General features: G+C 70.4%; 53 protein-coding genes, 1 tRNA gene and 2 pseudogenes (1 of these 56 cut by a window edge). 37 read left to right on the forward strand and 19 right to left on the reverse strand.

Annotated elements, in window-relative coordinates; genetic code table 11:
* Positions 1-1339, reverse strand: a pseudogene (locus ACFHVL_RS05515) (alpha-glucuronidase); the annotation flags it as partial.
* Between the two features lie 109 nt (positions 1340-1448).
* On the opposite strand from ACFHVL_RS05515, the gene ACFHVL_RS05520 reads away from it, so the two are divergent.
* The gene (locus ACFHVL_RS05520; protein WP_416625980.1) at positions 1449-1949 is read left to right on the forward strand and encodes a DUF456 domain-containing protein; all 501 of its coding nucleotides are present in this window, start codon (positions 1449-1451) and stop codon (positions 1947-1949) included.
* 25 nt (positions 1950-1974) lie between these two features.
* On the opposite strand, the gene ACFHVL_RS05525 is transcribed toward ACFHVL_RS05520, so the two are convergent.
* The 3 genes from ACFHVL_RS05525 to ACFHVL_RS05535 form a co-directional block, all read right to left on the reverse strand.
* On the reverse strand, positions 1975-2331 hold the full coding sequence (locus ACFHVL_RS05525) for a hypothetical protein (RefSeq protein WP_416625981.1): 357 nt from the start codon (positions 2329-2331) through the stop codon (positions 1975-1977).
* A complete protein-coding gene (locus ACFHVL_RS05530; RefSeq protein ID WP_416625982.1) occupies positions 2250-3866 on the reverse strand; it encodes a hypothetical protein in 1617 nt (538 codons plus the stop codon). The genes ACFHVL_RS05525 and ACFHVL_RS05530 overlap by 82 nt, the downstream gene beginning before the upstream one ends.
* An 80-nt stretch (positions 3867-3946) precedes the next feature.
* Positions 3947-5932 carry a heavy metal translocating P-type ATPase gene (locus ACFHVL_RS05535; protein WP_416625983.1) on the reverse strand — a complete coding sequence of 662 codons (1986 nt, stop codon included), beginning with the start codon at positions 5930-5932 and terminating at the stop codon, positions 3947-3949.
* 65 nt (positions 5933-5997) lie between these two features.
* Here ACFHVL_RS05535 and ACFHVL_RS05540 point away from each other — a divergent pair, with 65 nt between their 5' ends.
* The 11 genes from ACFHVL_RS05540 to ACFHVL_RS05590 all read left to right on the forward strand — a co-directional run bounded on the left by ACFHVL_RS05540 (position 5998) and on the right by ACFHVL_RS05590 (position 18033).
* A complete protein-coding gene (locus tag ACFHVL_RS05540) occupies positions 5998-6366 on the forward strand; it encodes an ArsR/SmtB family transcription factor (protein WP_416625984.1) in 369 nt (122 codons plus the stop codon).
* A gap of 94 nt (positions 6367-6460) precedes the next feature.
* Positions 6461-7780 carry a GTP-binding protein gene (locus tag ACFHVL_RS05545; protein WP_416625985.1) on the forward strand — a complete coding sequence of 440 codons (1320 nt, stop codon included), beginning with the start codon at positions 6461-6463 and terminating at the stop codon, positions 7778-7780.
* A gap of 113 nt (positions 7781-7893) precedes the next feature.
* On the forward strand, positions 7894-8526 hold the full coding sequence (locus tag ACFHVL_RS05550) for a choice-of-anchor M domain-containing protein (RefSeq protein WP_416626099.1): 633 nt from the start codon (positions 7894-7896) through the stop codon (positions 8524-8526).
* Positions 8527-8555: 29 nt separating this feature from the next.
* Positions 8556-9212, forward strand: a complete 657-nt coding sequence (locus tag ACFHVL_RS05555; RefSeq protein WP_416625986.1) for a choice-of-anchor M domain-containing protein — start codon at positions 8556-8558, stop codon at positions 9210-9212.
* 171 nt (positions 9213-9383) lie between these two features.
* The gene (locus tag ACFHVL_RS05560; protein ID WP_416626100.1) at positions 9384-10928 is read left to right on the forward strand and encodes an anchored repeat ABC transporter, substrate-binding protein; all 1545 of its coding nucleotides are present in this window, start codon (positions 9384-9386) and stop codon (positions 10926-10928) included.
* A gap of 55 nt (positions 10929-10983) precedes the next feature.
* On the forward strand, positions 10984-11871 hold the full coding sequence (locus ACFHVL_RS05565; protein ID WP_416626101.1) for a choice-of-anchor M domain-containing protein: 888 nt from the start codon (positions 10984-10986) through the stop codon (positions 11869-11871).
* Positions 11868-12611 (forward strand): anchored repeat-type ABC transporter ATP-binding subunit, encoded by a 744-nt coding sequence (locus ACFHVL_RS05570; protein ID WP_416625987.1) that lies wholly within the window; start codon positions 11868-11870, stop codon positions 12609-12611. The genes ACFHVL_RS05565 and ACFHVL_RS05570 overlap by 4 nt, the downstream gene beginning before the upstream one ends.
* Positions 12611-13561, forward strand: a complete 951-nt coding sequence (locus ACFHVL_RS05575; protein ID WP_416625988.1) for an anchored repeat-type ABC transporter permease subunit — start codon at positions 12611-12613, stop codon at positions 13559-13561. The genes ACFHVL_RS05570 and ACFHVL_RS05575 overlap by 1 nt, the downstream gene beginning before the upstream one ends.
* Positions 13562-13652: 91 nt before the next feature.
* Entirely contained in the window at positions 13653-15122 is a 1470-nt protein-coding gene (locus ACFHVL_RS05580) for a choice-of-anchor M domain-containing protein (RefSeq protein WP_416625989.1), read from the forward strand.
* A 90-nt stretch (positions 15123-15212) separates the two neighbouring features.
* Complete coding sequence (locus tag ACFHVL_RS05585; RefSeq protein ID WP_416625990.1) at positions 15213-16364, forward strand: WxL protein peptidoglycan domain-containing protein; 1152 nt, start codon at positions 15213-15215, stop codon at positions 16362-16364.
* A gap of 25 nt (positions 16365-16389) precedes the next feature.
* Entirely contained in the window at positions 16390-18033 is a 1644-nt protein-coding gene (locus ACFHVL_RS05590; protein ID WP_416625991.1) for a TIGR03773 family transporter-associated surface protein, read from the forward strand.
* Here ACFHVL_RS05590 and ACFHVL_RS05595 read toward each other — a convergent pair.
* Positions 18018-18311 (reverse strand): hypothetical protein, encoded by a 294-nt coding sequence (locus ACFHVL_RS05595; RefSeq protein ID WP_416625992.1) that lies wholly within the window; start codon positions 18309-18311, stop codon positions 18018-18020. The two genes, ACFHVL_RS05590 and ACFHVL_RS05595, sit on opposite strands and share 16 nt — an antisense overlap.
* A gap of 151 nt (positions 18312-18462) precedes the next feature.
* Between ACFHVL_RS05595 and ACFHVL_RS05600 the strand changes: the two genes are divergently transcribed.
* Positions 18463-18741, forward strand: a complete 279-nt coding sequence (locus ACFHVL_RS05600; protein ID WP_416625993.1) for a type B 50S ribosomal protein L31 — start codon at positions 18463-18465, stop codon at positions 18739-18741.
* A gap of 66 nt (positions 18742-18807) precedes the next feature.
* The gene (locus ACFHVL_RS05605) at positions 18808-19185 is read left to right on the forward strand and encodes a sensory rhodopsin transducer (RefSeq protein WP_416625994.1); all 378 of its coding nucleotides are present in this window, start codon (positions 18808-18810) and stop codon (positions 19183-19185) included.
* Here ACFHVL_RS05605 and ACFHVL_RS05610 read toward each other — a convergent pair.
* The 8 genes and pseudogenes from ACFHVL_RS05610 to map form a co-directional block, all read right to left on the reverse strand.
* Positions 19182-19337 (reverse strand): annotated as a pseudogene (locus tag ACFHVL_RS05610) (alpha/beta fold hydrolase); the annotation flags it as partial. The gene ACFHVL_RS05605 and the pseudogene ACFHVL_RS05610 sit on opposite strands and share 4 nt — an antisense overlap.
* 45 nt (positions 19338-19382) lie before the next feature.
* On the reverse strand, positions 19383-19721 hold the full coding sequence (locus ACFHVL_RS05615; protein WP_416625995.1) for a hypothetical protein: 339 nt from the start codon (positions 19719-19721) through the stop codon (positions 19383-19385).
* A gap of 38 nt (positions 19722-19759) precedes the next feature.
* Complete coding sequence (locus ACFHVL_RS05620) at positions 19760-21319, reverse strand: NCS1 family nucleobase:cation symporter-1 (protein WP_416625996.1); 1560 nt, start codon at positions 21317-21319, stop codon at positions 19760-19762.
* A gap of 181 nt (positions 21320-21500) precedes the next feature.
* Positions 21501-22052: a Uma2 family endonuclease gene (locus ACFHVL_RS05625; RefSeq protein ID WP_416625997.1), complete on the reverse strand. Its 552-nt coding sequence runs from the start codon at positions 22050-22052 to the stop codon at positions 21501-21503.
* A 143-nt stretch (positions 22053-22195) separates the two neighbouring features.
* Positions 22196-23722 carry a catalase gene (locus tag ACFHVL_RS05630; protein WP_416625998.1) on the reverse strand — a complete coding sequence of 509 codons (1527 nt, stop codon included), beginning with the start codon at positions 23720-23722 and terminating at the stop codon, positions 22196-22198.
* 141 nt (positions 23723-23863) lie between these two features.
* Positions 23864-24457: a hypothetical protein gene (locus ACFHVL_RS05635; RefSeq protein ID WP_416625999.1), complete on the reverse strand. Its 594-nt coding sequence runs from the start codon at positions 24455-24457 to the stop codon at positions 23864-23866.
* 135 nt (positions 24458-24592) lie between these two features.
* Entirely contained in the window at positions 24593-27184 is a 2592-nt protein-coding gene (locus ACFHVL_RS05640; RefSeq protein ID WP_416626000.1) for an ATP-binding protein, read from the reverse strand.
* A 438-nt stretch (positions 27185-27622) separates the two neighbouring features.
* Complete coding sequence (map, locus tag ACFHVL_RS05645) at positions 27623-28390, reverse strand: type I methionyl aminopeptidase (RefSeq protein WP_416626001.1); 768 nt, start codon at positions 28388-28390, stop codon at positions 27623-27625.
* Between the two features lie 85 nt (positions 28391-28475).
* Between map and ACFHVL_RS05650 the strand changes: the two genes are divergently transcribed.
* Entirely contained in the window at positions 28476-28742 is a 267-nt protein-coding gene (locus ACFHVL_RS05650; RefSeq protein WP_416626002.1) for a helix-turn-helix transcriptional regulator, read from the forward strand.
* A 298-nt stretch (positions 28743-29040) separates the two neighbouring features.
* Here ACFHVL_RS05650 and ACFHVL_RS05655 read toward each other — a convergent pair.
* From ACFHVL_RS05655 to ACFHVL_RS05670, 4 genes are all read right to left on the reverse strand, one after another.
* Positions 29041-29112: transfer RNA gene (locus ACFHVL_RS05655), tRNA-Arg, on the reverse strand.
* 130 nt (positions 29113-29242) lie between these two features.
* The gene (locus ACFHVL_RS05660) at positions 29243-29938 is read right to left on the reverse strand and encodes a winged helix-turn-helix domain-containing protein (RefSeq protein ID WP_416626003.1); all 696 of its coding nucleotides are present in this window, start codon (positions 29936-29938) and stop codon (positions 29243-29245) included.
* 198 nt (positions 29939-30136) lie between these two features.
* Positions 30137-30841 carry a DUF305 domain-containing protein gene (locus ACFHVL_RS05665; RefSeq protein ID WP_416626004.1) on the reverse strand — a complete coding sequence of 235 codons (705 nt, stop codon included), beginning with the start codon at positions 30839-30841 and terminating at the stop codon, positions 30137-30139.
* A gap of 17 nt (positions 30842-30858) precedes the next feature.
* On the reverse strand, positions 30859-31764 hold the full coding sequence (locus tag ACFHVL_RS05670; protein WP_416626005.1) for a DUF3105 domain-containing protein: 906 nt from the start codon (positions 31762-31764) through the stop codon (positions 30859-30861).
* Positions 31765-31869: 105 nt separating this feature from the next.
* On the opposite strand from ACFHVL_RS05670, the gene argS reads away from it, so the two are divergent.
* From argS to thrC, 4 genes are all read left to right on the forward strand, one after another.
* Complete coding sequence (gene argS / locus ACFHVL_RS05675) at positions 31870-33534, forward strand: arginine--tRNA ligase (protein WP_416626006.1); 1665 nt, start codon at positions 31870-31872, stop codon at positions 33532-33534.
* A 38-nt stretch (positions 33535-33572) separates the two neighbouring features.
* Positions 33573-34958, forward strand: a complete 1386-nt coding sequence (gene lysA, locus ACFHVL_RS05680; protein WP_416626007.1) for a diaminopimelate decarboxylase — start codon at positions 33573-33575, stop codon at positions 34956-34958.
* A gap of 92 nt (positions 34959-35050) precedes the next feature.
* Positions 35051-36355, forward strand: coding sequence for a homoserine dehydrogenase (locus tag ACFHVL_RS05685; protein ID WP_416626008.1), 1305 nt, complete (start codon positions 35051-35053; stop codon positions 36353-36355).
* Between the two features lie 42 nt (positions 36356-36397).
* Positions 36398-37447 (forward strand): threonine synthase, encoded by a 1050-nt coding sequence (gene thrC / locus ACFHVL_RS05690; protein WP_416626009.1) that lies wholly within the window; start codon positions 36398-36400, stop codon positions 37445-37447.
* Here thrC and ACFHVL_RS05695 read toward each other — a convergent pair.
* Complete coding sequence (locus tag ACFHVL_RS05695; RefSeq protein ID WP_416626010.1) at positions 37415-37918, reverse strand: MarR family winged helix-turn-helix transcriptional regulator; 504 nt, start codon at positions 37916-37918, stop codon at positions 37415-37417. The genes thrC and ACFHVL_RS05695 overlap by 33 nt on opposite strands.
* A 150-nt stretch (positions 37919-38068) precedes the next feature.
* Here ACFHVL_RS05695 and ACFHVL_RS05700 point away from each other — a divergent pair, with 150 nt between their 5' ends.
* From ACFHVL_RS05700 to prfA, 8 genes are all read left to right on the forward strand, one after another.
* Complete coding sequence (locus tag ACFHVL_RS05700; protein WP_416626102.1) at positions 38069-41434, forward strand: efflux RND transporter permease subunit; 3366 nt, start codon at positions 38069-38071, stop codon at positions 41432-41434.
* Positions 41435-41545: 111 nt separating this feature from the next.
* Positions 41546-42787 carry an MFS transporter gene (locus tag ACFHVL_RS05705; protein WP_416626011.1) on the forward strand — a complete coding sequence of 414 codons (1242 nt, stop codon included), beginning with the start codon at positions 41546-41548 and terminating at the stop codon, positions 42785-42787.
* A gap of 82 nt (positions 42788-42869) precedes the next feature.
* On the forward strand, positions 42870-43757 hold the full coding sequence (locus tag ACFHVL_RS05710) for an SPFH domain-containing protein (RefSeq protein WP_416626012.1): 888 nt from the start codon (positions 42870-42872) through the stop codon (positions 43755-43757).
* A gap of 15 nt (positions 43758-43772) precedes the next feature.
* Positions 43773-43988 (forward strand): hypothetical protein, encoded by a 216-nt coding sequence (locus ACFHVL_RS05715; RefSeq protein ID WP_416626013.1) that lies wholly within the window; start codon positions 43773-43775, stop codon positions 43986-43988.
* A gap of 149 nt (positions 43989-44137) precedes the next feature.
* Positions 44138-45082, forward strand: a complete 945-nt coding sequence (gene thrB / locus ACFHVL_RS05720) for a homoserine kinase (protein WP_416626014.1) — start codon at positions 44138-44140, stop codon at positions 45080-45082.
* A 289-nt stretch (positions 45083-45371) separates the two neighbouring features.
* Positions 45372-47354 carry a transcription termination factor Rho gene (rho, locus tag ACFHVL_RS05725; protein WP_416626015.1) on the forward strand — a complete coding sequence of 661 codons (1983 nt, stop codon included), beginning with the start codon at positions 45372-45374 and terminating at the stop codon, positions 47352-47354.
* Positions 47355-47590: 236 nt separating this feature from the next.
* Positions 47591-47815 carry a 50S ribosomal protein L31 gene (gene rpmE / locus ACFHVL_RS05730; protein WP_326551945.1) on the forward strand — a complete coding sequence of 75 codons (225 nt, stop codon included), beginning with the start codon at positions 47591-47593 and terminating at the stop codon, positions 47813-47815.
* A 100-nt stretch (positions 47816-47915) separates the two neighbouring features.
* Entirely contained in the window at positions 47916-49004 is a 1089-nt protein-coding gene (gene prfA, locus ACFHVL_RS05735) for a peptide chain release factor 1 (protein WP_416626016.1), read from the forward strand.
* A 10-nt stretch (positions 49005-49014) separates the two neighbouring features.
* On the opposite strand, the gene ACFHVL_RS05740 is transcribed toward prfA, so the two are convergent.
* Complete coding sequence (locus ACFHVL_RS05740; protein WP_416626017.1) at positions 49015-50571, reverse strand: GGDEF domain-containing protein; 1557 nt, start codon at positions 50569-50571, stop codon at positions 49015-49017.
* 106 nt (positions 50572-50677) lie between these two features.
* Between ACFHVL_RS05740 and prmC the strand changes: the two genes are divergently transcribed.
* The 10 genes from prmC to ACFHVL_RS05790 form a co-directional block, all read left to right on the forward strand.
* A complete protein-coding gene (prmC, locus tag ACFHVL_RS05745) occupies positions 50678-51601 on the forward strand; it encodes a peptide chain release factor N(5)-glutamine methyltransferase (protein ID WP_416626018.1) in 924 nt (307 codons plus the stop codon).
* A gap of 63 nt (positions 51602-51664) precedes the next feature.
* Positions 51665-52309 (forward strand): L-threonylcarbamoyladenylate synthase, encoded by a 645-nt coding sequence (locus tag ACFHVL_RS05750; protein ID WP_416626103.1) that lies wholly within the window; start codon positions 51665-51667, stop codon positions 52307-52309.
* Positions 52310-52927 carry a phosphotyrosine protein phosphatase gene (locus tag ACFHVL_RS05755; RefSeq protein ID WP_416626019.1) on the forward strand — a complete coding sequence of 206 codons (618 nt, stop codon included), beginning with the start codon at positions 52310-52312 and terminating at the stop codon, positions 52925-52927.
* 40 nt (positions 52928-52967) lie between these two features.
* Positions 52968-54272, forward strand: coding sequence for a serine hydroxymethyltransferase (gene glyA / locus ACFHVL_RS05760; RefSeq protein ID WP_416626020.1), 1305 nt, complete (start codon positions 52968-52970; stop codon positions 54270-54272).
* Positions 54269-54670, forward strand: a complete 402-nt coding sequence (locus ACFHVL_RS05765; RefSeq protein WP_416626021.1) for a hypothetical protein — start codon at positions 54269-54271, stop codon at positions 54668-54670. The genes glyA and ACFHVL_RS05765 overlap by 4 nt, the downstream gene beginning before the upstream one ends.
* A 191-nt stretch (positions 54671-54861) precedes the next feature.
* Complete coding sequence (locus tag ACFHVL_RS05770; RefSeq protein WP_416626022.1) at positions 54862-55077, forward strand: hypothetical protein; 216 nt, start codon at positions 54862-54864, stop codon at positions 55075-55077.
* 25 nt (positions 55078-55102) lie between these two features.
* Positions 55103-55903, forward strand: coding sequence for a F0F1 ATP synthase subunit A (atpB, locus tag ACFHVL_RS05775; RefSeq protein ID WP_416626023.1), 801 nt, complete (start codon positions 55103-55105; stop codon positions 55901-55903).
* Positions 55904-56015: 112 nt separating this feature from the next.
* Positions 56016-56228 (forward strand): ATP synthase F0 subunit C, encoded by a 213-nt coding sequence (atpE, locus tag ACFHVL_RS05780; RefSeq protein WP_416626024.1) that lies wholly within the window; start codon positions 56016-56018, stop codon positions 56226-56228.
* A gap of 91 nt (positions 56229-56319) precedes the next feature.
* On the forward strand, positions 56320-56847 hold the full coding sequence (locus tag ACFHVL_RS05785; protein ID WP_326551954.1) for a F0F1 ATP synthase subunit B: 528 nt from the start codon (positions 56320-56322) through the stop codon (positions 56845-56847).
* On the forward strand, positions 56847-57277 hold the 5' portion of the coding sequence (locus ACFHVL_RS05790; protein ID WP_416626025.1) for a F0F1 ATP synthase subunit delta. 394 nt of this gene lie beyond the right edge of the window; only the first 431 of its 825 coding nucleotides appear in the window; its start codon is at positions 56847-56849; the stop codon falls past the right edge of the window. The genes ACFHVL_RS05785 and ACFHVL_RS05790 overlap by 1 nt, the downstream gene beginning before the upstream one ends.

The raw sequence follows: 57277 nt of genomic DNA on the forward strand, positions 1-57277 counted from the left end.
CGTTCGACACCGCGGCCAGGGTGCCGCCGCGGGCGGCGACCGCGGCGACCGACGAACCCAGGTCACCGTCGCCGTCCAGGCTGTCGCCGTCGAACCGGAAGCCGAGCACCTCGCTCCACAGCGGAGCCAGGTAGCAGACGTGCCGCTGATGACCGGTGTACTCCTGGGTCACCTGCAACTCGACGGCGAGTCGGGTGGTCGGCATGGCGCCGATCACCGGCGACACTGGCTCTCGGGTCTGGAAGTCGATCGGACCGTACTTGACCTGCACGATCGCGTTGTCGCGGAACTGTCCGTCGAGCGGGGCGAAATGGTCGTACGCCGCCCGTGCCCGGTCGGTGGTGCGGTCCCGCCAGTCCTGCCGGTGGTTGTAGACGAACGCCCGCCAGTGCACCACCCCGCCGTGCGGGGCGAGGGCGTCGGCAAGCAGGTTGGCGCCGTCGGCGTGGCTGCGCCCGTACGCGAACGGGCCGGGCTGACCCTCCGAGTCGGCTTTCACCACGTAGCCGCCGAAGTCCGGCACCGCCCGGTAGACCTGCGCGGTGGTGGCCGCCCACCAGTCGCGTACCGCCGGGTCGTGCGGGTCGGCGGTGGGCAGACCGCCGAGCACCATCGGCGCGGCGAACGTCACCGACAGGTGCAACCGGATGCCGTACGGGCGGAAGATGTCGGCGAACGTGGCGACGTCGTCGAGCCGGTCGGTGAGCAGCCGGGCCTCGGTGCGTCCGACGTTGACGTTGTTGATGGTGATCGCGTTGACACCGCTGGCGGCGAGCAGCCGGGCGTACGCCCGAACCCGGGCCAGGTCGGTGGTGATCGCGCCGGCGCGCCAGAAGATCGACCCACCCGAGTAGCCCCGCTCGACCTGCCCCATCACCGGGTGCACGTCGATGTTGTCCCAGTGGTCGAGCATCCGGCGCCGGATGACCGGCCGGTGCGGCTGGGTGGTGAGGTCGCCGCCGAATGCCGATTCGCCGAGCCGGATCAGATGGAACAGTCCGTACAGCAGCCCGGGTGGCGCGTCGGCGGTCACGGTGGTGAGGCCACCGGCGCGGCCGATGGTGTAGCCCTCGTCGCCGAGGTCGCCAGCGGCATCGGCGGCGTCGACGACCCTGCCGGGCGCGGCGCCGGTCAGTGCCAGCAGCAGATCCGCGTCGCCGTCGACCGACAGGCGGGTCACCGAGCCACCGAAGCTGGCGCAGGCGGCCCGCACCTCGGCATGGACGGTGTCGACAAGCAGTCCGTCACCGGAGATCAGGGTGCGCCGGGATCCGATCGCGCGCAGCGCTCCGGCCGGCAGCCAGGCTGGATGAACTGTGGTCCGCAGTGCATCGCTCACGCGATCTCCTCCCCAGGCTGAGAGACATTCTTCCTGATCCGTCGATCCAGTGCAGCCTTCGGCGGCGCCCGGATTGGCCGTACTGGCACCCGTCGGTCACCCTGTCAGGGTGGATCTCAACGACACGCAGTCCCTGGTCACCCTGCTCAGCGGCCTGGCCATCCTGATCGGGCTGATTGGCGTGGTCGTGCCGATTCTGCCCGGGTTGCTGCTCTGTTGGGCCGGGGTGCTCGGCTGGGCGATCTTCAGTGACGCGGGCGGCGGCAAGTGGCTGATCGTTCTGGCCGCCACCGTGGTCACCGTCGGCGGCACGGTGATCAAGTACCTGTGGCCGGGTCGGGACCTCAAACGGGCTGGCGTACCCAACCAGTCGTTGCTGATCGGTGGTGCGCTGGGGCTCGTCGGCTTCTTCGTCGTCCCGGTGCTCGGTCTGGTCATCGGCTTCGTGCTCGGGGTGTGGCTCGCCGAGCGACAGCGGCTCGGCGACTTCGCCGCCGCCTGGCCGGCGACGAAGCGGGCGGTGCTGGCGGTCGGCTTGGCCATGCTGATCGAGTTCACCGCCGGACTGACCCTGGCCGGGCTGTGGCTGCTCGGCCTGTTGGTGGCGTGACCGGGCGTGCGCCGGGCCACGCGGGTCAGAAGTAGTCGGTGACGCTGACGGAATCGTAGGCGTCGTAGGTGTCCATCGGCGCGCTCCACGCGTCCGCCCATCCCTCGTCGCTGTCCCAGGTCGAGGCGTCCCAGGATGAGGCGTCGAAGAACCTTGTCAGTGGCTCGTCGATGGCGAAACTGTCCCACGCGGTGATGTCCCAGTCCGGCTCGGTGCCGAAATCGGACCAGCCGGCGGTGTCGAAGTAGTCGGTCTGTGCGGAGAGGGTGTCCGCCGCCGACTGGAACACCTGCGGGTGGCTCAGGGTGAGATCCGCCAGCGACGGGGAGTACCACGGGCCGTCCGACAGCCCGAAGCCCGCGTCGAGCGGGATGTCGGACATGCTGATGCCGGGCATGTGGGTTCGCCGGATCCGATGGGGCTCACCGCCGACCAGTCCACCTGCCCGGGGTCGTAGGCGGCAGCCTGGAGCTGGCCGGCGGCTGATCCGAACGAGTCGAACGGCGACAGCAGTTCGGTCTGACCCTGGCCCAGCACTCGCGCGGCCGAATCCACCAGCGGCGGGTGGAGCAGATCCCGGTAGAGCGGCTGGCCCAACTCGTTCGGGTGGAAGGACCGGACGTCCTCGTCGCCGACGAGCCCATTCACCGCAGGGTTGGAGCTGACCAGGGTGTTGTCGTTCCAGTTCGGAAGCAGGAACTGCAGGTCCTGCCCCGGCTGCAACGGGACCCGGCCGGCGTAGTGCTCCTGCCACATCGTCATCGTCGTCCAGTAGCGGGCGGACGCCTGGCTCTCCAGGATGTCGATCAGGTTGAGCGGAATGCCCATGGACTCCGGGTCGAATTGGTTCATCGGCCATTGCCTGCCATCGCCCGGCAGCGCCAGCGGGATGTTGCGGTCGTCGAGCGGGCTCAGCGCGTACGGGTACCCGGCGTACAGGATGTTCATCGTGTCCCCGCCCTTGGCTGAGATCGCGGTGATCACCTCCTCGACCCCGCGAAGGTCGGTCGACAGTCGACCGACCAACTCGTTGATCTGTGCTGTGCCCGTTGCCAGGGCTCCGTCACGCAGGCCGGGAAGGTCGAGCAACAGATACGGCGATTGGCCCGGTTGCAATGCCGACCGGAGCACCAGTTCGAAGCCGCCGTACTTGTCGTTGCCTCCGTTGTTGCCGCCGATGCTGAGTAGCACCGTGTCGGTCTTGTAGGTGACCGCATTGATCTGGCTGTTGTGCGGGCCGTACGCCCAGTTGAGGTAGTCGTGGCCGAGTAACTCGTCGGTGTCCGCGCCGGCCTCGGCCGCGAAGGTGACGTTGATGACCGGGCCACCGTTGAGGGTGGGCAGCACCGGCGGAACGATCTCCGGATTGAGCCGGTCCGCCGTGTAGGTGATCCGGATCTCCGCGTCCGGGTACTGCAACTGAAGTTGGCGTACGGCCTGCAGCGCCCCGGCGTCGCGGGACTGGTAGGCGGGATTGGGCTGGACGATATCGTCCACGGTGGGGCCGGTGCCGACGTAGGAGTCGTTGCCGAGCAGCCCCAGCCCGGAGATGAACGAGTCGCCCAGGACGGCGATGTGATACTCCTTGCCGGCGTGCGGCGAGAACGGCAGCCCAAGCCCGCTGGGCCGCTCGCTCAGTGACGCGCCGGGCACCGCGTCGATCAGCGTGAATTCGAGCGGGGTGACCGGGGGTTCGATGGGACGCTCGGCCACGTCGGCCTTGTCGAGGACCTGCGTGGTGAGCGTGGTCAGGTTCTGCTGTGCGGTTGCCAGCAGCGCCGGCGCAGCACTGTCCAGGTCGGCCATGGTCAACGCGTTGAGGAGACTCTGCCGGGTTTGTTCGACGGCGTCTGCTGCTGCGCGTACCCGTGAGCCGAGGTCGTGCGTGCCACCGATGTCCATTCCGACGAACGCCATCTCCACCGCCGCCTCTGTGCGTAGCCGTTCCGTGTCCAGGGTTCGCCGCGAAGACCCGCCCCGGTTCCCTGGCTGGAGCACTATCTGACGGAGGAAGGTGGTGCGGGCCAGGCGGACCGGCGGAGCAGTCGGATGCCGTTGAGCGCGACCAGCACTGTGGAGCCCTCGTGCCCGGCCACACCGAGCGGCAACGGCAGGTGACCCACGATGTCCCAGGTAGCCAGGACGACGATCACGGTGCCGGCGATGACCAGATTGGCGATCACGTAACGCCGCGCCCGGCGGGCGAGCGCGACGACCGCCGGGATCGTGGCCAGGTCGTCGCGGACGATCACCGTGTCCGCCGCAGCCAGGGCCAGGTCTGCCCCGACGCCGCCCATCGCGATGCTGGTGTGCGCGGTGGCCAGCGCGGGCGCGTCGTTGACGCCGTCGCCGACCACCAGCACCTGCCGTCCGGCGGCCTGCAGTTCCCGGACGGCGGCGACCTTGTCCTGCGGTAGCAGGCCAGCCCGTACCTGATCGATGCCGACGTCGCCGGCGAGCCGGGCGGCGGCCCGCGGGTTGTCGCCGGTGAGCAGCACCGGCGACCGGCCGGTCAGCTCACTGAGCGCGGCGGTGACCGCTGCCGCGTCGGGTCGTAGTCGGTCGGTCAGCGCCAGTACGCCGGCGGGTACGCCGTCGACGGCGACGACCACGGCGGTCTGCCCGGCGGACTCCACGTCGGCGACCAGCCGGCGGGCCTCGTCGTCGGTGGCGCTCAGCAGCTGGGCCGGGCTGGCGACGGCCACCTGAACGGCCCCCTGCGGGCCGCCGACCCGTGCGGTTACACCCCGTCCAGGCAGGGAGGTGAACTCGTCGGCGGCGGCGAGCAGGAGCCTTCGGTCGCGGGCGGCGGCGACCACGGCGACGCCGATCGGGTGTTCGCTGGACAGTTCGGCGGCGGCGGCCAGGGCGAGCAGCCGGTCGCCGTCGACCGGCGACGGATCTGCCGGTACGGGGTGGACGGCGGCGATCCGGGGGCGACCTTCGGTCAGGGTGCCGGTCTTGTCGAACGCCACCAGGTCGGCCCGGCCGAGTCGCTCGATCACGCCGGCCGATTTGACCAGGACACCGTGCCGGCCGGCGGTGGCGATCGCGGCCAGCAGCGGTGGCATCGTCGCCAGCACCACGGCACACGGCGACGCGACGATCATGAAGGTCATCGCCCGGAGCAGGGCGCTGGTGAGGTCCTCGCCGAAGGCGAGCGGTATGCCGAACAGGGCCAGCGTCGCGACCACGACGCCGACCGAGTAGCGCTGCTCGATCCGTTCGATGAACAGCTGGGTGGGGGCCTTGGTGGCGGCGGCTTCCTCGACCATGGTCGCGATCCGGGCGACGACCGTCTCCGCTGCCGGGGTGGTGACCCGTACCCGGAGCATTCCGGTGCCGTTGAGGGTGCCGGCGTACACGCCGTCGCCGGGGCGGCGGTCGACCGGCAGTGGCTCGCCGGTGATGGTGGCCTGGTCGACCTCGCTGGCTCCGGCGACGACCTGTCCGTCGGCGCCGATGCGCTCGCCGGGCCGGATCAGGATGACGTCGCCGATCCGCAGCGAGGCGGTGTCGACCCGTTGTTCGACATCGTCGACGATCCGGGTCGCCTGGGGCGGGGCGAGGTCGAGCAGGCTGTGCACCGCGTCGGCGGTACGCCGGGTGGCGAGCGCCTCCAACGCTCCGGAGGTGGCGAAGATGACGATCAGCAGGGCGCCGTCGAAGATCTGGCCGACGGCGGCGGCGCCGATCGCGGCGACCACCATCAGCAGGTCGACGTCGAGGGTGCGCTCGCGCAGCGCACGCAGTCCGGACCAGCCCGGCTCCCAGCCGCCGGCGGCGTAGCAGATCAGGTAGGCGGCCCACCAACTCCAGGCCGGGGCACCGGCCAGCTGGAGCACCCCGCCGACGGCGAACAGTCCGGTGGCGGCAGCGGCCCAGGGGACCTCGGGCAGCGACCAGATCGGCGTACGGCGGGCCGCGTCGGCCAGCCGTTGGGCGCGGGTCGGGGCCGGGGGAGCAGGGGCTTCGGTGAGCACGGCGACCACAATAGCTGCGCAGCTATGCAGGTATGCAAGTAGGCAGCCTGAGATATTCTCGCTGGATGCATACCTCGATTCCGGATTTCCGGATGCCGGTCGAGGAGCAGGTGCACCTGGCCGCCGAGACGTTTCGCCTGCTCGCCGATCCCACCCGGATCAAGATCCTCTGGGCGCTGTTGCAGGGCGAGTCGTCGGTCGCCTGTCTCGCCGAGCTGGTCGGGGCGGCGCCGACGGCGGTCAGCCAGCATCTCGCGAAGCTGCGGTTGGCCGGGCTGGTGCGTGGTCGCCGCGAAGGCACCTTCGTCTACTACTCGGCGGCCGACGTGCACGTCCGGCAGTTGCTGGCCGAGGCGCTGTTCCACGCCGATCACGCTGACCGTGACCTGCCCGACCATGCGGCGGGGGATCGGGTGACCCACCACCACGAGTGACCGACGCCGACCCGGGTCGGGGCGTCGACCACCGGGCCATCGTCTAAATGAAAACGGCTTCCGTTATCTTCTGGGCAGGAGAGAGGAGGCCGCCATGGCCGTACCAAAGGATCCTGCCTCGCCGGCGACGGCGAGTGTTCCCGACGATGGCCGGCTGCCGGTGACGGTGCTCTCCGGTTTCCTCGGCGCAGGCAAGACCACCCTGCTCAACCACATCCTGGCCAACCGGGAAGGGCTACGGGTAGCGGTCATCGTCAACGACATGAGCGAGATCAACATCGACGCCGCGTTGGTCCGCGACGGCGGCAGCCTCTCGCGTACCGAGGAGCGCCTGGTCGAGATGACCAACGGCTGCATCTGCTGCACCCTGCGCGACGATCTGCTGGTGGAGATCGCCCGGTTGGCCCGCGCCGGCCGGTTCGACTATTTGGTGATCGAGTCCAGTGGCATCTCCGAGCCGCTGCCGGTCGCGGCGACCTTCGCCTTCGGCACCGACGACGGCGGGGTGCTGGCCGACGTCGCCCGGCTGGACACCATGGTCACCGTCGTCGACGCGCCGCACCTGATCGCCCAGCTGCGGGCGGGGGAGTCGCTGGAGCAGCGTGGGCTGGCCGCGTACGACGATGACGACCGCACCATCGCCGACCTGCTGGTCGACCAGATCGAGTTCGCCGACCTGATCCTGGTCAACAAGACCGATCTGGTCGCGTCGGACGAGCTGGCGGTGATCGAGGCGCTGGTCACCCGGCTGAACCCGAAGGCGCGTCAGCTGCGGACCGTACGGGCTCAGGTGCCGCTGACCGAGGTGCTCGACACCGGACGGTTCGACCTGGACGAGGCGGAGACCGCGCCGGGCTGGGTCGCCGAGCTCAACGGCGAGCACGTCCCGGAAACCATCGAGTACGGCATCAGCAGCATCGTCTACCGGACGGTCGCGCCGTTCCATCCGCAACGGCTCTGGGATCTGCTCGCCGAGCTGGACACATTCGGCGTCGTACGGTCGAAGGGCTTTCTCTGGCTGGCGACTCGTCCGGACGTGCAGGCGCTCTGGTCGCAGGCCGGGCCGTCGGCCCGGTGCGACCCGGCCGGGGTGCCGGTGGCCGTGTCCGGCGAGTGGCCGGACGACCCCGACGAGCGGGCCGACCTGGAGTCCAGGTGGGATCCGGTGTTCGGCGACCGCCACCAGGAGCTGGTGTTCATCGGCGTCGGACTGGACGGCGACGGGCTGCGGGCGGCGCTGGATGCCAGCCTGCTCACCGACGCGGAGCTGGCGGTGGCCGGTGCGGGCCTGGCTGCCGGGTTGGCTGCCTGGAGCGCTCTGCCGGACCCGTTCCCCGAGTGGGATCTCGGCGAGCTGGACGAACATGGACATGTGTCGAGCCAGACAGGACTCGCCCCTATCGCGACTAGTTGAAAACGATTACCGTTGGCATCCGGTGATCCATCAGGGATCGCCGGGAAGGAGTCTGTCTCGTGTTGACCGCAACCCGCCGTCGGGCCACGGGTGCGCTGGTGACCGGTGCCGCGATGATCGCGGCCCTGGTCGTCTCGGCCGCTCCGGCGCAGGCGCATGGCGCAACGTTGCCGGTGATCCTCTCCGCCGGCCACGTCGACGTGATCGAGGTGGAGTACGAGGACGGCGAGCTGGAGCTCGGCGTGCACGACGACACCGTCGAGCCCGGCGTTCACCGCCATCCCGACGAGGTGATCTTCGTCGTCAAGCCCCAGGCCAAGACCACTGTCCCCAGTGATCCTGCCTTCGCCTTCCTCGGCACGGCCGGCTCCCGGGTCTGGATCCTGCCGCAGGTGGAGGACGAGGACCTGCTCTTCGCCGGCATCGCCACCGAGGAGCTGGAAGAGGGCGTCTTCGAGGGCGACTCGCTCGACCTCACCGTGCAGCAGCTGATCAGCGCCCCCAGCTCCGGCCAGGTGGCGATCTACACCGAGGATCTGTTCGGGCAGCCGACCGTGCTGGCGAACAGCCGCGACGGCCTGCCGGACGTCGTCGACCTGCCGGTCGGTGACCACCTGCACGCCAACTGGGCCTTCAACAAGGCCGGTGTCTACCTGCTCAAGGTCAAGGCCAGCGCCACCCTGGCCGGCACCGCGACCGTCGTCGAGTCCGACTCGGTCTTCCTGCGATTCGTCGTCCTGCCCTGATCCGGGCCGGACTGGAAGGGAGCAGCGTGATGAACCTCCGTACCCGCCGCTGGTCGGCCGCTGCCGCGTCGAGCGTGCTGGCCGCGGTGCTGGCGGTCGCCGTGCCCGCCGCACCGGCACAGGCCACCATCATCGAGCTGACCAGTGGTCATGTCGACGTCCTTGACGTGGACCATGTCGCCGGTGGGCCGATCGTGGTCAGAGTCGGCGACGACACCGGGTCGACCACCGTCTACCGGGATCCGTCCACCGTGGTATTCGCGGTGCCGGCCGCCGCGAACGTCGCGGTGCCGTCCGGCTCGGCCTGGGCGTTCCTCGGCACCGGCGGCTACGCCTACGTCCTGCCGCAGACGAACACGGCCGGTCTGCTCTGGGCCGGTTGGGACACCACCGGTGTCGCCAGTGGTGCCCTGCAGTTCAACCGGGTGGTGGTCAAGCTGACCGACGTGCAGGGGCCGGGCGGGTTCAGCGTCTTCACCGCCTCCGGCGGCACCCCGACCGTGTTGTTCGACAGCGGCAACGGCCTGCCGGACAGCCTCAACGTCAACCGCAACACCCACGCCCACGTCAACTGGGGCTTCGACGTCGCCGGCACCTATGTGGCGACGTTCGAGGTCAGCGGCGTGCGTACGTCCAACGGGCAGACGGTGAGCAGCACCGAGGAGTTCACCTTCGAGGTCGGCTGACCTTCGGGCAACTCGTCCAGCCGGTGCCGGGCCATCGACCGTTCGGTGCCGGCTGGATACCTAAAGCGATATGAGAACGGTTATCGTTTGCGTGGTACGGTGCTGCTCGCGAGGTCGTCGAAGAGGGGTTGGTGCAGCGTGCGCGGCGTACGGTGGCTCGTCGGGCCGACCCTGCTGGCCGCCAGCCTGACCGGCTGCGCAGCCCCACCGGCGCTCAGTGCCGACGACGACCGCATCCAGGTCGTCACCACCACCGGCATCCTGCGTGACCTGGTCGACAACGTCGGCGGGGACCGGGTCGTGGCCACCTCACTCGTCCCGGACGGCGCAGACCCGCACGCCTACGAGCCGTCGCTGCGTGACGTGCGCGACGTCGTCTACGCCGACGTCGCCTTCAGCAACTACCTGCTGCTGGAGGAGCACGCCATCATCAAGGCACTCGACGCCAACCTGCCCGACAGCGTGCCGAACATCTCGCTCGCCGAAGGCGCGGTCAAGTACGCCGCCGAGATCATCCCGCTGGTGGAGAACGTCGCGCTGGACACCATCTGGCTCGGCATGCGGGTACGCGGCACCGGTGCCAGCTACGGCGCCGACCGAGCCTCCGACATCCTGCTACAGGGCACCACGGTGACCGGCCCCGGCGCGATGACCGCATACCTCACCGAGTCGTTCGGCAACCCGGCCATCTACCTCGACTCGTCCGACGGCTTCGAAGCCGCCACCGGCTACCGGGACGACACCGCGACCCTGCCCCCCGACGCGCACACCCACATGAGCTGGGCGTTCACCGAGCCCGGCGTCTACCGGCTGACCATGGCGGCGCAACTCGCGGTCACCCCCGACACCCGGCCGGTCAGCCTCGGCGAGCAGACCTTCACCTTCGCCGTCGGGGTCGACCCGCACAGCGTGCCGGGCATGTCCGGCGCCACCGTGCTGCGCGGTGGCCACGCCGACGTGACCGTCGACCTCGACGCCGCCGCGCGCGGCGAGTCCCCGCTCTACCTGCTCGCCGACCCGCACGGCAGCGGCGACGTCCACCAGCACGTGCACGACCCCGCGGACACCGTCATCGAGGTGCCGAACAAGGCGCTCGCCCAGGTGCCGGCGGGGCCCGCGTTCCGGTTCCTCGGCCGGCCCGGCACCGAGATCCACCAACTGCCGCAGGCGGTGCTCGGCAGGCACGTGCACGGGGAGATCGACCCGCACCTGTGGCAGAACGTCCGCAATGTCATCTCCTACACCGAACTGATCCGGGACACCCTGATCGGCGTCGACCCGGCCGGGGCCGTCGAGTACCGGGAGCGGGCCACCGCGTACATCGGAGAGCTGTCGGCGCTCGACGACTACGTCCGGGACACAATCGCCCAGATCCCGCCCGGTCGTCGGCATCTGATCACCACGCATGACGCGTTCGGCTACCTCGGTGCCGCGTACGAGGTGCAGATCTCCGGCTTCGTCACCCCGCACCCGGCCGCCGAGCCGAGCCTGGCCGACCGGCGTCGGCTCACCGAGACGATCCGCAACCTGCGGGTGCCGGCGGTGTTCCTGGAGCCCAACCTGCGGTCCCGGTCGTCGACGCTGACCGAACTGGCTGACGACCTCGACGTACGGGTCTGCGAGATCTACGGCGACACCTTCGACGACCGGGTGACCAACTACGTCCAGATGATGCGGTTCAACGCCGAGTCGCTCCGGGACTGCCTGGCACCATGAGGAGGCATCAGTGAAGTCAATCGGCCTGTCGGTGGCCGTGTCCGCGCTGCTCGCGATGACGCTGGCGGCTCAACCCGGCTCGGCTGACCCGGCGTTGAACCAGCCTGACCCGGCGTTGGATCAGTCGATCGCGCCGGATCAGCCGGTAGCCGACGAACCGGCGGTGCTCGCCGCCGGCCACGTCGACCTCGGGCCGCGCTACGTAGACGACGAGTGGACCCTGCTGATCCACGACGACGCGGCACAGCCGGTGTGGCGGGACCCGGACCGGACCGTGCTGCGGGTCACCGACGCCGCGCTGCAGACCGTCCCGGACGACCCGGTGTACGGCTTCCTCGGCGTGCCGGCCGGCACCCAGGTGCACGTGGTACCGCAGGTGCAGCACCCCGACGTGGTGTGGGTCGGCTGGAACACCCAGGACCCCCGGGTGATGCAGACGATCGACCGTGGCGTGACCCTGGAACTGGCCGATGTGGACGGGCCGGGCGAGGTGACCATGTACCTGCAGGCCGGCACGTTCAGCGAGCCGCAGGTGCTGTGGCGTTCCACCGAGCAGCCCGGCCAGCCGATGTGGGTGGAGGTCAACACCCACACCCACGCCAACTGGGTGTTCACCGCGCCCGGGGTGTACCTGGTCGCGGTGCGGGTCAGCGCCGACCTGGTCGGCGGCGAACAGGTCACCGCCACCCGGCATCTGCGGTTCGCCGTCGGCGACGCCACCAGCACCGACGACGCGCTCGCCGCCCAACCCGGCGAGGTCGCGGCCGTGGCGCCGACCGCCGGGCCGGACGACGATGGCCCAGGCGGCACCGGCGGCACCGGGCCGTGGCTGGTCGTCGGCCTGGTGGTGGTCGCCCTCGGCCTGGCCGTCGCGCTGATCGTCGTGGTGCTGCGCGGCCGGGCGGTACGCCGCCGCGTGGAGCAGGAGCGTACGCAGCCGTGACCGCGCTCGCCGTACACGATCTCGATGTCGACCTCGGCGGCCGGCCGGTGCTGCGCGACATCCGGCTGCACGTCGACCCGGGTGAACTGGTCGGGCTGATCGGACCGAACGGTGCCGGCAAGACCACCCTGCTGCGGGCGGTGCTCGGGTTGATCCGAACTCGGTCGGGTCGGGTGCTGGTCGACGGAGTGCCGAGTCGACCGGGTCGCTCGGCAATCGGATATGTGCCGCAGCGGCACGAGTTCGCCTGGGACTTCCCGATCTCGGTGGAGCAGACGGTGCTCAGTGGCCGTACCGGTCGGATCGGCCTGCTGTGCCGCCCTGGGGTGGCCGACTGGCGGGCCAGCGCCGAGGCGATCGACCGGGTACGCCTGGGGGATCTGCGCCGCCGGCCGGTCGCCGAGTTGTCCGGTGGCCAGCGCCAGCGGGTGCTGGTGGCCCGGGCGCTCGCCCTGGAGCCGACGTTGCTGCTACTCGACGAGCCGTTCACCGGGCTGGACCTGCCGACCCAGGAGTTGCTCGGTGAGCTGTTCGCCGGGCTGGCGGCCGAGGGGAAGGCGCTGCTGATGACCACCCACGACCTGATCGGGGCGATGGATGCCTGTTCCCGGCTGGTGCTGCTGAACCAGCGGGTGATCGCCGAAGGCAAGCCGGATGAGCTGCGGGATCCGCAGCTGTGGATGCGTGCCTTCGGGGTCAGTGAGCGGTCGCCGTTGCTGCGGATCGTCGGGGCCGGCTGATGCCGATCACCGACTTCCTCACCGATCTGTTCAACCCTGATCTCGCCTTCCTGCCGAAGGCGTTGCTGATCGCCGTCATGTCCAGTGTGGTCTGCGGAGTGGTCGGCTGCTATGTGGTGCTGCGCGGGATGGCGTTCATCGGCGACGCGGTGGCGCATGCCGTGTTCCCGGGGTTGGCGGTCGCCTTCGTGCTGCAGGGCAGCCTGGTGCTGGGCGGTGCGGTCGCCGGGATCGTGACCGCGTTGCTGATCGCGGTCTTCGCCCAGCATCGGCGGGTCAAGGAGGACTCGCTGATCGGGGTCTTCTTCGTGGCGGCGTTCGCGCTCGGCATCGTGATCATCTCCCGGGCGCCCGGGTACGCCGGGTCGCTGCAGCAGTTCCTGTTCGGCTCGATCACCGGCATCCCGGACCGGGATCTCTACACGGTCGGGTTCACCGGGCTGGCGATCCTGGCGGTGGTGTTCCTGCTGCACAAGGAGCTGGTCGCGGTCAGCCTGGACCGGGAGATGGCCCGCTCGGTCGGGCTGCCGGTGTTCTGGCTGGACATCGCGCTCTACGTACTGGTCACCCTCGCCGTGGTGATCTCGCTGCAGACGATCGGCAACATCCTCGTACTGGCGCTGTTGATCACGCCGCCGGCCGCGGCCCGGCTGCTCACCGACCGGCTCGGGTTGATGATGCTGCTCGCGCCGCTGATCGGTGGCGGATCCGCGCTGGTCGGGCTCTATCTGTCGTGGAGTTACGACCTGCCGGTGGGCGGGACGATCGTGCTGGTGGCGACCGCTGTGTTCCTGCTCGCCTGGGTCTTCGCGCCGCGACACGGCCTGCTGGCCCGCCGCTGGCGGGACCTGGCCGGTCGCCGACGCGGCCCGGCGGGCGCTCCGCGTCTCGTGGAGGAGTCGCAGGTCACAGCCGGTCCGGTAGAGGTGTCCGAACGGGCCATGGGTTAATGGAAACGGTTTTCGTTATGGTCGAGCGGGGCTGCTGCCCTGACCACGGCCACGTCCCGCGCCACCCCCGGCGCGGGCGAGGGGAGGAAACATGAGAACAACAGGTGCCCGCGGCTTCGCGGCCCTGATCGGCGCGGCGGTGGTTGCCGGTGGCGTGCTGCTCGCGCCGACCGCCGCCGCCGCCCAGGAGAAGGTGGTGCTCGCCAAGGGCCACACCGACGCCGTAGACGTCCACTACCACGACGGCGAGCTGTCCCTGGAGGTGCACGACGACACGGTCAGTCCGTCGGTAAGCCGGGATCCGGCCGACGTGATCTTCCAGGTGCTACCCGAGGCCGCGATGGCGGTGCCGGCCGACCCCCGGTTCGCCTTCCTCGGCCCGGCCGGATCCACGATCTGGCTGCTGCCGCTGACCCAGAACCAGGACCTGCTCTGGCCCGGCTGGAACACCACCACCCTCGGCGCCGGCACCTTCGCCGGTGACCAGATCCAGATCAGCCTCGTCGACGTCGCCGGCCCCGGCAACGTCTCGGTGTTCACCCAGGACAGCTTCGGTAGCCCGCTGATGAAGTTCCGCAGCGACGACGGGCTGCCGGACACCATCGACGTGCCGATCCGCACCCACGCCCACGCCAACTGGGCGTTCAGCACCGAGGGTGACTACACGCTGACCTTCCAGGCCGACGCGACGCTGGCCAACGGCACCACGGTCAGCACCGGACCGGTCGACTACTCGTTCGTCGTCGGTGAACTCGGCGGCACCGGCCCGGAGACCGTGCTGACCGTCAGCGGCATGGCCGACGAGTACCAGCCGGGCGACACCGTCACCCTGCAGGCGGTGCAGACCCCGCAGACCGAGTTGGACCACTACCACTGGTTCAGCCGCTGCCCCGGCAGTGACGATTTCGCCATCATCTCCGGCGAGGCGGGTGCGACGTACAGCTTCACCGCCACCCGCGAGCTCAACGCCTGCGAGTACCAGGCGAAGCTCTACGACGACAACCACACCGTCGTCGCCACCAGCGAAGAGGTCTGGCTCTGGGTGGCGTTCGCGCCGACCGACCCGGGCACCTCGCAGACCATCACCGCCACGATCGACCCGACCCAGGGTGCCCTGGTGATCAGCGTCGACCCGGACGACCGCAGTGTCGTCCTGCCGCCGGCGCAGCTGTCCAGCGCCGGTGACACCTGGGAGAGCAGCGGCAGCTTGCGCCCGGTCACCGTCACCGACACCCGGGTCGGCACCCCCGGCTGGAGCGCCTCCGGTCAACTGCCGGACAACTTCACCGGGCCGGACGGCGCCACCTTCAGTTCCGGCTACCTCGGCTGGACTCCGCAGGTCGTCGACCAGTCCGCCGGCCAGGGCGTAGTCGCCGGACCGGTCGTCGCGCCGTACGTCGTCGGTGTCGGCGGCGGGCTCGGTGCCAGTGCCGTCCTCGGCTCGGCACCTACCGGCTCCGGCCGGGGCACCGCGACCCTCTCGGCCGGCCTGCGACTGAGCCTGCCGACCGAGACCGCACCCGGCACCTACACCGCGACCCTCACCCTCACCGCGATCTGACGATCGCGGCGAGAGGTCGGGCCGGGCGATGACACCGTGCCGGCCATCGCCCGGCCCTTCCACCCCTTTCGTGAACGGATCACCCCCCGCATGCGTACGCCAGCAGCCCTGCTCGCCGGACTCCTGCTCGCCGGCATCGCGCTGACCGCGCCGGCCACCGGGCCGGCCACCGGGCCGGCCAACGCCGCAGCGCCGGTCCCGGTGACCGCGCCGGCGATCACCCCGGTCGCCGCGCAGTCGCTCACCTGGGGCGTGGCCCCGTCCAGCCCCGACGGCCCGAACGGACGCCCCGCGTTCGAGTACAAGCTCGACCCGGGAGCCACGCTCACCGACTACGTGGCGATCACCAACCACTCCGACCGGCCGATCACCCTCGACGTGTACGCGAGCGACGCGTTCACCACCGAACAGGGCGGCTTCGACCTGCTGGCCGCGACCGAGGAACCGGTCGACGTGGGCTCCTGGATCACCTTCGAGACCCGTACGCTCACCGTGCCGTCGACGTCGCGGCTGGATGTGCCGTTCACCATCGCCGTACCCGACAACGCGACACCCGGCGACCACCCGGGCGGGATCGTCGCCTCCCTCGCCGCCACCGGCACCGACGACGAGGGCAACCAGGTGTCGGTCGACCACCGGGTCGGCTCCCGGATCTATCTGCGGGTCACCGGCGAACTGCGACCGGTCCTCGACATCGTGGACCTGTCAGTGACCCACGACGGAAGCTGGCACCCGCTGCGCGGGGGTGTCGTCACCGCCAACTTCACCGTCCGCAACACCGGCAACGTGCGACTGACCGGGCAACCGCAGCTCGCCGTCGACGGACCGTTCGGGCTGGCTCGGCGCAGCACCGTCGGTGACCAACTACCGGAGATCCTGCCCGGTGACAGCTACCGGACCAGTGTGCGCGTCGACGGCGTACCGCCGCTGGTGCGGCTCGGGGCCAGCCTGACCGTCGAGCCGGCTGCCGTCACCGACGAGGTGCTCGACCCGGCACCGGCCGCTGTCACCGGCGAGGTCGACCTGTGGGCCGTGCCGTGGCCGCAACTCGTGATCCTGCTACTGATCGGCGCGGGCACCTGGCTGACCATCGCTGGCCGCCGCCGGCGCCGCCGCCAGCAGGCAACGCAGCTCGAACGTGCCGTGGCCGCCGCCCGCGAAGCAGGCCGGGCAGAAGGCGCCGCGCGTGCAGAAGACGGCACAGCCGGTGCCGCGCCTCAGCCCGCCCGCACCACCGACTGAGAGTCAATCCAGGGAGACAGGTCCAATGAGCGTCATCAGTTCGGTACTGGCGAGACCGCGACTCGCGGCGGCCGTGGCGGCGGGTGCGATGGTCGCCGCCGCGACCGTGCCTGCGCCGGTGACCGCGGCCCCACCCTCGGCGGACACCCCCGCGACAGTGACCGCAGCCGGTGCCGATCTGGTGGCCGTCGAGTTGGCAGACGGGAGACTGTCGCTGTTCGCGCGCGAGGCGTCCGTCGACCGCGACGCAGCGCCGGGCCGCAGCCTGGATCCCGCGACGGTGCTCTTCGGGCCGCAGGGCGGCGCGACGGTACGGACGCCGGAACACCTGGCGTTCCAGTTCCTCGGTGGCGCCGGCCGACCGATGTGGGCGGTGACCGGCGGGGACACCGACTTCCCGTACCTGGACACCCGGGCGGTACCCCGAGGGGCGGTACGCGACGACACGATCGAGTTGTCGCTGGGATCGGTCGACGGGCCGGGCGGGTTCGCCGCGTACACCCTCGGCGGTCTCGGCCAGGCCACCCCGCTGTTCGGCACGTTCGACGGGATGCCGCGTGCGGCCCGGCTGCCGGCCGCCACCAGGACCGGCGGGCTGGTCTGGCTCTTCGACGCCGCTGGCGAGTACCGGCTGACCGTCACCGCGGCGGCGACGCTCGCCAACGGCGACGAGGCGAGGGCGGACGCCGTCTATCAGGTACGGGTCCCGCAGCTTGGCGCTGTCGACAAGGCCCTGCCGGCTCCGGCGCCCGCTCCCGCACCGGCTTCCGCACTGCAACGGGCGGCCGCCGCGCCGGACCTCTCGGAACCGCAGATCGCAGCGCCGGGCGACGCCGCTGTCGGCGTCGAGGCGCAGCCGCTGGCGGCACCGGCCACCAGCGCCGCGCAGCAGCAGAACCTGGCCGCCGTACCGTCATCACGGGTGGTGATCGACGATGGCCACGTCGACATGGGTCCGCAGCTCGACGGGTCCGACCTGACGATCCTGCTCAAGGACGACACGGTCTCGCCAGCGGTGTGGCGCAACCTCTCCGACGTGGTGCTGCAGGTCAAGGACAACGCCAAGATCACCGTGCCGGAGGGTGCGGACTTTCTCGGAGCGAGCGGTGACGAGGTGTGGCTGCTGCCGCAGGGTCAGCAGTCCGGGATCGTCTGGCCCGGGTGGAACACCCAGCATCCATCCGTCGTCGCCGGCATCAGCGGGCCAGTCACCTTGACCTTCAAGGGGGTGACCGGTCCTGGCCGGTTCACGCTGTTCCTCACCGGGTCGTTCGGCGAGGCCGAGGTGTTGTTCGACTCCGCGGCCAGCCTGCCGCAGCGCCTGGACATCCCGTCGAACACGCACGCCCACGGCAACTGGGCGTTCAGCGCGCCGGGCATCTACCGGCTGGCTTTCGAGATGTCCGGCACCACGACGACGGGTGTGACGGTGACGGACACCCGGACCCTCAACCTGGCTGTCGGTGACGGGACCGACCCGGACACCGGATTCGGCCCAGGCTCCGGTGACGGTGACGGTGACGACGGCTCCGGTGGTGACGGCTCTGGGAGGCTGCCGCTCACCGGATCCTCGTGGCATGTGCCGGCCACCGGAGCCGTGCTGCTGATCACCGGCGCGTTGGTCCTGTTCGCGGTGCGGACCCGACGTTTCGATCAGTGTTCGTCGTAGTGGTCGCCGTGTGCGGCGTGCCGGTGGCCGGCGTGCACGAAGTCCTCGTGGTCGCCGTGGGCGACGACGTCGTGACCGCAGTCCGGCCCGTGGGTGTGGTCGGCATGTGACTCGGTGGGTACGTGCTGGTTGACCTGGCACTCGTCCCAGTGTCCGGAGTGCTCGTGGTGGACATGCCCGTCGTGCAGGTAGTCGGTGTGCCCGTCGTGGGCGACCGCGACGTGGCCGCAGGACGAGTCGTGGGCGTGCACGTGCTCGGTGTGTACGGCGTGGCTCATCGAACTCTCCTAATCTCATGCTGATATTGCGATTCGAGCATATCTTATTGGGTCCGGTCTTGCCGGTTTCCCGGCGTCATTCATTCCGGCCCACATCGGGTAATATGACAATCGTTTTCGAGTTGGTATCCGGATTGCGAGGTTGGTAGCAGTGAAGCCTGACATTCACCCCAAGTACGATTATGTGGTTTATCGGGACCGTAGTGCGGACTTTGCGTTTCTCACCCGGTCCACCGCGGTCAGCAGCAAGACCATCGAGTGGACCGACGGGCAGACCTACCCGGTGATCGACGTGGAGATCTCCTCGGCCAGCCACCCGTTCTGGACCGGCCGCCAGCGGTTGCTCGACACCGAAGGCCGGGTCGAGAAGTTCCGGGCCAAGTACGCCCGGACCGCCCGGCCGGGGAAGACCAAGGGGGCGGCCGACTAGCCGCTTGGCAGCGTTTGCCCTGGCCGGCATGGGGTAGGCCGGTGTCGGCGGTCCGGAGGAGGGGCGATGGTGGCGATCGGTGCCCGTACCTGGGTTGTCTCCGGCGGGCGGATACCGGCCGACAGCAACGGCGAGGAGCCGGAGTTCACCGGGTTCGACCAGCTGTGCCTGCTCAACGCCGGCGATTCGGACGCCGAGGCGGAGCTGGTCGTCCACTACGAGGATCAGGAGCCGGTGGGGCCGTACCGGGTGCGGGTGTGGGCACGGCGGATTCGTCACGTGCGGCTCAACGATTTGGTCGACCCGGAGCCGATCCGGCTGGGGCGACCGTTCGGATGCGTCCTGACCTCGTCCGAGCCGCTGGTGGTCCAGTTCCAGCGCCAGGACACCCGGCTGCCGGGTGTCGTCGCGTTGACCGACGTCGTCGCGTACGCGACGGGGTGAGGTGCGGCCGGTCGGACCGGCCGCACCTCGACGTAATCGGCCTTGGGTAGCCGCTTGTGGAACTCGCGGGCGGTGGCGTCGATCGGCAGGATCCGGTCGGCGGTGCCATGCAGGATCAGCGCCGGCACGTCGATGCGGTCGATGCACGCCCGTGCCGCCGCCGAGACGCTGATCGACAGCGCGCTACCCGCAGCCGGTCACGGGTAGCGAACCGCCTGGTACGCCCACAGCGCACCGACAAGCAGCGCCACCAACCAGGTCACCATCAACCAGGAACGCCGCCGCAACCGGGTGAGCAGGACGACGAGACCGGCGGCGTAGAGCCCGGCGACGACCACCGTGCCGGTGATGGCCACCGGCGTACGGGCGGCCGAGGCACAGCCCGGCGGAGCCGGCATGATCGCGGGACAGATCCCGCCGCCCCGGTCGACCGTCAGGTGCCACATCGCCGCCCAGGTCGCCACGGCGACGAACGTCGCCGCAGCGGCCCAGATCCATCTACGGTGCCCGGAAGTCAACGTTGTGGTCGTCTCCACGAGACGACCCTAAGCCGGCGGCACGGCGGGCGGAACGGTCAACTGCCGGGCGTCTCGGCCGTCGCCGCCGCGGCGGCCACCGGTGCCGGACTCACCGGAATCGCCCGGTCGACGGCACCCGGCGTACGCGACGCCATCACCGCGATGTACAGCACGGCACCGATGGCCGCGCCGATCACCCAGGCGAACCCGCTGAGCTCCACCAGCCACGGCACCCACACCGTGGCCACCGAGAAGACGGCGGCGACGGCGAACGCGCCGATCGCCCGCATGTTCCAGCCGTTGACGTAGTGGTAGCGGCGAGCCTGGTCCATGCTGTACATATCGGCGACCAGCAGGCTCCGGCGCTGCACGACGTAGAAGTCGGCGACCAGGATGCCGTAGAGCGGCGCGAGCACCGCGCCCAACGTGTCGACGAACTTCGGCAACCCGATCTGGTCGATCACCGCGACCCACAGTGCCCCGATGACGAACCCGAACAGCGCCGTCAGATAGCCACCGCGTTTGAAGCTGATCCGCTGCGGCGACAGGTTCGACAGGTCGTACGCGGGTGGAATGAAGTTGGCGACCAGGTTGATGCCGATCGTGGCGACCAGGAAGGTCAACGCGGCCAGCACCGTCAACGCGGTGTTACCGACCTGCCCGACGATGTCGGCCGGGTTCGTCAACGGGTCACCCTGCCCGTCCTGGTAGACCACATAGGCCCCGGCCGTGATGAACAGCGACAGGAAGGTGAACAGCGCCAGGCTCAGCGGCAGCCCGGTGAAGTTGCCGATCTTCATGCCGCGTTCGGTCCGGGAGAAGCGGGAGAAGTCGCCGAAGTTGATGACCACCGCCGAGAAGTAGGCGACCATCGTGCCGACCACGCCGAGGAAGGCGGTGACCACGGCCCAGCCCTGCACGTCGGCGTTGCTGAACAGGCTGCCGACCGCCGGCAGCAACTCGTCACCGGCCTGCACCCAGATCGCCGCCAGCAGCACGATCATGACGACGTAGACGGCGGGACCGGCGACGTTGAGGAACTTCTCGATCCAGGAGATGCCCCGGATGAAGAGCACCACCTGGATCGCGGCGACGATCAGGTAGGACACCCAGCCGACCCCGGTCAACCCGAGCACCGTCGGCCCGCCCGGGTTGCCGAGCAGCGCGTTGAGCGCCAGCGCGACCGCGGTGGAGGCGAAGTAGGTCTGCGCGCCGTACCAGAAGATCGCCACGATGCCGCGGACCAACGCCGGGAACGTCGCCCCACGGACGCCCATGCTCGCGCGGGCCATCACCGCGTACGGGATGCCGTACCGGACGCTCGGCTTGCCGGTCAGGTTGACCAGAAAGTTGACGAACAGTCCGGCGAGGACGATGGCGGCGAACACCCACCAGCCGTTGATACCGGCGGTGATGAACAGGCTCGCCGCCAGGGTGTAGCCGGCGAGACTCTGCACGTCGTTGGTCCAGACGTTGAAGATTTCGAACCAGCCCCACCGGCGCTTGGACTCGGGCAGTGGCGCGAGGTCGTCGTTGTACAGACTCGGGTGCGGATCGTCGCCAGCGGCGGGCACAGTGGATGTGTTGGACACGGTGCTGTGCGGATCAGTGGACACGGCTCCTCCTGGGAATGTCGGAATCCCGAGGCGCCCTGCAGGGTTGGCTCAACCTAGAGTCGGTCCGTCGCGCGCGGCGTACCCATTTAGTCAAATCCATATTGCGTGCATCCGGCGGGCGTCACCCCGGCTCTCGGCGGCCGGTGAACTACTCAAATGGCCGGACCGGGTTCTGCCGAGATCAGCCGAGGTCGTGCTCGGCCGGGCTGGTGTTGAGTAGCCAGGCGAGCGGCATGGTCGCCGCAACGGTGTAGCGGTCGCCGGCCAGGCGGTGCATGGTCACGCTCTGCGCCGTGTCCTGGTCGATGACCCAGTACTGGGGGATGCCCGCTGCCGCGTACTCATTGCGTTTGGTCACCGTGTCCAGGCCTTCCGAGCCTGGTGAGACGATCTCGGCGACGAGGAGCACGTCGGCGACCGGCAGCCAGACCCCGTCGGCCTGCGGCTTGCTCCATACGACCAGGTCGGGAATGCGCCCGCCGACCCCGGCTCGGCCCGGGATGCGTAGCCCGACAGCCTGTGCGATCCGGTCGGCCGGGACCCCTGCCGTGGCGAGCCACACTGTCAGCCGAGTCGCGATGATCGCGTGGGCGTAGCCCGGGGGCGGCATGATCGAGAGAACTCCCTCGGGGCTGATCTCGTACCGATGGTGCTCGTCGGCGGCCATCATCGCGGTGAGGTCATCGAGACTCACGATCGGGGGCATGTGCCTGCCGACAGCCTCTGAGCTCATGCCCGCATGCTACCGGCCGATCGGGTGGGGAGACCGTGGGACACCGCGCGGCCGTCGCCGTGAAACCGGCCGCGAACCGACGACACGGGCCGGGCGCCGGTGGCGGTACGGCGACGGGTCGGTCCGCCGTACCGCCCGGGGGGTCAGGCCTTGGCCTGCATGCTGGAACGGGCGGGATTGGCCTGCTTGGCGGCCTTGGGGTCCATCTCACCCTGCTTGGCGCGCACCCCGGACTCGACCCGGTCGCCGAGGCTCTTGTCGACGTTGTGCCAGTACTCGAAGGCGCGCAACAGGATCGGCTCGCTCACCCCGTTGAGCAGGTGACCGACGATGTTGTCGACCAGCCGCTGCCGGGCGTCGTCGTCGAGCACCTCGCGGACCAAGGTACCGGGCTGGCCCCAGTCGTCGTCCTCGGCGTGCGACGTGTACGCCGACCGGACCATCTCACCGTCGGCGTACCAGGTGCCGCCGTCGTCGGTGAGCGACGGCTGCGCCGCCGGTCCGCCGTACGAGTTCGGCGCGTACACCGGGTCGGCGACGTTGTGCACCCGCATCGCGCCGTCCTTGGAGTAGCTGTGCACCGGCACCTTCGCCGCGTTGACCGGGATCTGCTTGTAGTTGACCCCGAGCCGGGCGCGGTGCGCGTCGGCGTAGCTGAACCCCCGGGCCAGCAGCATCTTGTCCGGCGACAGCCCCGTCCCCGGCACCACGTTGTTCGGCTCGAACGCGACCTGTTCCATCTCGGTGTGGTAGTCGGTGACGTTGCGGTTCAGGGTCAACCTGCCGACCTCCTGCAGTGGGTAGTCGCTGTGCGGCCAGACCTTCGTCAGGTCGAACGGGTTGAACCGGTACGTCTTGGCATCCTCGAACGGCATGATCTGGACGTGCAGGGTCCAGGACGGGTGCTGCCCGGCCGCGATGTGCTCGAACAGGTCCCGCTGGTGGTAGTCGGTGTCCACCGCCGCCATCTGGTCGGCCTCGTCCTGAGTGAAGCACTCGATGCCCTGATCGGTCTTGAAGTGGTATTTGACCCAGACCTGCTCACCTTGGGCGTTGATCCACATGTAGGTGTGGCTGCCGTAGCCGTTCATGTGCCGCCAGGTACGCGGGATGCCCCGATCGCCCATCAGCCAGGTCACCTGGTGCGCGGACTCCGGCGACAGGGTCCAGAAGTCCCACTGCATGTCGTGGTCGCGCGGGTTGTTGTCCGCGCGGCGCTTCTGCGACCGGATGAAATGCTGGAACTTCATCGGGTCCTTGATGAAGAAGACCGGCGTGTTGTTGCCGACGATGTCCAGGTTTCCGTCGCTGGTGTAGAGCTTGACGGAGAAGCCACGCGGGTCCCGCCAGGTGTCGGGGCTGCCGCGCTCGCCGGCGACCGTGGAGAACCGGACGATCGACCCCGTCTCGGTGCCGGGCTGGAAGACCGCGGCCCGGGTGTACGCGCTGACGTCCCGGGTCACCGTGAAGGTGCCGAAGGCGCCACCGCCCTTGGCGTGCGGCTGCCGCTCCGGGATCCGCTCCCGGTTGAAGTTGGCCATCTGCTCGATCAGGTAGTGGTCCTGCAGCAGCAGCGGGCCGTTCGGGCCGACCGTCAGCGAATGTTCGTCGCTGGCGACCGGCACCCCCGCGTCAGTGGTGGTCGGTGGACGTTTCTGCTGGTCGGTCACGAGGACTCCTCGGGTTGGCTCAAGTTTCGGGCGCTATCTGCACCCATACCCGGCCAACGACGATCTCAGCCCTTCCGACCAAACGCCGGTGTGCCCGGACCGTGGGGGACGGTCCGGGCACACCGGGTGGGGAGGATCAGGTCAGATCAGCCAGCGGTGCCGCTGGACGAAGGGGAGCTTGGCCCAGAGCCGGCCGAGGCCCCAGGTGTGTCCGGCGTACGCGGCGGCGAGGGCGACCATGACGATCGCGTACACGATGTGGTAGTCGACCACCGGGTTGGTGGAGCTGGTGGCCTCACCGGCGGCGGTGAAGCGGACCAGCGGCAGCTCGGCCAGCCACATGAAGATCATCATCAGGGTGCCGGAGCCGGCCGCGACCCGCAGGCCGATCCCGGCGATCAGGGCGATACCGATCGCGCCCAGACCGGCCATGAACAGCACGTTGGCCCACCAGGTGCCGGCGATCGCGTGGAAGAACGACTGCAGCGGGCCGACCTCGACCGAGGAGAGGAAACCCTTGGTCGGCGAGCCGCCGTTGATCCAGGCCCGCTCGGCCGGGGTGGCGTAGCCGAGGCCGAATGCCTTGTCGAGGAACGCCCAGAGGAAGACGAATCCGGTGGAGATCCGCAGCACGGCCAGCAACCGCGCGGCGGTGCTGGTGAGCATGTGGCCGGGAAGTTCAGCGTGCTCAAGGGGCCGGTCGATCGAACGGTGGGTGGCGTGCTGGGTGGTCATTGTCGCCTCCGCGACTCGCTGCTCTCTTTTGACGAGATCAGCTTCTCGCAGTAGCGGTGCCCGGCACCCGAGGCGGAACACCCGAGGTCCCGGGACCAAGGTCCCGACCGCCAAGGGCCACCTGCCGGACGCCGGTCAGTCGTCGTCGAGCGCGGTCAGGAGCGTCTGGACCTGGTCGGCTTCCCGGGACTGCAGTTCCCGGTACCGGTCCAGGGCGAGCGTCAGGTGGTGCCGGGCCCGGTCGAGGTCGTCGAGCGCGGCGTACGCGCGGCCCAACCCACGATGGGCCCGGGCCTGCGGCTCGTGGACGTCGATCTCGACGGCGATCGCCAACGCCTCGGTGTGCAGGTCCAGGGCGTCTGCGGAGCGGCCGGTGGTGTACGCGGCCTCGCCGAGACCGTTGAGCACCCAGCTCTGGCCCTCCCGGTCACTGCTGCCGAGAACGATCTCCTGCGCGAGGTTCAGGTGGACGATCGCCTGTTCGGGATCGTCGAGGCTGGTGTACGCGTTGCCCAGATGGTTCAGGGCGGCAGCCTCGCCGGTACGGTTGCCGAGCATCCGGAATATGGTCAGGGCCCGGCGCAGGTCGTCGACGGCCTCGTCGTAGCGGCCGGAGCGCAGCTCGACCAGACCGATGTTGAGCAGCGCGGCGGCCTCGCCGAGCCGGTGCTCGATCCGGCCAGCCCGAGCGAGTGCCTGCCGGTGATAGGCGACGGCCTCGTCGTAGCGGCCGCGCTCGGTCTCGATGAAGCCGAGATCCATCAACGCCTGGGCGTGTCCGGTGTCGTCGCCGCCGAGTTCGGCCAACGCCAGCGCCCGGTGGATGAACGTGGCGGCCGACTCGTGCCGGCCCCGGCGCCTTTCGAGCTTGCCGAGGTCGGCGAGGGCCCGTGCCTGGCCGGCCAGATCGCCGGTACGTTCGTACCGGGTCAGGGCCTGCTGGAAGTGGTCGGCGGCCAGGTCGAAGCGGGACAACGCGAGGTAGGCGCTACCCAGGTCGACCAGAGCGTGGGCGTGCCTGGTGTCGTCGCCAGCCTCCTCGGCGGCCCGGCGGGCATAGCCGTGCACCACCAACGCGTCGAGGAAATGCCCACCCTCCAGGTAGCGGTAGATCACGTTAGAGAGGCTGCTGGCATGCCCCGGCCATCCATTGTCGAGCGCGAATCCGGCCGCGGCCACCAGCGCCGGACGTTGCGCGTCGAGCCACGCCCGGGCAGCCGCCGGGTCGGCGAACTCCGGGACCGTGGCGACCGGCGGCGGCACCGCGTCCTTGCGTCGGTCGGCCGGGTGCAGCACGTCGATGGCGGCGCTGGTGGCGGCCAGGTGCAGGTCGAACAGGCGGCTCAGCGCGGCCCGTCGCGACTCGTCGGTCTCCTCGGCGTCGGCTAACTGCGCCGCGTACGCGCGTAACAGGTCGTGCATGGCGTACCGGTCGGCTGTGACGGGCTGGACCAGGTGGGCGCGGGCCAGCGCCGCCAGGTCACGGCCGGCGTCGGTGAGGTCGATCTCGGCGAGCGCGGCCGCCGCGTACCGGTCGAAGTCCGGGCCCGGGTGCAGACCCAACAACCGGAAGGTACGGGCGGACGGGGCCGGCAGATGCCGCAGCGACCACGAGAAGACCGCGGTGACCGCCGAGTGCGGGTCGTCTCCGGCGTCCAGCAGATCCAGCCGGTGGTGCCGGTCGGTGAGCTCGGCGACCAACGCGGCCAGCGAGTTCGCCGGGTACGCGGCGGCGCGTTCGGCGGCGATCCGCAATGCCAAGGGCAGCCCGGCGCACAGCCGCGCCAACTGCGCGACGGCGTCAGGTTCGTCCGCCGTACGCGGGCCGATCAGGTGTCCGAGCAGCGTGACCGCCTCGGCTGGCGGCAGCGGGTCGAGGTCGATGCGTCGGGCCCCGTCCCGGGCGACCAGCCCGGCGAGGCTGTCGCGGCTGGTGACCAGAACCGTGCAGGACGACCCGCCGGGCAGCAGCGGCCGGACCTGCTCGGCACCGCCGGCGTTGTCCAGCAGGACGAGCATCCGCCGGTCGGCGAGCTGGGTGCGGTAGCGGGCGGCCCGTTCCTCGACCCCGTCCGGGATCTCCGCCTCTGGTACGCCGGTCCCGGCGAGCAGCCGGGCGAGGGCGTCGCCGGAGCTCAGCGGCTGCCCCGGGTCGTAGCCGCGCAGGTTCAGATACAGCTGGCCGTCGGGAAAACGTCTCGCCGCGCGGTGCGCCCAGTGCACCGCCAGCGAGGTCTTGCCGACGCCGGCGGGGCCGGAGACCGCGGAGATCACCACGGCGGTGCCGGCCGGGTCCGCGTCGGTGAGCAGGGCGTCGAGCCGGGCGAGTTGTGCTGCCCGGCCGGTGAACGCGAACACGTCGGCGGGCAGCTGCCGTGGGATCAACCTCCGGCGTCCGCGACCGGTCTCACGCGGCACCCGGCGATGCTGCTCGGCGACCCGGTCCCGGGCGGTGGCCAGCGCCCCCTGCTCGGCCGGCGTGGCACCGAGCAATGCGACGAGGATGTCGAACCGGTCGGTCGGCGGCAGTGTCTGGCCGGTGAGGTATTCGGCGACGGCAGCGATCGACCAGCCGGTGCGGGCGGCCAACGCGCGGTAGGTGAGCTCACCGTCGCGGCGGCGCCGGGCGTGGCGGCGCCGCAGCGCGCGCAGCGCCTCGGCCAACTCCGCCAGGGTCCGCACCCCGGCGACGTCCAGGAACCCGGAATCTACGCCGGGCCGGTCCATGTGGTCCGCAATCGTGGCAGTTCCTTCTGTGCGTCCCGGCAGACTCGCGCAGCCTAGTCCGCAGTGGCCGATCAGCGGTAGGTGTCCGCCGACTTCCGGGGGATTTCGCCGCTGTCCGGAATGACGACGCCAACCGCCGCCAGCTCGGCACCATCGACTCGGATCCACCGACGCCGACAGTCGTGGTGGTGCCGGACCGGCGGGACCCGGCCCGGCGCCTACCGCGACCGGTCGGGTGGTACGGCCGACCGCCTCAGCGCCGGAAGAATCCGAAGTGGGACCGGTGCACATGCCCTGGCTGCGTACCACGACGAGCTGGCTCACGACGACCCAACGCGGGACCGGATCGAACCAGGGGCCGTGCTGGCCGTGACCGCCACGGCGTCGGCTGGGCCTGGCTCCGCCACCATCGAGACCAGTGACGAGGCCCGGTGGGGATCAGGCCCGGCGGGTGAGCACCAGCGGGTCGCCGTCGGTGATGGCGACGGTGTGCTCGGAGTGGGCGGTGCGGGACCCGTCCGCCGATCGGATCGTCCAGCCGTCCTCGTCGAACGTGATCTCGTCGGTGGTCTTGGCGAACCACGGCTCGATCGCGATGGTCAGCCCGGGTAGCAGCTTCATGCCGCGCCCCCGGCGACCGTTGTTCGACACGTGCGGGCTCTCGTGCATGGTGCGCCCGATGCCGTGCCCGCCGAACTCCAGGTTGACCGGGTAGCCGTACCTGCCGGCGACCTCGCCGATCGCGGCCGAGACGTCGCCGAGGTGGTTGCCGGGCCGGGCCGCCTCGATCGCCGCCTCCAACGCGACCTCGGTGGCCTCGACCAGCTGCAGGTCGTCGGCGGCGGCCGCGCCGACGATGACGGTACGCGCGGAGTCGGCGACCCACCCGTCGATGCCGACCGCCATGTCGATGCTCACCACGTCGCCGTCGCGCAGCACGTAATCGTGCGGCAGCCCGTGCAGGACCGCGTCGTTGACCGACAGGCACAGCACGTTGCGGAACGGTCCGTTGCCGAACGACGGGGCGTAGTCCCAGTAGCAGGACTCGGCACCGCGTGCCTTGATCAGGGACCGGGCATGGTGCTCCAGATCGAGCAGGTTGACCCCGACCTCGGCGAGGTCACCGAGCTGCGTGAGCACGTCGGCGACGAACCGGCCGGTGACGTGCATGCACTCGATCTCCTGGGGAGACTTGAGCTCGATCACGGTGAACCTCCGTCGTAGCGTTGGTATATCTATACCATGCTGTGTCGTCGTTGCCGTCCCGCCAACCCTGCCCTACGGTGCTGTCATGGTTCGCCGCCCGCTCACACCTGAACAGATCGAGGCGGGTGGCCGCCTCGGAACGGCGCTGCGGCAGGCGCGCGGGGGTCGCGGCCTGTTCGAGGTGGCGCTGGCGGCGGGCATCTCACCCGAGACGCTCCGGAAGATCGAGACCGGTCGACTGCCCGCGCCCTCGTTCGGCATCGTCGTCTCCCTCAGCGACGTGCTCGGTATCCCACTGGCCGACCTCGCGGACGCCTGGCGTGCCGAGGCCGCCGTCCGGGACGCTTCGTAGTCGCCGTCCGGGCGTTTCCTGCCGGCCGAACACCGGAACATCCCAGCGACGCGATCGTCGTCCTGCGCTACTACTTCGACCTGCCGGAAGTGTCCGAGCTGGCTGACACCCTTGAAAAGCTTGTGAGGGCAGCGAACTGATCTGTCGCGATCCGGGCGCGTTTGGCGCCCGGGCATTGAGCCAACGTCCGATGCCCCGGCCGTTCGGCGGGCGCATCCTTGATCGTCTACTCGAACGCGAAGCTGGCTTCCACGGTCAGTGATCGACCGGTCAGGTGCGCGTTTGCAGTCCTGTGATGTGCCCCCGGCAGGATTCGAACCTGCGCCACCGCCTCCGGAGGGCGGTGCTCTATCCCCTGAGCTACGGGGGCTCAGCGACCCAGGAAGACTAGCAAACGCCCAACCAGGTTGCCGAATTGGTATCGCCGTGTCCCGCCCGAGGCGGGTGAGATGGCGGCCCCGGCCCGGTGGCTGCTGGTCAGGCCGGTGGCCGACCTCTGGTCAGGCGACGCGGGCCGGTCGGGCGCAGCTCGGCAGCAGGTGCGTGACGATGCTGCGGGGCAGCCGCCGGGGGAGTTCCGAGTTCGCCCAGGAGCCGTCGACCACGAGGTGCGCGCCGCGCCGCTCCGGGCCGCAGAGCCGGAGCAGGAACTCGCGCGGCAGCGGCGGGTCGATCGACGGGGTCAGGATCATGAAGCGGATCTGGCCACGGACCGAGGCGGCAGACAGCACGTCGGCGGCCGGCGAGGTGCCGTGCAGCCGGGTCCGCCCCAGCCACCACAGGTCCGTCCGGTGGTCGCGGGCGGCCCGCAGCACCTCCGGGTAGGCCCGGTCCACCCACTCGTTGACCGCGTCGACGCAGAGCCCGCAGGCGCGTTCCGCCGGCCGCCGGGGCGCCAACCCCCAGGCGTCCAGGTAGTGGCCGACGTCGGTCGGGCTCAGCGTCAGCCCGAACCGGCGTTCGATCAGGATCGCGACGGTACGGCGGCTCCACAGCTCGTCGTCCAGCGCGTGATCCTCCGGCCAGCGGCCGCGCAGCAGGTCGATGAGGTCGAGTTCCTGTTCCGGTGTCAGCCCGCCAGCGGCACCGGTGGGTGATCCGCGACGGCGGGCCGCCACCGCGCCGTCACCGCCGAGTGTGTGCCGTCGGCACCAGCTCGTGATCGATTTCCGAGTATCGCTTAGAAGTGCCCCCACGCTAGGACCAACGATGCTGTATCAGGACGGTAGCGATATGTGGCAAGAAAACGTCTGAGACCGTACAGTCCGGTGAAGTACCCTAGATCGTGGTATAGATAGACATAAGGTTCGCTGATCGGCTGCAGTACGACCGTCGCCCGCCCCGGGCGACCGGGACGGGCGACGTGGTACGAGCGTCGGACGGTGCGGCGGCGGTCAGCCGCCGACCTGGGACTGCAGGGTACGGATCAACTCGATCTCCTTCTGCTGCCCGCTCACCATCGACTCGGCCAGCCAGCGCACGTTCTCGTCGTCGGACACCTCGAGCACCCCGTCGGCCATATGGATGCCGCCCAGGTGATGGGTGAGCATCAACGACAGGTAGAGCCGGTCGACGTCGACGCCGGACGCCTCGCGCAACTCGGCCCGCTCGGCGTCGGTGGCCATCCCGGGCATCAGCCCGTCGACGATGGCCCACTCGCCACTGGTCTGCATCCAGGCCATCCGGGGCCCGGTGCCGGTCGGCTCCAGACCCCACCCCCGCAGCCAGGTCTGCATCATGCCGATCTGGCTCTGCTGGGTCAGCGCGATGTCGCTGGCCAGGGTGCGCACCGCCGGGTTCCCGCTGCGCTCCAGGACGATCATCGACAACTCGACCGCCTGCGCGTGATGAGTCGACATGTCCCGGGCGAAGCCGGCCTCCGGCGAGTTCTCGCCCGGGATGGACAGACCCGGGGTGAGTAGGCCGGCCGCGTACCCGAGGAGCAGACCGACCACGACGGCGGCGGCCAGCCAGGCGGTGCCGAAGCCGCTGCCACGGCTCGGCCGGGCCGCCGGCGGCCCGTCAGCCGGCGGCGGCTCCGGCGGTGGCTCCGTCGGTGGCTCCGGATCCGCCAGCCGGTCGTCGTCGGTGTCGCTCATCGAGTCCGTCCTCGTGGTCACGAGCCGGCGCCGCCGTCCATGGCCTGCTCCTGCTGGCCGAGGTCACGCGGGGTGGTGCCGGTCGCGGTGATCCCGCCGGAGCAGGTCGCCCCCGGCTCGACGGTGGCGTTCTGCCGCAGCGCCCGGATGAACTCGTCGATCCGCGGGTCGCTGGCGTCGTCGACGGCAAGCTGGTAGCCCCACGCCTGCAACGAGATCGGCGACTCCAGGCCCTCGAACGGGCTCATCAGCGTGTACTCGTTGCCGTGCACCTTGCTGGCCAGGGTCTCGACCTGGTCGGCGGGCAGGGAATCCTGGTAGGTCACCCAGACCGCGCCGTGCTCCATGCTGTGTACGGCGTGCTCGCTGGCGATCGGTGCGGCGTAGACGTCGCCCATGCAGTTCTGCCAGTTCGGGTTGTGGCTGCTGCCGACCGGCGGCTGGATCTCGTACTCCAGCGTGCCCCATTCGTGCGACTGCCTGCCGGCCATCGGGTCCAGGATGGCCGGGTTGGCATCCCGGTAGTTGACCAGCCCGGTGATGTCCGACGCGCGGTCCTGCCACGACTTGGCCTCCTGGGAGACCGCCCAGGCGCCGTAGCCGACGATGCCGGTGGCCAGCACACCGACCGCGACCATCAGCGCGATCGGTCCCCAGTTGCGCTCCTGGTTCACCTTGACTGATTTGAGTGGCTTACGTGGGCCTTTGCCGCCCTTGGCCGCGGTGCCCGGTTTGCCGCCGGGGCGTGTGCCGCCGGCCGACCTGGCGGCCCCGGTGCCACCAGCCTTGCCGGTCGCCGACTTGCCGGTCGCCGGCTTACCGCCGGCCTTCTCCTCAGCCTTCGGCTTGCCGCCGGCCGCCGGCTTGCCGGTGCTGACCACGGACGGACGGCGGTTCTCGCCACCCTGGGTGCTGATGCTCATGGTGTGGTGCCTCGTCAGGTCGGTCGGTCAAGGGGCTCTCAGCGGAGACACAGCTGGTAAGGGTCGCCGCCAAGTGCCCGAGTCTACCCCCGCTAGCATGGTTCGGTGACTCCCGCCAATCTCGCCGAGATCATCCGCGCCGCGGCCCGGTCGGTCTTCGCCGACCGTGACCTCGATCTATCTTTGCTCCCCGGCGTGGTCACCGTCGAGCGCCCGCGCAACCCGGAGCACGGCGACTACGCCTCGAACCTCGCCCTGCAGCTCGCCAAGCGCGTCGGCACGCCGCCCCGCGAGCTGGCCGCCGCCCTGGCTGCGGCGCTCAGCGCGGTCGACGGAATCAGCTCGGTGGAGATCGCCGGCCCGGGGTTCCTGAACATCCGGCTCGACTCGGCCGCCGCCGGGGCGCTGGCCCGCACCGTGGTCCAGGCCGACCGGGCGTACGGCCACAGCACCCACCTGGCCGGGCAGCGGCTCAACCTGGAGTTCGTCTCGGCCAACCCGACCGGGCCGGTGCACATCGGCGGCAGTCGCTGGGCCGCCGTCGGCGACTCGTTGGCCCGCATCCTGCAGGCCACCGGGGCCGACGTCGGCACGGAGTACTACGTCAACGACGCTGGCGCTCAGATCGACCGGTTCGCCAACTCACTGCTGGCCGCGATGCGTGGCGAGCCGACCCCGGCCGACGGCTACGCCGGGGCGTACATCGCCGACATCGCCGGGACCATCGTCGGCAAGCATCCGCAGGTACGCGACCTCGACGACGACGCCGCCCGGGAGCTGTTCCGCGTCGAGGGCGTCGCGTTGATGCTCGACGAGATCAAATCGTCGTTGGCCGCCTTCGGCACGCACTTCGACACCTACTTCCATGAGAAGGACCTGCACGCCCGTGGCGAGCTGGACCACGCGCTCACCCGACTGCGGGAGCAGGGTCGCGTCGTCGAGCGCGACGGCGCGACCTGGCTGCGGACCACCGACTTCGGCGACGACAAGGACCGGGTGCTGCGCAAATCCAGCGGCGAGTGGACCTACTTCGCCGCCGACTGCGCCTACTACCTGGACAAGCGTGAGCGCGGCTTCGACCGGATCGTGATGATGCTCGGCGCCGACCACCACGGCTACATCGGCCGGCTGCGGGCGATGGCCGCCTGCTTCGGCGACGACCCGGACGCCACCCTGGAGATCCTGATCGGGCAGCTGGTGAACCTGGTACGCGAGGGGGCGCCGGTGCGGATGTCCAAGCGGGCCGGCACCGTGGTCACCCTGGAGGACCTGGTTGAGTCGATCGGGGTGGACGCCGCCCGGTACGCGCTGGCCCGCTACTCGTCCGACTCGCCGATCGACATCGACGTGGAGCGGTGGACCCGGGCCAAGAACGACAACCCAGTCTTTTACGTGCAGTACGTCGCGGCCCGGACCGCCAACGTGGCCCGCAACGCCGCCGACGTCGGCCTCGAACGCGGTGACCCGGCGGCGTTCCGCCCCGAGCTGCTCGACCACGACAAGGAGAACGAGCTGCTCAAGGCGATTGGCGAGTTCCCTGGCGTGGTCGCCTCCGCCGCCGAGTTGCGCGAGCCGCACCGGGTCGCCCGATACCTGGAGGAACTCGCCGGGGCGTACCACCGGTTCTACGACAAGTGCCGGGTGATGCCGCTCGGCGACGAGGAGATCACCGACCGGCACCGGGCCCGGCTGTGGCTCAACGACGCCACCCGTACGGTGATCGCCAATGGTCTCGGTCTGCTCGGCGTCTCGGCGCCCGAGCGGATGTGAACCGGAGATGCCCGTGAACGACGAAGGACGGTAGTGCCGTGCGCGCACACGAGGCCGGGGCGCTGCACGGCGACCTCGGCAGCCGGGGGCCGGGCTGGCTGCGTACCCCCGATGACGTCAACTCCCTGCTGCCGCAGCTGTGGCCGCGGACGGTGACCCGCTCGGACGCCGGGGCGCTGACCGTCGGCGGCCGTGACGTGCGCGATCTGGCCGCCGAGTACGGCACCCCGGCGTACCTGCTGGACGAGGAGGACCTGCGGGCCCGCTGTCGTGACTTCCGGGCCGCCTTCGCCGACCAGGCCGTCTACTACGCCGGCAAGGCGTTCCTGTGTCGGGCGGTGGTCCGCGTCGTCGCCGAGGAGGGGCTGCACCTCGACGTGTGCACCGGCGGTGAGCTGGCCGTGGCGTTGTCGGCCGGGATGCCGCCGCAGCGGATCGGGTTCCACGGCAACAACAAGAGCGTCGCGGAGCTCACCCGGGCCCTCGACGCGGGTGTCGGTCGGATCATCGTCGACTCGTTCGACGAGATCGACCGGCTGACCGCGCTCGCCCGCGACCGGGGCGTGCGCCCCAGCGTGCTGGTCCGGGTCACCGTCGGCGTGGAGGCGCACACCCACGAGTTCATCGCCACCGCCCACGAGGACCAGAAGTTCGGCTTCTCGCTGGCCGGTGGCGCGGCCTTCGCCGCCGCCGCCCGGATCCTCGACGACGGCGTGCTGGAGCTGCGTGGCCTGCACTCGCACATCGGTTCGCAGATCTTCGACACCAGTGGTTTCGAGGTCGCCGCCCGCCGGGTGCTGCAACTGCAGGCGCAGATCCGCGACGCCCGTGGCGTCGAGCTGCCCGAGCTCGACCTCGGTGGCGGCTTCGGTATCGCGTACACCACCCAGGACGACCCGGCCCCGGCGCACGACCTGGCCAAGCGGATCACCAAGATCGTCGACAGTGAATGCGAGTCGATGCGCCTCGCCGTGCCGCACCTGTCGGTGGAGCCCGGTCGGGCGATCATCGGCCCGGCGGTGTTCACCCTCTACCAGGTAGGCACCGTCAAGGACGTCGACGGCATCCGCAGCTACGTCAGCGTCGACGGCGGCATGAGCGACAACATCCGGACCGCCCTATACGACGCCTCGTACTCCGCCACCCTCGCCTCCCGGGCATCGACCGCGCCGTCGATCCTGGCCCGCGTGGTGGGAAAGCATTGTGAGTCCGGGGACATCGTAGTGAAGGATGAATTCCTGCCCGCCGACGTGCAGCCGGGAGATCTTCTCGCGGTGCCGGGCACCGGAGCGTACTGCCGGAGCATGGCGAGCAACTACAACCATGTGCCCCGGCCGCCGGTGATCGCGGTCCGTGACGGAGCGGCCCGGGTGATCGTCCGCCGGGAGACCGAGGACGATCTGCTGGCACTGGACGTGGGATAGCGCCGCAGGCGCCAGGACGTGGGACAAGCGCCGCAGGCGCCGGGACGACGTGGGGTAGTGCGCTTCGGGCGCGGTCGCGATGTGGGGTGAGCATGAACAAGCCGGTACGGCTGGCGCTGCTGGGCTGCGGCACCGTGGGTTCCGAGGTGGTGCGGCTGCTGCACGAGCAGTCAACCGATCTCGCCGCCCGCATCGGGGCGCCGATCGAGATCGCCGGGATCGCGGTCCGCCGCCCCAACCGGACCCGTGGCGACCTGCCGGTCGACCCGGGGCTGTTCACCACCGACGCGCTCGGCCTGGTCAAACGCGACGACGTCGACGTGGTCGTCGAGGTCGTCGGCGGCATCGAGCCGGCCCGCACCTGGCTCGTCGAGGCGCTGCGGGGCGGCAAGAGCGCGGTCACCGCGAACAAGGCGCTGCTCGCTGAGGACGGCGGCTCCCTGCACGACGCCGCCGCCGAGGGTGGTGCCGACCTGTACTACGAGGCGTCGGTCGCCGGCGCGATCCCGCTGCTGCGGCCGTTGCGCGAGTCGCTGCACGGCGACTCGATCACCCGGGTCACCGGCATCGTCAACGGCACCACCAACTTCATCCTCTCCGGGATGGACGCCACCGGTGCCGGGTTCGTCGAGGCGCTGGAGGAGGCGACCGCCCTCGGGTACGCCGAGGCCGACCCGACCGCCGACATCGAGGCCTTCGACGCCGCCGCGAAGGCCGCCATCCTCGCCTCGCTGGCCTTCCACACCCGCGTCGGTGCCGCCGACGTGTACCGGGAGGGCATCACCGAGGTCAGCGCCGCCGACATGGCCAGCGCCAAGGCGATGGGCTGCACCATCAAGCTGCTCTGCATCGCCGAGCGCGGCCCCGGCGCGGACGGCACCGAGTCGGTCAGCGTCCGGGTGCATCCGGCGATGATCCCGCGTACGCATCCACTGGCCAGCGTCGGCGACGCCTTCAACGCGGTCTTCGTTGAGGCGGTCGCCGCCGGGCAGTTGATGTTCTACGGCCGGGGCGCAGGTGGGGCGCCGACCGCCAGCGCGGTGCTCGGCGACATCGTCGCGGTGGCCCGCAACCGGCTCGCCGGGGTCCGCGCGGCCAGCGAGTCCGTCTACGCCGACCTGCCGATCCGGCCGATGGGGCAGGCGGTCACCCGCTACCACATCAGTCTCGACGTGGCCGACCGGGCCGGCGTGCTGGCGACCGTGGCCGGCGTCTTCGCCCGGCACGACGTGTCGATCGCGACGGTGCGTCAGTCCGGCCGGGACACCGATGCCAGCCTGGTGATCGTCACCCACCGTGCACCGGACGCCGCGCTCGCCGCCACCGTCGAGGAGCTGCGGGGGCTGGACATCGTCCGGTCGATCGCCAGCGTGCTGCGGGTCGAGGGCGGCCAGTAGTCCGGGCCGGTACGCTGTGCCGGCCGAGTCGAGGAGGATGTCATGTGGCGTGGCCTTATCGAGGCGTACCGGGACCGGCTGCCGGTCACCGACGCCACGCCGGTGATCACCCTGTACGAGGGGAACACGCCGCTGCTGCCCGCGCCGGTGCTGTCCAACCGGGTCGGTGCCGACGTCTACCTCAAGATCGAGGGCGCGAATCCCACCGGTTCGTTCAAGGACCGTGGCATGACGATGGCGGTCTCCAAGGCGGTCGAGGAGGGCAACAAGGCGATCATCTGCGCCTCCACCGGCAACACCAGTGCCTCGGCCGCCGCGTATGCCGCCCGCGCCGGGCTGACCTGCGCGGTACTCGTCCCGCAGGGCAAGATCGCGCTTGGCAAGCTGGCCCAGGCCCTGGTGCACGGCGCGAAGTTGCTGCAGGTCGACGGCAACTTCGACGACTGCCTGTCGATGGCGGCCAAGCTCGCCCAGGACTACCCGGTGGCGCTGGTCAACTCGGTCAACATCTTCCGGCTGCACGGGCAGAAGACCGCCGCGTTCGAGATCGTCGCCGGGCTCGGTGACGCTCCGGACATCCACTGCCTGCCGGTCGGCAACGCCGGCAACATCAGCGCCTACTGGATGGGTTACCGCGAGGACGTCGAGGCCGGCAACGCCACCCGTACGCCGAAGATGTTCGGTTTCCAGGCCTCCGGCGCCGCGCCGATCGTCGCCGGTGAGGTGGTCCGGCAGCCGTCGACGATCGCGACCGCGATCCGGATCGGCAACCCGGCGAGTTGGACCAAGGCACTCGACGCCCGGGACACCTCGGGTGGGTTGATCGACGCGGTCACCGACCGGGACATCCTCGCCGCGTACCGGCTGTTGGCCCGCGAGGTCGGCGTATTCGTCGAGCTGGCCAGCGCGGCGAGCGTGGCGGGGCTGTTGCAGGTCGCCGCGGCCGGGAAGGTGCCGCCCGGTGCCACCGTGGTCTGCACGGTCACCGGGCACGGTCTGAAGGACCCGGAGTGGGCGATCTCGACCGCGCCGGCGCCGACCACGATCGGCAACGATCCGCTACTCGCGGCCCGCGCCCTCGATCTGGCCTGACCCGAGCTCGACCGCGGCGGCCTCTGCTTCTGTGACGTCGGTTTCGGCGGCGTCGACCAGCAGCCGGCCCGCCGATGCGACGGTACGCAACTCGTCGAGCTCGAGTCGGGCGAGCAGCCGGGCCTGTCGGTCGGTGCCCGCGGTGACGATCCGGTCGATCAGTCGGGCGCCGTGGCCGGTCAGCTCGATCCGCCGGACCCGTCGGTCCTGCGGATCCTCGCGGCGGCCGACCAGCCGCCCGGCGACGAGCCGGTCGACGATGCCGGTGACGGTGGCCATCCGTACCCCGAGCACCCGGCTCAGTTCCTGACCGGACGTACCGCCGTGCAGGTAGAGCAGAAGCAGTATCTTCAGCTGCGGCACGGTGAGCTGCGAGTCGAACAGCGGATCGGAACGGTCGGAGGCGAACAGGAGCTGCAGCTGGCGGTGGGTCGCCATGATGTCGGCGATCAGCTCGTCCCGCTGAGTCACCCTGGGCTCCCTGATGGTCGTCGTCTCGGGCAAGCCGCCAACGTGCCCGCCGACGTTGTCCCAATAACTCAGCATGACACTAACTGTTAGCCTGACTCGAAGTATTTTGCCATTTCAACCGCAGGACCCTTCCCAGGAGTGAGCCCGCACATGTCGTTGCTCGCCAGACTCAGCCTCGCCAACCGGGGCCTCGTCGCGCTCGTCTCGATCGTGACCGTGCTCTTCGGCGCGTTCACGATCCCGTCGCTCAAACAGCAACTCCTGCCCTCGCTGGAGTTCCCGGCCGCCTTCGTCAGCGCCGTCTTCCCGGGCGCCGCGCCGGAGATCGTCGAAGCGCAGGTGACCGAGCCGATCGAGAACGCGATCTCGACGGTCCCGGACGTGGAGAGCGTCTCCTCCACCTCCAGTGAGGGCTTCGCCTCCATCCAGGTCGAGTTCGCCTTCGGCACCGACCTCGGTGACGCCGTCAACAACCTGGAGACCGCGCTCAACCGGGTCGGTGGTCAACTGCCCGACGGGGTGGACCCGGTGGTCTTCGCCGGCAGCACCGACGACCTGCCGGCGGTGGTCCTGGCCGCCACCGCCGACGACGGTGAGCTGCAGGAGTTGTCCGGTCGGCTCGCCGACAGCGTCGTTCCGCAGCTGGAGAGCGTCGAAGGCGTGCGCGCCGTCGACGTCACCGGCGCCAGCGAGCAGCTGATCACCATCACCCCGGACTACGCCGTGCTGACCGCCGCCGGGCTCGACCCGGCGGCCATCGCCAGCGCGTTGCGCGCCAACGGGGTCACCATCCCGGCCGGGGCACTCGTCTCCGACGACCAGACGTTGACCGTGCAGGTCGGCACCCGGATCGAGACGATCGAGGACCTCGGCGCGATTTTCCTCACCGCCGCCGGCCGGCCGCCGGTACGGCTCGACACGGTCGCCGAGATCAGCGAGCAGACCGCCCCGGCGACGTCGATCACCCGTACCAACGGGGCGCAGAGCCTCGGGATCGCGGTGACCGCCGGTCCCGACGGCGACGCGGTCGGCATTTCCCACGAGATCCGCGACCAGCTGGCCGAGCTCGGCGACGCCGCCGACACCGAACTGGTGGTGGTCTTCGACCAGGCGCCGTTCGTGGAGCGCTCGATCGAGGCGCTCACCACCGAAGGTCTGCTCGGTCTGGTGATGGCGGTCCTGGCCATCCTGGTCTTCCTGTGGTCGATCCGGTCCACCGTGGTCACCGCGGTCTCCATCCCGCTGTCGGTGCTCGTCGCGCTGATCGCGCTCTGGATCGGCGACCACTCGCTCAACCTGCTCACCCTCGGCGCGTTGACCATCTCGGTCGGCCGGGTGGTGGACGACTCGATCGTCGTGCTGGAGAACATCAAACGACATCTGGAGTACGGGGAGGACCGGCGTACCGCGATCCTCACCGGGGTCCGGGAGGTCGCCGGCGCGGTCACCTCGTCGACCCTCGCGACGGTCGCGGTCTTCGCGCCGATCGCCATCGTCGGCGGCTTCGTCGGGCAGCTGTTCGCGCCGTTCGCCATCACGGTCACCGTCGCCCTGCTCGCCTCGTTGCTGGTCTCACTGACCGTCATCCCGGTGTTGGCCTACTGGTTCCTCAAGCCGACCCCGGCCGGCGTCGACCTCGCCGAGGTGCGTCGCGAGGCCGAAGCCAAGGAGCTACGTAGCCCACTGCAGCGCGGCTACCTACCGGTGATCCGGTTCGCTACCACCCGGCGGTGGACCACCGTCGGCATCGGGCTGGCGGTGCTGCTCGGCACGCTGCTGCTCGGCAGCCGGCTGGAGACCAACTTCATCGACGACGCCGGGCAGGACACCCTGAGCCTGACGCAGGAGTTGCCGGTGGGCACCAGCCTGGCGTCGGTCGACGCCGCCGCCCGACAGGTCGAGCGCCAGCTGGCCAGGACCGACGGCATCGAGTCCTACCAGGTGTCGATCGGCAGCAGCAGCAACCCGTTCGCCGGTGGTGGCGGCAACACCACCGCGAGTTACTCGATCACGCTGACCGAAGGCACCGACAACGTCGCCCTGCAGCAGCAGCTGCGCGACGAGTTCGCCGACCGCGACTCCCTCGGCGAGATCACCGTCGGGGCCAGCGGTGGCGGTCCGGGCGGTGCCGGCACCAACCAGCTGCAGGTCATCGTGCAGACCAACGACCCGGACGACCTGGCGACGGCGACCGAACGGGTCCGGGCGGCGATGGCGCAGACCCCGGACGTCGCGGACGTGACGACCACCCTGGCCGCCGACGCGACCCGGATCGAGGTGCAGGTCGACCGGGCGGCGGCGGCCGGCTTCGGGCTCACCGAGGCCGCCGTCGGGCAACTCGTCGCGCAGGCATTCCGGGGCAGCCCGCTGGGTCAGCTCACCCTCGACGGTGAGCGGCTGAACGTGGTGCTCAGCCCCACCTCGACGCCCACCTCGGTCGAGGAACTGCAGGCCCTGCCGGTCGGTCCGGTCGCACTGGGCCAGCTGGCCCAGATCGTCGAGGTCAGCGGGCCGGTGCAGATCAGCCGGGTCGACGGGGAACGCAGCGCCATCGTCACGGGTACGGCGACCGGCTCGAACGTCGGGCAGACCAGCGCCGACCTCACCGAGCGGCTCGACGCGCTGTCGTTGCCGGCCGGTGCGACGTACACGGTCGGTGGCGTCAGCGCCGACCAGGCGGAGGCCTTCGCCGACCTCGGGTTGGCGTTGCTCGCCGCGATCGCGATCGTCTTCGTGATCATGGTGGCGACATTCCGCAGCCTGATCCAGCCGCTGATCCTGCTGGTGTCGGTGCCGTTCGCGGCGACCGGGGCGATCGCGCTGCTGGTCGCGACCGGTACGCCGTTGGGCGTGCCGGCGTTGATCGGGGCGCTGATGCTGGTCGGCATCGTGGTGACCAACGCGATCGTGCTGATGGACCTGGTCAACCAGTACCGGGAGCAGGGCATGAGTGTGTCGCAGGCGGTGGTCGAGGGCGGTCGGCGCCGGCTTCGTCCGATCCTGATGACCGCGATCGCCACCATCTGTGCCCTCACCCCGATGGCGCTCGGTCTGACCGGGGTGGCCGGTTTCATCGGCCAGCCGTTGGCGATCGTGGTCATCGGTGGACTGCTCAGCTCGACCGTGCTCACCCTGGTCCTGGTACCGACCCTCTACACCATGGTCGAGGGAGTGAAGGAGCGGCTGCGGCAGCGTCGGGCCGCCCGCTCGGCCGACGCCGCGCCGGACAGCGGATCGGAGTCCGGTCCGGACAGCGGATCGGGGTCCGGCCCGGCCAGCGGACCGACCAAGTCGGACGCTGCACCGGCCGGCCGGGGCGACGCCGGTGCGGCCGGTGAACAGGACGGCCGGAGCACGGGCACCGGGTCCGGCGAGCGACCTTCGCGGGTGGCGGCGCCACCGGCCCGGCCGTCCGCGGCGCTGATCGACGGTACGGATCAGTTCGAGGTGCTGAAGCTGCCCAAGAGCCGCAAGTCGCCGCTGCCGCCGGCCGCCGATCCGCCAGCGACCATGTGATCGGTTGATCCCCAGCGGGGTCCCCGGGATTCGTCTCGGGGACCCCGCCGGTCTGGTAGCGCAGATCACATTCCGACCGATGTCACCCGTCGGTCGGTAGGGTTTCGGTACGTGGCCTCACCGATGTCGGTCCTTACCGGAAACCGGGACTTCCGGCGGCTGCTCCTCGCCGAGTTGGTCGTCTTCGGCGCGGACTGGTTCGTCATGGTGCCCCTGCTGGTGTTGCTGCCGGAGTTGACCGGCAGTGGGGTGTGGGGGGCGCTGATCCTCGCCGCCGACACCGGCATCCACGCCCTGCTGCTGCCGTTCACCGGGACTCTCGCCGACCGGTTCGACCGTCGCAGGATCCTGATCGCGGCGAACCTGGCCGCCGTGATGGCGGTGTTGCTGCTGCTGACCGTCCGTACGCCGCAGACCGCCTGGCTGGCGCTGCTGGCGATCGCCGCGCTCGCGGTGGCCAAGGCCTGCTATTCGCCGGCCGCCCAGGCGGCACTGCCTAATGTGGTCTCCGCCGAGGAACTGCCCGGTGCCAACGTCTTCGCCGGTTCGGCCTGGGGCACGATGGCGATCGTCGGGGCGTCGTTGGGCGGACTGCTCAGCGCGGCGCTGGGGCCGTACGCCTGTTTCTGGATCGCGGCCGCCGCGCTGTTGGTGGCCGCCGGGGTGACCACGATGATCCACCGGCCGATGCAGGCTCCCCGTGACGCCGCTGTGCCGAACCTGCGGACCTTGGCGGCGATCCGGGAGACGTTGGCCTACATCGCCCGCCGGCCGCAGGTGCTCGCCCTGGTGACCGCGAAGAGCGCGGTCGGACTCGGCAACGGCGTACTCACCCTGTTTCCGCTGCTGGCCGGGGTGTACGGGGTCGGTGCGATCGGCACCGGTCTGCTGTTCGCGGTGCGCGGTGCCGGTGCGGTGGTCGGGCCGTTGCTGATGCGCCCGGTGTTGAACCGGCGGGCCTGGCTGCTCACCGCGCTGGCGGCGTCGATGTCGGTGTACGGGCTCTCCTACGCCAGTGTCGCGTTGGTCACCTGGTTCCCGCTGGTGCTCGTCCTGGTGTTCCTGGCGCACCTGGGTGGCGGCAGCAACTGGGTGCTGTCCAACTACGCCCTGCAGGCGGTGGTGCCGGACCGGTTGCGCGGTCGGGTCTTCGCCGCCGACCTGATGCTGGCCACCCTGGCGATCTCGGTGAGTCAACTGCTGGTGGCCAGCGTGATCGACACACTGGACAGCCGGATCATCCTCGCCGCGTGTGGGTTGGTGACCATCACGTACGCGACCGGCTGGTGGCTGGTCACCCGCCGGTTCTCGTTGGCCACGCCGGTCGACGACGCCGCCACCGGAGCCCATTGACCGATCGACGTCGCCAGCCCCGGGCGTCTGCTAGCATCGTGATATCACTTTGATACTCCGTCCTGGCAGACGAGGAGAAGCAATGGAACGAGCTGTCTTCCGGGTTTCCGGCTTCCTGGCAATCGGTGCGTTGGTTGCGCTGGGCCTGCTCACAGCGGTGATCGCGCGGATCGTCGTCGGCCCGCCCACGGACTTCGCCGCCTCCGCCGGTGCGGTCGGCTGGATCGTCGTTTCCGCGACGATCTGCGCCGCCGTGCTCGCCGTCCTGGCCACCGGGTTCACCGTCGTCAACCCCAACGAGGCGCAGGTGGTGCAGTTCTTCGGCCGGTACCTCGGCTCGATCCGCACCGCCGGCCTGCACTGGACCTTGCCGTTGACCGCCCGCCGTCGGGTCACCCTGCGGGTGCGCAACTTCGAGACCGAACGGCTCAAGGTCGCCGACGCCGATGGCAATCCGGTCGAGATCGCCGCCGTCGTGGTCTGGCGGGTCGTCGACTCGGCCAACGCCGTGTTCTCCGTGGACCACTACGTCGACTACGTGGCGGTGCAGGCAGAAGCGGCGGTCCGGCACCTGGCCACCAGCTACCCGTACGAGGCCCACGACAGCGGCCGGGCCAGCCTGCGGGACAGCTCGGTGGTGTCCGAGGAACTCACCGCCGAGCTGCGGGAGCGCGCCGAGCTCGCCGGCGTCGAGATCCTGGAGTCGCGGATCACCCATCTCGCGTACGCGTCCGAGATCGCGCACGCGATGCTGGCCCGTCAGCAGGCGTCCGCAGTGGTCGCGGCCCGGTTCCGTATCGTCGAGGGGGCCGTCGGCATGGTCTCCGACGCTCTGGAACGGCTGCGTGCCGAGCACGTCATCGAGCTCGACGAGGAGCGCAAGGCCCAGATGGTGTCCAACTTGCTGGTGGTGCTCTGTAGCGACCGGGCGGTGCAGCCGGTCGTCAACACGGGATCTCTCTACAGCTGAGGCGGTTCACGGCTGATGGCCGAGCGCAAGAAGCTGCTGTTGCGGCTCGATCCGGCGGTCCACGAGGCAATCGCGAAGTGGGCCGCCGACGACCTGCGCAGCGTCAACGCCCAGATCGAGTACGCGCTACGACTCGCCCTACAAGCCGCCGGGCGTACTCCCGGACGAGCCCGACCCGCCGACGACCGGGACTCCACCGCGGATCTCGCGGCGAACGACGACGCCGACTGAGGCCGACGGTTCTCGGCGCGGCGGCAGGGGTCGACATCTCCTCGGTGGCTGGGTCCGACCGCCGACCTGCCGGCCGTGATCTTCCAGCGCAGGTACCCGAACACCGGCACCCTAACCGCGGGGATCGGGTCACGCCCTAGCATGGTGCGATGGGCATCAGCTTCGTCCCCGGGCCGGTCACCGTGCGGGTTCCGGCGACCAGCGCCAACCTCGGTCCCGGGTTCGACACGTTCGGGCTGGCGCTGAGCCACCACGACGAGGTCACCGCACGGGTGACACCCGGCGGCTGTCGGGTGGAGATCTCCGGGGAGGGCGCGGGTGAGCTGCCCGTCGACGACAGCCATCTCGTGGTACGTGCGATGTACGCGGCGTTCGACGCGCTCGGCGCCCGGCCACCCGGTCTCGCCCTCAGCTGCGTCAACCGGATTCCGCAAGCCCGGGGGATGGGCTCGTCGTCCGCCGCGATCGTGGCCGGCGTACAGCTGGCCCGTGGCCTGGTCGTCGGCGGCGTCGAGCGGCTGGACGCCGCCGACGCGCTGCGCGTGGCCGCCGCACTGGAGGGTCACCCGGACAACGTGGCACCGTGCCTGCTCGGCGGGTTCACCATCGCCTGGACCGAGCCGGACGGCGCCCGAGCGGTGTCGTTGCCGGTGGCCCCGGGAGTGTCGGTGACCGTCTTCGTGCCGACCCAGCGCGGTCTCACGGAGGTGGCGCGCGCCGCGTTGCCGACGCGGGTTCCGCACTCCGACGCCGCGTTCACGGCCGGACGGGCCGCGTTGCTGGTTCACGCGATCACCGCGGATCCGGCGCTGCTGTTCGCGGCGACCGAAGACCGGTTGCACCAGGACTACCGGGCGGCGGGAATGCCGGGCAGCGCCGACCTGACCGCCCGACTCAGAGTGGCTGGTGTGGCAGCCGTGGTCAGTGGGGCAGGGCCGAGTGTGTTGGCGTTGACCGAGGTGCCGGCGGATTTCTGTCCGGGAATGGACTGGCAGACACATTCGTTGCTGGTAGACGTTGCCGGATCGCGGATCGAAGGCGCTATAGTAGGACACGCCGAGCGGGACCCTGTTGCCGCAGGTCGGAAGAGTTGACTACGCTCTAGGCCAAGCACAGCCGCGAAGCACGCGATCTCCTGCGGGGCGGCGCACCCCCGAAGCTATCGGCGGTAAGCCCGTCTCACCCCTGCCTAGGCCTACGCCAAACCGCAGTCTCCACGGATCGCTGCAGATGTCGAGACCTGCTCACCGATGTGGTGATGCGGATCCGGCGAAGCTGCGTGAAGACTCCCGCGACGTGTCATGCGAGGCGGGTGCACCGAGGCCACCCGGCCACCAAGCTGTCTCGACCCGGGTAGCCCGGCCTATCGAGGGAAGGAATCCATTGAGCGACACCACCGACATGACGTCGGATGTCTCCAACGTCGCTGACGACACCACCGCTGCTCCTGCCCGCCGTCGGCGGTCTGGCACCGGGCTGTCCGCGATGCTTCTGCCGGAGTTGCAGAGCCTCGCCGCGTCGCTCGGCATCTCCGGCACCGCCCGGATGCGCAAGAGCGAGTTGATCGTCTCGATCACCGAGCGTCAGGCAGGTGGGGGCGCCCCGCGGCCGCGCGCAGAGGTCGCGGCGGCCACCGCACCCCCTCGGGAAGAGGTTCGCGCCGAGGTGCGCACCGAACCGGAGCGCCGTGACGGCGGGGCCGAGCGGCGCGACGGCGAGCAACTCGCCATCGTCGACGAACCAGCGGCTCGCGAGCGGCCCACCCGCCGTGGCCGGTCGAGCCGGGCGGCGCTGGAGTCCCCGGCCGGTGACGCGGAGACGGCGACGACGACCGCGGAGTCCGGCGAGCGCGGCGACGGTCGGGGCGAGCGTCCCACCGAGGGCCGCAGCGGTGAGCACCGCAGCGGTGAGGGCCGCAGCGGTGAGGGCCGCAACGGACGTGACCGGGGCGAGCGGGCCGACCGCGGCGACCGCAACAACGACCGGGGTGACCGCAACAACGACCGGGGCGACCGGTCCGAGCGCGGCGACCGGTCCGAGCGCGGCGACCGCAACAACGACCGCAACGACCGTGGTCCGCGGGACAGTCGCGACAGCGACGACGGCGACGACGACGGTAGCGGCCGGCGTGGCCGCCGTAGCAGGTTCCGGGACCGCCGTCGGCGGGGGGACCGCGGTGACGGCGCCGATACCGGCGGAGGCGGCGGTGGCCGTGAGCCACAGGTCTCCGAGGACGACGTGCTCGTGCCGGTCGCCGGCATCCTGGACGTGCTGGACAACTACGCATTCGTCCGGACCACTGGCTACCTTGCCGGCCCGAACGACGTCTACGTCTCCATGTCCCAGGTCAAGAAGCACGGACTGCGACGCGGTGACGCGGTGACCGGCGCGGTGCGCGCCTCCCGTGAGGGGGAGCAGCGGCGCGACAAGTACAACCCGCTGGTCCGGCTGGACACCATCAACGGCATGGAGCCGGACGAGGCCCGCCAGCGGCCCGAGTTCTACAAGCTCACCCCGCTCTACCCGCAGGACCGCCTGCGGCTGGAGACCGAGCCGCACATCCTCACCACCCGGGTCATCGACCTGGTGATGCCGATCGGCAAGGGGCAGCGGGCCCTGATCGTCTCGCCGCCGAAGGCTGGCAAGACCATGGTGTTGCAGGCGATCGCCAACGCGATCACCCAGAACAACCCCGAGTGCCACCTGATGGTCGTCCTGGTCGACGAGCGGCCCGAAGAGGTCACCGACATGCAGCGGTCGGTGAAGGGCGAGGTCGTCGCAGCCACCTTCGACCGGCCGCCGCAGGACCACACGACGGTCGCGGAGCTGGCCATCGAGCGGGCGAAGCGCCTGGTCGAGCTCGGCCACGACGTGGTCGTGCTGCTCGACTCGGTGACCCGACTTGGCCGCTCGTACAACCTGGCCGCACCGGCCAGTGGGCGGATCATGTCCGGTGGTATCGACTCGACGGCGCTCTACCCGCCGAAGCGGTTCCTCGGCGCGGCCCGCAACATCGAGAACGGCGGCTCGCTGACCATCCTCGCCACCGCGCTGGTCGAGACCGGATCCATGATGGATACGGTGATCTTCGAGGAATTCAAGGGCACCGGCAACGCCGAGCTCAAGCTGGACCGCAAGATCGCCGACAAGCGGGTCTTCCCAGCGATCGACATCCACCCCTCCGGCACCCGTAAGGAGGAGATCCTGCTCGCGCCGGAGGAGCTGGCGATCACCCACAAGCTGCGTAAGGTGCTCCACTCGCTGGACTCGCAGGGCGGTCTGGACCTGCTGCTGGACCGACTCAAGCAGAGCCGGACCAACATCGAGTTCCTGATGCAGATCGCCAAGTCGACACCGGGGGAGTGACCCGGCGCCGGTGGCCTGCCAGTCGGGAATCCGCCGGAGCCGCCGGGCGTTGTGCCCGGTGTCGCAGCACGACGGGACGCGGCGGGTGATATTGCCCGCCCGCCGCGATCCGTCGCCACCACCCATGGCAAACTGGTCAACCGGCCAGGGTTCCGGTTCACGCCCGAGTCGACCCGCACACCGGTGCGGGCGATGCCGACGGCGACCCGGCGACCGACGATGAAAGGACCGCACCCATGAAGAAGGACATCCACCCGCAGTACGTGACCACCGAGGTCACCTGCTCCTGCGGCGCCTCGTTCACCACCCGCAGCACCGCGACCAGCGGCAAGATCCACGCCGAGACCTGCAGCGCCTGCCACCCGTTCTACACCGGTAAGCAGCGCGTCCTCGACACCGCGGGCCGGGTGGCCAAGTTCCAGCAGAAGTACGCGAAGGCCCAGGCCAACAAGACCAAGTAGCTGTCCGTACGACGCCCGCTCCCGGCCACCGCCGAGGGCGGGCGTCGCGGTGTCTGGGACGGTCTTCCCGCGTCACGCACGGCGGATCAAGGAGTACGGGATGAGCAGCGAACGCCTGGCCGGGCTACTCGACGAGTACGCCGAACTGGAGAGGCAGCTGGCCGACCCGGGACTGCATGCAGACCAGGCGACCGCCCGCCGCGTCGGCCGCCGGTTCGCCGAGCTGGCGCCGCTACACAAGGCCGCCGCGGAGCTCGCCGAGGCCCGCGCCGACCTGATCGCCGCCCGGCAGCTGGCCAGCGAGGAGCCGACGTTCGCAGCCGAGGCCGAGACGATCGCGGCCACCCTGCCGGAGCTGGAGGCCCGCCTCGCCGAGCTGCTGATCCCCCGCGACCCGCACGACGCCAAGGACGTCATCGTCGAGATCAAGGCCGGTGAGGGCGGTGCGGAGTCCGCGCTGTTCGCCGGCGACCTGCTGCGCATGTACGTGCGGTACGCCGAGCGGCACGGCTGGCAGACCGAGGTTCTCGACTCGCAGGACTCCGACCTTGGTGGGGTCAAGGACGTCTCCCTCGCGGTCAAGTCGAAGGGCGTGCCGGAGGGCGGCAACGGCGTCTGGTCCCGGCTCAAGTGGGAAGGCGGCGTACACCGGGTGCAGCGGGTGCCGGTCACCGAATCGCAGGGCCGGATCCACACCAGCGCCGCCGGCGTGCTGGTGCTGCCCGAAGCCGAGGACGTCGACGTCAGCATCGACCCGAACGACCTGCGTATCGACGTGTTCCGGTCGTCCGGACCCGGCGGCCAGTCGGTCAACACCACCGACTCGGCGGTACGGATCACCCACCTGCCGACCGGGATCGTGGTGTCCTGCCAGAACGAGAAGAGCCAGCTGCAGAACCGGGAGCAGGCGATGCGGATCCTGCGGGCCCGGCTGCTCGTCGCCGCCCAGGAGCAGGCCGACGCCGCCGCGTCCGACGTGCGTCGCTCCCAGATCCGCACCGTCGACCGCTCGGAGCGGATCCGCACCTACAACTTCCCCGCGAACCGGATCACCGATCATCGGATCGGCTACACCGCGTACAACCTGGATCTGGCGCTCGGCGGGGAGCTCGACGGTGTTCTCGACGCGCTGGCCCAGGCGGACCGGGCAGCCCGACTCGCCGGCGACACCGAGCTGACCCGCCGCTGATCGACGAAGGTCAGGCCGCCGGGTGCGGATGCTCCCGGGCGGCCCGCAGCTGCCGGGCCGCGACGTCGAACGCCCGGCCGAGGGCGTCGCGCATCGCCGGCCCGGATCCACCGACCTCGGCGTAGCCGACGCTGACCCCGACCTGGGTGCCCGGCACCAGCGACTCCCACTCCTCGGTGGCGATCGCCGCGCTGATCCGCCGGGCGACGTCCGCGGCCTCGGCACGGCCGGCACCGGGCAGCACCACCACGAACTCGTCGCCGCCGTAGCGGGCAACGAAGTCGCCTCGGCGCATCACCCGGTTGATCACTCCGGCGACGCGCTGCAGCACCAGATCACCGGAGTGGTGACCGTGGACGGCGTTGACCGACTTGAAGCCGTCGAGGTCGCAGAGCATCACCACGGCCCGGTCGCCCCGGGTCGCCATGTCGGACACGTACAGGTCGAGCTGGCGACGGTTGGCCAGCCCGGTCAGCGGGTCGGTCAGCGCCTCCTCGGTGTACTGGGCGGCGGCGCGGCGCATCTCCTCGTGGTCCAGGCGGGCGGCGATGCCGTCCATGTACATGTCCCGCAGCCGGTCGTTGCGTTGGGTGGCCAGCCGGAACGCGTACCGGTCGGCGTCGTGCGCGGCGGCGTGGTCACCGGAGCGGGTGTGCGCGACACTGCGCAACCGGGCCGGCTCCGCCGCGCCGAGAGTCTCGGCGGAGACCATCGCCGCGTTCAGCCGGATCACCGCCTCGGCTGACCGGTCCGCGGCGATCGCCAGGCAGACCGCGCCGAGCTGACGCAGGTCCCGGGCGCGGGCGCTGTCTCCGCCGTCGATCATCAGCCGGGTTGCCTCCGGCGCACCGGCCGGCAGCCGGGTCGGCTCACCCAGCGCCGCGAGCCGGGCCAGGGCGTATCCGTACGCCACCCGGCTGCTCGGGCGCAGCAGGTCGGTGCGGCCGACCCGCACGAACTTGACCAGGTCGGTGCCGATGTCCCGGAGCACCCGCAGACAGCCGTCGGTGTCGCCGTGGTGGTCCAGGGCGACCGCGTTGCGCAGCCGGATGCCCGGCGCGGCGAACGTCTCCTCCGGGATGCCGGTGGCGTTGCCGAGCTGCCGGGCGCGTTCGATCGCGCTCAACGCGTACCCGTGGAAGCTGAGGTAGGAGTAGGCCATCGCCAGGTCGTGCCAGCCCCAGGCGGTCTCCCGGTCGGCGTCCGGGGCGGCACCCAGCGACCGGGAAGCCTGCACCAGGTGGGTCACACAGCGGTCGAACGCGCCCTGGTGGTGGGCGGCGAGCGCGGCCAGCGCGTGCAGGTGTCCGTGCAGGTACGGCTCGTCGACGTCGCGGGCGGCCTCGAACGCCCGATCCACGGCCACCGCGTACTCGGCGGAGCGACCCAGATTCAGCAGCGCGGACAGGCGCTGCACCAGAGCGTCGGCCCGCACGTACGGGTCGCGGCTGTCCTGGATCACCCGTTCGAAGGCGACACAGGCCTCAGCCGATCGGCTGCTCTCCATCAGCGCCCGCGCCTGCATCAGGGCCTCGGCCTGGTCGGTGAGCAGGTCGACCCAACCCACGCGCAACCTCCCTGGAGCCCGCTGGAACCGTTGCGGAGCACACACATCCGGGCGTTCGTACGTACCGCAGTCACGCACGTCCGGATGGACGCACCATGATTATGTCGTGAACGGCTTGTCAGAAAACACCTCCGGGGCGGCGGATCGGATGCCGATTCGGGCCGCGTTGGCCGCCGCGACCGCCCAGCTGGCCGGTTGCGGGGTAGCCTCCGCCCGGGTCGACGCGGAGCTGATCGCCGCCGCAGTACTGGGCATAGCGCGAGCTCGACTCGCGCTGAGCAGCGGCTTCGACGTCGCCCGCCGCGCCCGGTTCGACGAGTTGGTGTCGCGCCGGGCAGCCGGCGAGCCGGTGCAGTACATCACCGGATCGGCACCGTTTCGTTATCTGGAACTCGCGGTCGGGCCAGGTGTCTTCGTACCCAGACCGGAGACCGAGTTGCTCGCCGGCGCCGGCATCGACGCGATGCGTGAGCGCGTCGGCGTCGGCGGGGCGGGTGACCGGGACGGCACCGTCGTCGATCTCTGCAGCGGCAGCGGCGCGGTGGCGCTGGCGGTCGCCCACGAGGTGCCGGCGGCCCGGGTGATCGCGGTGGAACGCTCCGCCGAGAGTCTCGACTGGCTGCGCCGCAACGCGGGGCGGCGGGCGGCGGCCGGCGACCGGCCAATCGAGGTGGTGCCCGGTGACGTCACCGACCCCGGCCTGCTCGCCGAGCTGACCGGGCAGGTCGACGTGGTGCTGTGCAACCCGCCGTACGTCCCGGACGGCACGCCGGTGCCGCCGGAGGTCGCCGGGCACGACCCGGTGGAGGCGGTCTTCGGCGGCCCGGACGGCCTCGCCGTCATCCGCCCGGTGGTGTCCCGGGCGGCGGTGCTGCTGCGCCCCGGCGGGCTGCTCGGGGTCGAACACGACGACAGTCACGCCGACGCCGTCGTCGAGCTGATCGTCGCCGACGGGCGGTTCACCGACGTCGCCGGGCAGCACGACCTCGCCGGACGACCCCGTTACGTGACCGCCCACCGGACCGGGTGACCGGCGCGACGAGGTGATCGGTGCGGATCACCCGGCGGGCACGTGGCACACTGGCTCACCGTGATGCTCTATGACTGCCGGTCCGCCGCCGACCGCGACAAAGGCATCGCCGCGGCGATCGAGGCGGTCAAGAACGGCGAGCTGGTCGTGCTGCCGACGGACACCGTCTACGGGGTCGGCGCCGACGCCTTCACCTCGTACGCGGTGACCGCGCTGCTCAACGCCAAGGGTCGCGACCGGCAGATGCCGCCGCCGGTGCTGGTCGGCTCCCGACACACCCTCGACGGACTGGTGCTGATCCTGCCGCAGACCGCCCGTGACCTGGCCGACGCGTTCTGGCCGGGCGCGCTCACCATGATCGTCGAGCACGCGCCGAGCCTGAACTGGGATCTCGGCGACACCAACGGGACGGTGGCGGTGCGGATGCCGTTGCACCCGGTGGCGCTGGAGGTGCTACGGGAGACCGGGCCGATGGCGGTGTCGTCGGCGAACAAGACCGGCCGGCCGGCGGCGGTCACCGCCGCCGGGGCCCGTGACCAGCTCGGCTACTCGGTACGGACCTACCTGGAGGCGGGGCCGTGCCCGGACCCGGTGCCGAGCACCATCGTGGATCTGACCGGGGACCTCCCCCGGGTGGTCCGCGCCGGCGCGATCCCGATCGAGAAGCTGCGCGACGTGCTGCCGGACATCGTCGGTACGGAGTCCTGAGTGCCGCCGTTCACCGTTCTCCACGTCTGCATGGGTAACATCTGCCGGTCCCCGATGGCCGAGCGGCTGCTCGTCCTCGCGGTGCGGGAACGCCTGGACCGGCTCGACCCGGCCACCGAGGTGTCGCCGGTCGAGGAGTTGCTGCACAGCCACAGCGCCGGCACCGGCGGCTGGCACGCCGGCGAGGAGATGAACCCGCCCGCCGCCCGTCAGGTGATCGCCCGCGGCGGCGAGGTCGACGGGTTCGCCGCCCGCAAGCTGCGCTCGGACCAGATCGACGCGGCCGACCTGGTGCTCACCGCCACCGCCGACCAGTTGGAGTACGTGCTGGCGTTGCGCCCCGACGCCGCCGACCGCACGTTCGTGCTCGGCGAGTTCGGCCGGTTGCTGCCGGCGGTGGACGCCGGTGCGCTGCCGGCGGCCGCGGCCACCCCGGAGGCCATGTACGCCCGGGGGGTGGCGGTGGTGGCGGCGGTCGCGGCGGCCCGCGACGGCTCGGGTCCGCAGCCCGGTGACGACCTGGACGATCCGTGGGGCCGTGGCGATCACACCTTCGCCCGGGTGGCCGACGAGGTCGAGGAGACGGTGGGGGCGCTCGGCGTGGCGCTGCTGCCCTGAGCCGGCACCTGAGTCGGCAGCCGACGGAGGCGAGATCGCAATGGATTCGGTGGTTCCCCCGTTCTGGGGGCCGGACTTCGACGAGTTGTCGTCGACCGATCCGGAGATCGCCCAGGTGGTGCTCGGCGAGCTCGATCGACTGCGCGCCGGTCTGCAACTGATCGCCAGTGAGAACCTGACCTCACCGGCGGTGCTGGCCGCGCTCGGGTCGACGCTGACCAACAAGTACGCCGAGGGCTACCCGGGGCGGCGCTACTACGGTGGCTGCGCCCAGGTTGACCAGGCCGAGACGATCGGGCTGACCCGGGCCCGGGAGCTGTTCGGCGCCGGGCACGCCAACCTGCAGCCCCATTCGGGGGCGTCGGCGAATCTGGCCGCGTACGCCGCCCTGGTGGCGCCGGGCGAGAAGGTGCTGGCGATGGAGCTGCCGCACGGCGGGCACCTGACCCACGGCAGTCGGGTGAACTTCTCCGGCCGCTGGTTCGACGCGGTCGGCTACCCGGTGCGCGCCGACACCGAGCTGATCGACTACGACCAGGTGCGGGACCTGGCCCGGCGGCACCGGCCCAAGCTGATCATCTGTGGGGCCACCGCCTATCCGCGTCTGATCGACTTCGCCGCGTTCCGGTCCATCGCCGACGAGGTCGACGCGTACCTGATGGTCGACGCGGCCCACTTCATCGGTCTGGTCGCCGGTGGGGCGATCCCGTCGCCGGTGCCGTACGCCGACGTGGTCTGCGCGACGACGCACAAGGTGCTGCGCGGGCCGCGCGGCGGGATGATCCTGTGCCGGGCGGAGTTCGCCGAGCGGATCGACAAGGCGGTCTTCCCGTTCACCCAGGGCGGTCCGTTGATGCACGCGGTCGCGGCCAAGGCGGTCGCCCTGCGGGAGGCGGCGCGGCCGGCCTTCGGCGAGTACGCCGCCCAGGTGGTGCGCAACGCGCGGACGCTCGCCGACGGGCTGGCCGAAGCGGGGATGCGGCCGGTCTCCGGCGGCACCGACACCCATCTGGCGCTGATCGACCTGCGCGAGGTCGGGGTCAGTGGACGCGACGCCGAGGCCCGCTGTGAGCTGGCCCGGATCACGTTGAACAAGAACGCGATCCCGTACGATCCGCAGCCGCCGATGACGGCGTCCGGGATCCGGGTGGGCACCGGCTGCGTCACCACGCAGGGGATGACCGAGCCGCAGTTGCGGGTGGTCGCGGAGTTGATCGCCCGGGCGGTACGGGCGGATCCGGCGACCGTGGCGGGCACCGCCGAGCTGACCGAGATCGCCGGTGCGGTCACCGAGCTGGTCGCCGAGTTCCCGGCGTATCCCCGACCCGTTGAGTACTCCCGATGATGCGCAAACGGCTACGGCACCTGCCGCTGCCGTTGCTGGCGTCGGCGATCCTGCTGGTGGTGCTGACCGCGGTCGGTGCGGGGCTGGACGGTGGTCCGGGTGCGGCCGGGGCGGCGGCCGGGGTGCTGCTGGTGGTGGTCAGCTACGTGGTGTCGAGCCTGGCGCTGGCCTGGGCGGACGCTGTGCACCCGACGATGGTGCTGAGTGTGGGGCTGCTCACGTACGGCGTGAAGTTCGCGGTGCTGGGTGTGGCGGTGTTCGCGGTGGCGGCATCGGGCTGGCCTGGTCAGCGGATGCTCGCGGTGGCGATCATCGTGGCGACCGTCACGTGGGTCACCGCACAGGTCTGGTGGACCTTCCGGGCCCGTATCCCGTACGTCGAGATCGACCCCCGCTGACTCTCCTCGCCCTCGGCGATCTTGCACTTATCGAGAACTTTCGTCCGGTTTGTCCCTCGATTAGTGCAAGATCGTTGAGAGAGGAGTACCGTGAGCCCCCATCTGAGGTGCCAATGGGTCGCCCACACAACGAGGGTTGTGCGGGGGGTGACGCACAGCCTCTATCGTTGCCCTGATATGTTTCCGGCGTCATGGCCGGTGAATCACCCTCTGAACCCGCGGGCCCCTCCGGGGCCGACGCCGGGTTCGCCGCGATCGGCTACCTGCTCGGCGGGATGGCCGTGTGGGGCGGAGCGGGGTGGCTCGTCGACCGTTGGCTGAACCTGCCCAACGTCGGGCTGCTGATCGGTCTGATCGGCGGGACGGCGGCCGGGGTCTACCTGACCGTTAAGAAGCTGGGCGCGTGACCAGGCCCGACCAACGGAGGATGCGTTGATTGAGCAGCCCACCGTTCTCGCCGCGGAGTTTCCTCCCGGCGTGGATGCCTTCGACTTCCGCAGCCTCATTCCGGGGCTGGACGGCACCGCCTGGGCGGCTGCCTTCACCAAGATAACGCTGCTGCTCTGGATCGCCGCCGCGCTGGTGATGATCTTCTTCCTGGTCACCTACCGGAGCCCGAAACTGGTGCCGACCAAGGGTCAGTGGCTGGCCGAGTCGGTCTACGGCATGGTGCGCGACAACATCGCCCGGGACGTGATCGGCAAGGACGGGGTGCGGTTCGCGCCCTACCTGACGGTGCTGTTCTGCTTCATCCTGCTGAACAATCTCTGGGGCATCGTCCCGTTCGCCCAGATCTCGCCGATGTCACACATCGCCTTCCCGATGGTGCTGGCACTCGTCAGCTGGCTGCTCTACATCGGCCACGGCATCGCCAAGTGGGGCTTCCTCGGCTACATCAAGCACGTCTGCTGGGTTTCCGGCGCGCCGCTGTGGGTGCAGCCGATCCTGGTGCCGATCGAGTTCGTCTCCAACCTGATCCTGCGGCCGGTGACGCTCTCCGTCCGTCTTTTCGCCAACATGTTCGCCGGCCACATGATCCTGCTGGTCTTCATCCTCGGCGGTGTGGCGCTCTTCCAGGCGGACAGCATGTTCATCAAGCCCATCGCCGTCCTGAGCTGGGGCATGGCGATCGTGATGACCTTCTTCGAGTTCGGCATCATGGTTCTCCAGGCGTACGTCTTCACCCTGCTCAGCGCGACCTACCTGCAACACTCGCTGGCCGAGTCACACTGAGCCCGGCCGCTCCGATCGGCACACGTTCGCAGTTTGTTCCGCGGGCGACAACTGAACATTCACCTAAACGTGCGCGTGATGGACACGCGTTCAACGCAGGAGGAAAACAATCATGGAGATCACCGGCAGCCTGAACGCTATCGGCTACGGCATTGCTGCCATTGGCCCCGGTATCGGCGTCGGTCTGGTGTTCGCCGCCTACATCCAGGCGACCGCCCGCCAGCCGGAGAGCGCCGGCCTGACCCGGGTCTACATGTTCATGGGCTTCGCCGTCATCGAGGCGCTGGCCCTGCTCGGCTTGGTGCTCGCGTTCGCGCTCAGCTGATTCGGCCGGCAACCTGGTGGGCCGACGGGCCCACCGCGTCTGACTCGGTGACCGGCTGCGTTACGGCCGGTCCGGGCGAAGGGAAACGTCCATGAACATTGCCGCGGAAGAAGGCGGGAACATCCTGCTCCCGCCGCTGTCTGAGATCATCGTCGGTCTGGTCGCCTTCGGTCTGCTGGTCGCTGTACTGCTGAAGTTCGTGTTTCCGCGGATGGAAGCGATGTACCAGGCGCGGGTCGAGGCAATCGAGGGCGGCATCAAGCGGGCCGAGGCCGCGCAGGCCGAGGCGAACGAACTGCTGGAGCAGTACAAGGTCCAGCTGGCCGAGGCGCGCACCGACGCCGCCCGGATCCGCGACGACGCCCGGGCCGACGCCGAGGGCATCCGGCAGGACATCCTCGCCAAGGCGCGCGAGGAATCCGACCGGATCATCGCGGCCGGCAAGGAGCAACTCGCGGCGGAGCGGCAGACCATCATCCGTGAGCTGCGTGCCGAGATCGGTACGCTCGCCGTCGACCTGGCTGGCCGGATCGTCGGGGACGCGCTCGCCGACGAGGCCCGCCGCAAGGGCACCGTCGAGCGGTTCCTGACCGACCTGGAGAGCACGGGGGCCCGCTGATGCAGTCCGCCACCAGCCGGGAGTCCTACGCTGCGGTGACCGAACGCCTGGCTGCCTTCGTCGCCGGCAGCGCGCCGGCCGCGGTCGCCGCCACGGCCGACGACATCCTCTCCGTGGCCGACCTGCTGCGCCGCCAGCCCCGGCTGCGGCGGGCGCTGTCCGACCCGGCGCGGGCCGCCGACGACCGGGTGGATCTGCTGCGGGGTCTGCTCGCCGGCAAGGTCACCACCGAGGCCGTCGAGCTGCTGGCAGCCGTGGTCACGGCACGGTGGTCGACGCCGTCGGAGCTGCTCGACGCGACGGAGCGGCTCGGGGTGGACGCGGTCCTGGCCGGTGCCGATTCGGCCGGCGACCTGATCGAGGTCGAGGACGAGCTGTTCCGATTCGGCAAGATCATCGATGGTGACCAGCAACTCGGCGCGGTGATCGG

This window comes from Micromonospora sp. LOL_023 (assembly GCF_048060115.1).
Taxonomy (GTDB): domain Bacteria; phylum Actinomycetota; class Actinomycetes; order Mycobacteriales; family Micromonosporaceae; genus Micromonospora_E.

Bases quoted from the DNA above. Each gene is read 5' to 3' on its own strand.
- ACFHVL_RS05575 (WP_416625988.1), top strand. From the start codon at position 12,611: ATGCCGATCACCGACTTCCTCACCGATCTGTTCAACCCTGATCTCGCC.
- ACFHVL_RS05770 (WP_416626022.1), top strand. From the start codon at position 54,862: ATGGCCGGTGAATCACCCTCTGAACCCGCGGGCCCCTCCGGGGCCGAC.
- ACFHVL_RS05590 (WP_416625991.1), top strand. From the start codon at position 16,390: ATGAGCGTCATCAGTTCGGTACTGGCGAGACCGCGACTCGCGGCGGCC.
- ACFHVL_RS05715 (WP_416626013.1), top strand. From the start codon at position 43,773: ATGGCCGAGCGCAAGAAGCTGCTGTTGCGGCTCGATCCGGCGGTCCAC.
- glyA (WP_416626020.1), top strand. From the start codon at position 52,968: ATGGATTCGGTGGTTCCCCCGTTCTGGGGGCCGGACTTCGACGAGTTG.
- ACFHVL_RS05545 (WP_416625985.1), top strand. From the start codon at position 6,461: ATGGCCGTACCAAAGGATCCTGCCTCGCCGGCGACGGCGAGTGTTCCC.
- thrC (WP_416626009.1), top strand. From the start codon at position 36,398: ATGTGGCGTGGCCTTATCGAGGCGTACCGGGACCGGCTGCCGGTCACC.
- ACFHVL_RS05685 (WP_416626008.1), top strand. From the start codon at position 35,051: ATGAACAAGCCGGTACGGCTGGCGCTGCTGGGCTGCGGCACCGTGGGT.
- ACFHVL_RS05550 (WP_416626099.1), top strand. From the start codon at position 7,894: ATGATCGCGGCCCTGGTCGTCTCGGCCGCTCCGGCGCAGGCGCATGGC.
- ACFHVL_RS05625 (WP_416625997.1), bottom strand. From the start codon at position 22,052: ATGAGCTCAGAGGCTGTCGGCAGGCACATGCCCCCGATCGTGAGTCTC.
- ACFHVL_RS05525 (WP_416625981.1), bottom strand. From the start codon at position 2,331: ATGTCCGACATCCCGCTCGACGCGGGCTTCGGGCTGTCGGACGGCCCG.
- rpmE (WP_326551945.1), top strand. From the start codon at position 47,591: ATGAAGAAGGACATCCACCCGCAGTACGTGACCACCGAGGTCACCTGC.
- ACFHVL_RS05580 (WP_416625989.1), top strand. From the start codon at position 13,653: ATGAGAACAACAGGTGCCCGCGGCTTCGCGGCCCTGATCGGCGCGGCG.
- ACFHVL_RS05540 (WP_416625984.1), top strand. From the start codon at position 5,998: ATGCATACCTCGATTCCGGATTTCCGGATGCCGGTCGAGGAGCAGGTG.
- ACFHVL_RS05605 (WP_416625994.1), top strand. From the start codon at position 18,808: ATGGTGGCGATCGGTGCCCGTACCTGGGTTGTCTCCGGCGGGCGGATA.
- ACFHVL_RS05710 (WP_416626012.1), top strand. From the start codon at position 42,870: ATGGAACGAGCTGTCTTCCGGGTTTCCGGCTTCCTGGCAATCGGTGCG.
- ACFHVL_RS05650 (WP_416626002.1), top strand. From the start codon at position 28,476: ATGGTTCGCCGCCCGCTCACACCTGAACAGATCGAGGCGGGTGGCCGC.
- ACFHVL_RS05585 (WP_416625990.1), top strand. From the start codon at position 15,213: ATGCGTACGCCAGCAGCCCTGCTCGCCGGACTCCTGCTCGCCGGCATC.
- ACFHVL_RS05785 (WP_326551954.1), top strand. From the start codon at position 56,320: ATGAACATTGCCGCGGAAGAAGGCGGGAACATCCTGCTCCCGCCGCTG.
- ACFHVL_RS05700 (WP_416626102.1), top strand. From the start codon at position 38,069: ATGTCGTTGCTCGCCAGACTCAGCCTCGCCAACCGGGGCCTCGTCGCG.
- ACFHVL_RS05750 (WP_416626103.1), top strand. From the start codon at position 51,665: ATGCTCTATGACTGCCGGTCCGCCGCCGACCGCGACAAAGGCATCGCC.
- ACFHVL_RS05595 (WP_416625992.1), bottom strand. From the start codon at position 18,311: ATGAGCCACGCCGTACACACCGAGCACGTGCACGCCCACGACTCGTCC.
- ACFHVL_RS05765 (WP_416626021.1), top strand. From the start codon at position 54,269: ATGATGCGCAAACGGCTACGGCACCTGCCGCTGCCGTTGCTGGCGTCG.
- prfA (WP_416626016.1), top strand. From the start codon at position 47,916: ATGAGCAGCGAACGCCTGGCCGGGCTACTCGACGAGTACGCCGAACTG.
- atpE (WP_416626024.1), top strand. From the start codon at position 56,016: ATGGAGATCACCGGCAGCCTGAACGCTATCGGCTACGGCATTGCTGCC.
- ACFHVL_RS05555 (WP_416625986.1), top strand. From the start codon at position 8,556: ATGAACCTCCGTACCCGCCGCTGGTCGGCCGCTGCCGCGTCGAGCGTG.
- ACFHVL_RS05635 (WP_416625999.1), bottom strand. From the start codon at position 24,457: ATGACCACCCAGCACGCCACCCACCGTTCGATCGACCGGCCCCTTGAG.
- thrB (WP_416626014.1), top strand. From the start codon at position 44,138: ATGGGCATCAGCTTCGTCCCCGGGCCGGTCACCGTGCGGGTTCCGGCG.
- ACFHVL_RS05565 (WP_416626101.1), top strand. From the start codon at position 10,984: ATGACGCTGGCGGCTCAACCCGGCTCGGCTGACCCGGCGTTGAACCAG.
- ACFHVL_RS05670 (WP_416626005.1), bottom strand. From the start codon at position 31,764: ATGAGCATCAGCACCCAGGGTGGCGAGAACCGCCGTCCGTCCGTGGTC.
- ACFHVL_RS05530 (WP_416625982.1), bottom strand. From the start codon at position 3,866: ATGGCGTTCGTCGGAATGGACATCGGTGGCACGCACGACCTCGGCTCA.
- ACFHVL_RS05665 (WP_416626004.1), bottom strand. From the start codon at position 30,841: ATGAGCGACACCGACGACGACCGGCTGGCGGATCCGGAGCCACCGACG.
- ACFHVL_RS05640 (WP_416626000.1), bottom strand. From the start codon at position 27,184: ATGGACCGGCCCGGCGTAGATTCCGGGTTCCTGGACGTCGCCGGGGTG.